The organism is Microbispora cellulosiformans, assembly GCF_008728085.1.
Classification (GTDB): domain Bacteria; phylum Actinomycetota; class Actinomycetes; order Streptosporangiales; family Streptosporangiaceae; genus Microbispora; species Microbispora amethystogenes.
The window spans coordinates 339,858-395,101 of record NZ_VYTZ01000004.1 but is presented as its reverse complement, the minus strand read 5'-3'; the positions used below and the strand labels follow the sequence as shown (position 1 = coordinate 395,101).

Genomic DNA, 55,244 nt, shown 5'->3' with positions numbered 1-55,244 from the left:
TGATCAAGAACCAGGTGGACGCGATCGTGTCCTCGGGGATGAAGGACGCCGGCTACGAGTACGTCAACATCGACGAGGGCTGGTGGCAGGGCACGCGGGACTCCTCAGGCAACATCACGGTCGACACCGCCGAATGGCCTGGCGGGATGAAGGCCATCGCCGACTACATCCACAGCAAGGGCCTCAAGGCGGGCATCTACACCGACGCCGGACGCAACGGCTGCGGCTACTACTACCCGACCGGCCGGCCGGCCGCCCCGAACAGCGGCAGCGAGGGCCACTACGACCAGGACTTCCTGCAGTTCTCCCGCTGGGGCTTCGACTTCGTGAAGGTCGACTGGTGCGGCGGCCAGGCCGAGGGGCTCAACGCCCGCACCGCCTACCAGGCGATCAGCGCCGCGATCGACCGCGCCACCGCGCAGACCGGACGGCCGATGGTGCTGTCGGTCTGCAACTGGGGCGCCCAGAGCCCGTGGGACTGGGCGCCGGCCATCTCCACCATGTGGCGCACCAGCGGGGACATCATCTACTGGGGCGAGAACGCCTCGATGGACCGGGTGCTCGCCAACTTCGACTCCGCCCAGCACCCGAACGCGCAGAGCCCCGGCCACTACAACGACCCCGACATGCTCGTCGTCGGCATGAACGGCTTCTCCGCGGCGCAGAACCGTACGCACATGGGCCTGTGGGCGATCTCCGGGGCGCCGTTGCTGGCCGGGAACAACATCGCCACGATGAGCGCGGAGACCCGGGCGATCCTGACCAACCGGGAGGTGCTCGCGGTCGACCAGGACCCGCTCGGACGGCAGGGCGTGAAGGTCGCCGAGGACCAGACCGGACGCCAGGTCTACAGCAAGGTGCTCTCCGGCACCGGCCGCCGGGCCGTGCTCCTGCTCAACCGGACCACCTCGTCCGCGTCGATGACCGTCCGCTGGTCGGACCTCGGCCTGAGCGGCGCGGCCACCGTGCGGAACCTGTGGACGGGGACCGACGCCGGGACCTTCACCAACAGCTACGCCACCACCGTGCCGGCCCGCGAGGCGGTCCTGCTCACCGTCACCGGGACCACCGCCTCACCCACGGCGACGCCCACGACCACCCCCACCTCCACTCCCACCGCCACTCCTCCGGCCACGGGCTCGATCAGAGGGGTCGCCTCGGGCCGGTGCCTCGACGTCAACGGCGCCTCCCAGTCCAACGGCGCGACGGTGCTGATCTGGGACTGCAACGGCCAGAACAACCAGAAGTGGGCCACGACCAGCGCCGGTGAGCTGCGCGTCTACGGCAACAAGTGCCTGGACGTCAACAACGCCGGCACCGCCGACGGCAGTTCAGTGATCATCTGGGACTGCAACGGGCAGAACAACCAGAAGTGGCGCTTCAACTCCGACGGCACGATCACGGCGGTCGGCGCGAACAAGTGCCTGGACGTGTCCGGTAGCGGCACCGCCAACGGCACGAAGGTGCAGATCTGGTCGTGCAACGGCCAGAACAACCAGAAGTGGACCCGCGTCTGAGCGACGCAGCGGACGCGCCCGTACGCCTTCGCCGGAGACGACCACGTCCCGGCGAGGGCGTACGGGGCCTGCGGCCCGCTCCGTGAGAGCGGCCATCCCGCATGGCCTTTGGTAGACATACGCCCATGTCTGTTGAGATACGTCACACGCATCTCGCCGTTGGGGACCTCTCCGTGCACGTCGCCGAAGCGGGCGACCCGCACGGCCCTCCGTACCTCTTCCTTCACGGCTGGCCGGAGTCGTGGAGCACATGGGAGGGCGTCATGGAGCGCGCCGCCGGCACGGCGCGGGTCATCGCCGTCGACCTTCCCGGCATCGGCGGGTCCACCGGAGCCGTCCCCGGCGGCTCCAAGCGCCTGATCGCGGCGGCCGTCCACGATCTGGTCGGGGCGCTCGGGCTCACCGGCCTCACGCTGGTCGGCCACGACGCCGGTGGGATGGTCGCCTACTCCTATCTCAGGCAGTACGCCGACGCCGACCGGGTGGTCGTCATGAACACCGTGATCCCCGGCGTCGAGCCGTGGAGCGAGGTGCTGCGCAACCCGTACATCTGGCACTTCGGTTTCCACGCGGTGCCGGCCCTGCCGGAGGCCCTCGTACGGGATCGCCAGGCCGAATACTTCGCGTACTTCTACGACGTGCTGTCTCCGGCACCGGAGAAGATCACCGAGGAGTCGCGGGCGGCGCACGCCGCCGCCTACGGCACGGACGCCGCCCTGACCGCCGGGTTCGACCTCTATCGGGCGTTCCCGCAGGACGCCCGGGACAACGCCGAACTCTCCGCGGCGGGGCCCGTCGACACGCCCCTGCTCTACGTACGCGGCGACGGCGAGGGTGGCGACGTCACCGCGTACGCGGCGGGGCTGCGGGAGGCCGGCGTCCGGAATCTCACGACCGCCCTGATTCCGGGCGCCGGCCATTTCGCGCAGGAGGAGGCGCCCGGCGACGTGTGGGACCTCATCCACTCCTTCGCCGCGACCACGACCACGACGTGACCGTACGTCTCCTCCGCCGTGCTATCCGGCGGCGCTCAGCCGTACGGGGAGCTCCTTGTGCCCGTTGCTGATGAGGGTGGGCAGCGGTCGCAACTCGGCGGCCGGCACCGCGAGTGACATCTCGGGGAAACGCTCGAAAAGCTGCCGGAGAGCTTCCACGACCTCGAGGCGGGCCAGGGGAGCGCCGAGGCAGAAGTGCACGCCGTAGCCGAAGGCCAGGTGGTCCTTGACCCGGCGGGTGACGTCGAAGGCATCGGCGTCCGGCCCGTGCCACTCCGGGTGCCGGTTGGCGGCCCCGTACGCCGCGAGGATCGGCTCCCCTGCGGAGATGACCTGGCCGTCCGGCAGCGGGAGGTCGGTGACGGCGAAGCGCATCGGGAGGTACTTGACGGCGGGCTCGTGGCGAAGGGTCTCCTCCACCACGTCCTCCCAGGAAACCTCGCCGGTCCGGACGAGACGAAGCTGGTCGGGTGACGTCAGCATCGCGAAGACGGCCTGGTCTATGACGTTGACGGTCGTCTCGTACCCCGCGTTGATCATCAGGCCCAGCGTGTCGCGCAACTCCTGGCCGGTGAAGCCGGCGCCGTCCGACTCCTCGTCACGTGCGGCGATGAGGAAGGAGGTCAGGTCGTCGCCGGGGTCGGCGCGCTTGGTCGCGATCAACTGGTCGATGTGCTCGTAGAGACGCACGACGTTGGCCTGCGCCTGCTCGGGGGTGAGCGTGCTGTCGAAGACACCGTCGACGATCTGCCGGAACCCGTCGCGCTGGTCTTCCGGCACGCCCATCAGGTGGCCGATCACCGCGATGGGCAGCGGGAGGGCCAGCCGCTCCCGCAGGTCCACGACCTGCCCGGCGGGCAGCGCGGCGAGGTCGTCGACCAGCCCGGTGACGATGGACCGGACGATCGGGCTCAGCTCGGCGATGCGGCGTGCGCTGAACGCGGGCGAGATCATCCTGCGCAACCTGCGGTGATCCGCGCCGTACGCGGTGAACATGTTCTCCACCAGTATCCACAGGGCGAGCGGCCATGTGCCGGCTGTCTCCTGGAAGGCCGGGTAGTGCGCGCGGCCGTCCTTGGAGACATCGGGGCTGGTGAGAAGGGTCCGGAGAACGGTGGGGTCGGTGACCGCCCAGGCGCGCAGGCCGAGGATGTCCACCGGAGTGGCCGGGCCGCGGGCCCGCAGGGCCCGGTATTCGGCGTGCCGGTCGGCGCCGGTGGGATCGATGACGAACGGGAGGAGCTCGGGCATGTGACTTCTCCTTGTCGCTCTGTGGATACATCTTCGACCGAGCATCCCGGCGATGTGTGACATCCGCGGGTAGCGGTCGCTCCCTACTCGGAGCCGGCGTGTCCGGAAACTGTCGTAGGGGTTGCGTACTGTCGTCTCCCAGCGGCGCAGGGGACGTCGCGGAGGGAGGCGTCGATGCCGGAACTGCGTACGTGGCTCACGGGTCTCGGGCTGGTCGAGTCACCCCGTTGGCACGACGGCCGCCTCTACTTCTCCGACTGGACCGCGCACGAGGTGATCGCGCTCGACCTGGACGGCACCCACGAAGTGGTCGCCCGGGTGGACTCGCTCCCGCTCTGCATGGACTGGCGCGCGGACGGACGGCTGGTGATCCTCGACTCCGCGCGGGGGCTGCTGCTGCGACGGGAACCCGACGGCTCCCTGGTGACCGAGACGGACCTCACCGGTCTCGGCCGCGGCTGGAACGAGATCGTCTTCGACGGCCGCGGCAACACCTATGTCAACCGGATCGGCTTCGACATGGCCGGCGGCGGGGAGTTCGCCCCGGGATCCGTCGTACACGTCGGCCCGGACGGCTCGGCCCGCCAGGTGGCCGACGACATCGCCTTCCCCAACGGCATGGCCGTGACGCGGGACGACTCGACGCTGATCGTCGCCGACTCGTACGGCAACAGGCTCACCGCCTTCGACATCGAGGCCGACGGCGGACTGGCGGGCGGCCGGGTCTGGGCCGACACCGGCGAGGACCACCCCGACGGCATCTGCCTCGACGCCGAGGGCGCCGTCTGGTACGCCGACGTCGGCAACAGGCGCTGCGTGCGGATCCGGGAGGGCGGAGAGGTCCTGCAGACCGTCGATGTCGACCGGGGATGCTTCGCCTGCACGCTCGGCGGCGCCGACGGAAGGACCCTGTTCATCCTGGCGGCCGAATGGCGCATGCCCGAGATGGTGCCACCCGGAACCGGCCAGGTGCTCTCAACTCAGGTCGAAGTCCCCGGCGCGGCCTGGCGATGAACACCCTCGGCATCCTCGCGCAACAGGCCACGGTGGCCGAGGTGGCCGAGGTGCACGCCTGAGCGCTGGACGCGGAGATCAGGGCCCTGAAGCTCCGCCGCGCCGTACTCCGCACGATCGCCGTACGTGGCGGCACGACCGAGGAGACGATGATGACGCACAAACTCGCCCAGCTGTCCGCCGCGCAACGACAGCAGGTCATCGACGAGTTCATCGAGAACACGTTCTTGGGGATCACGCTCGACGACGACGCCAAGGTGGTCGCGGACTGGATGCGGGAGCTGCCCGACGAGCTGCCGGACGATCCGACGCCAGGTCAGGTCGACGCCTGGATCGAGCTGGCCGACCTGGTCTCCGGCGAGGACTTCCGGCAGCGGCTCCGGCGGATCGCACTGACCGATGCCTCACCGGTGGTATCGCGTTACAGCCACGAGCTCCGGTCGCCGGCCCTTGAACACGCCGGCCTGGCGATAGCCGCATCGATCGCGCCCGATTCGGCCGAAGGCCGGTCGGTCCTCCATCGCATCGTCGAACCCGGCATGCCGACCGGTGAACGCGGCGAACTGGTTCGATGGCTGGAGACCGTCGCCGACGCCCAGGTCGAGCGCTATTGGCAGCTGTTAGCCGTACTCAACGGCCATGAGCCCTCTCCGTCGGCCATGCCTGCTTTCACCTGGCTGATCGCCGCTCTTCGCGCCCACGGCTGAGCCACCCGCCCACGCCGCGGGAGACACGTGCGCCAGGTAATTGATCAATGACGGTGAGTAGTGGGATGGTGCTTGCGACCCGATCAACCCTCTCAGGGAGACACCCATGCTCGCTCGCCGTCTGCTGGCCGTCGCCGTCATCTCCACCGCGGTGGGTGCGGTCACCACCCTGCCCGCCATGGCCTCTGATCACCCGCACGACGGCAGCACGGCCCGGGTCGGCACCCCGGCGTGCGTCGACGTCAGCAACAACCGTGGCAACGGTACGCAGATGTACCTCTGGCAGTGTCAGGACAACAACTCCAACCAGAAGTTCGTCTTCCAGGACGGCCTCATCAAGGTGGAGGACACCATCGGCACGGGGCGGGAGATGTGCCTGGACGCCTCCAACAACCGCGCCAACGGAACCCGGGTGTACCAGTGGCAGTGCCTGGGGAACGCCAACCAGCTCTGGGTCGTCCAGAGGGGCCTGATCATCCTCAAGTCCACCCTCAACTCGGGCAACCGCATCTGCCTGGACGTCACCAACGGCCGCGCCAACGGCGCGCCGGTCTACCTGTGGCAGTGCGTGCCCAACGCCAACCAGACGTTCGTGATCGACAACGGCCAGATCGCGGTCAAGGACACCCTCCTCTGAGCGCGAAGTCCCGGACCGTCGATTGTGACGATCCCACGTGCCCTCCTGCCCGCAGCAGGGCCTGAGCAGCGCGGCAGCAGTGTGGCGGCGCGCGGCGCCACCACACTGTCCGCTCCCGCGCGAATCGGAGCGCCCCGCCGGGTACGCAGGGATCAGGCCCGGCTTCTGAGCCGGGCGTAGGCCGCGGGAGGCATGCCGACAGCGGCGGTGAAGTCCCGGGTCAGGTGAGCCTGATCGGTGTAGCCGAGCTCGGCGGCCAGCGTGGCGAGGCCGAGGCCCTCGTAGACGCGCTCCGCGGCCTCGTGGAGCCGGAATCTGCGGATCACCCACTTGGGACCGATGCCGACATAGTCCCGGAACAGCCTCTGCAGCGAGCGCACCGATCGCCCCGATCTGGCGGCCAACTCGTCGACTCTGGTCACGGACACGTCGTTCTCCACCATCGCCACCAGTGCCGCCGCCTCCTCCGACAGCGGATCCCTGTTCGGTCCCAGACTCAGGAGAAACGCCTCGGCGAGCGCGATGGCGGCCTGGGCGTCAGGCTCGGCCAGGACCTGCTCGACCAGAGTCGCGCCGGCCGCGCCGTACATCTCGCCGATCTCCACGAACCGGCCGGTCAGCTGGGACACCGAACCACCGAGGAACGGCCGGAAGCCACCCGGGCGGAAACGCGTGCCGAGCACACGGCCGCTGCCCCGCATCGTGTAGGAGAACCCGCCTCTGATCACTCCCACGACCCGGCGGAAGTTCTGGGCGATCGTCATGTTCACCGTGGGGTGCGAGACGATGCGCTGCTCGTACGGCTCGGCGAGGTCGGTCCACGTCACGACCCAGAAGTGGTCGACATACGGCGCGATCCCGGGCGATGGCGACTGCCGGACGAAGTCGAAGGCGTCGAGCCCCGCGTACGGGTCGACCCAGCCGCGCTGTCGCGTTTCTACAAGCCGCCCTGCGGGCAGGCGGGGCAGGGTGGTCGCCATGGAAGAAATGATGCCGCTGATGACGCGGGCCACCGAACGGACCGCGGAGCTGGTGCGCGCGGTGCGGCAGGACCAGCTCGGGTTGCCCACGCCCTGCGCGGAGTTCGACGTCAAGGGCCTGATCACGCACCTCGAGTGGGTGGCCGCGTTGTTCGAGTCGCTAGGTCGCAACGGGCCGAGGGTCGAGCAGGGGCCCTACGCGGGCGACTTCCCCGAGAGGGCGAAGGCCACGCTGGCCGCCTGGTCGCGGCCCGAAGCGTGGGAGGGAACCAGCCCCGCCATGGGCCTGCCGATGACCACGCTGGGCCACATGTACCTCGTCGACATGGTCGTGCACGGCTGGGACCTGGCCAGGGCGATCGACCGGGAGTACGAGCCGGACCCCGAAGCCGTATCGCGGGCGCTGCATTTCACTGACCGGATGGTGGAGATGGGCAGGCAACGCGGTGCCTTCGGGCCGCCGGTGCCCGTGCCGGACGACGCCCCGCCGTTCGCCCGCCTGCTCGGCGTCATCGGCCGGGATCCCGCCTGGACAGCGTGATCTGCTTCAGTGGGCGCGGTGCCGCGAGGACGACTCGAGAGCGGACCCGGTGAGCGGTTGCGGCCTCAGCCCTTGAAGGCGCCGTCCATGATCCCGGCCACCATGCGCCGCCCGACGAAGACGAACAGGACGAGCAGCGGGAGGGTGGCGAGGAAGGAGCCGGACATGGCGAGCCCGAGGTCGATGTTGAAGCTGTTCTGCAGCGCCTTGATCGCGATCTGAACGGTGTACATCTCCGGCGACTTCAGCACCACGAACGGCCACAGGAAGTCGTTCCACGCGGTGACGAAGCCCAGCAGGCCGAGCACGAAGGCGGCGGGACGTACCAGCGGGAACGCGACGCGCCAGAAGATCTGCCAGGTCGACGCCCCGTCGATGCGGGCCGCCTGGAGGATCTCGTCGCTGATGGCGGACGATATGTGCTGGCGCATCCAGAAGATGCCGAAGGCGTTGGCCAGACCGGGGACGATCAGTGCCTGGAGCGTGTCCACCCAGCCCAGCAACGATGTGATCATGTACTGGGGGACGATGGCGAGCTGGGTCGGCACGGTCATCGTCAGGACGACGAGCAGGAACAACGCGTCGCGGCCACGGAAGCGCAGTTTGGCGAACGCGAAGCCTGCCAGCGCGCACAGCACCGCCTGGCCCACGCCGATCGTCCCGGCCACGACCAGGCTGTTGACGATCGACCGGACGAACGGCACGGTCGAGAACACCAGACCGGCGAGATGGAAGAAGTTGCCGCCCGGCACGATCTCGGGCGGCAGCGTCGTCGCCGTCGCCGTGTCGGTGGTGGCGACGATGAACATCCAGTACAGAGGGAACAGGCAGGCGAAGGCGGCGAGCGCGAGCAGCGTGTAGGTCCACCATCGGACCCGACCGCCGGAGCGTGGTCTCGTCGTGCTCATGATCGCCCCCTCAGCCCTTGACCGGGCGGATCCGGGTGGACAGGAAGTAGTTGAGGCCGGCGAACCCGACGACCATCACGAACAGCGCCACGCCGACCGCCGCGGCGTAACCGAACTTGAACTGGATGAACCCCTGCTCGAACAGGAAGAGAGTGAGCGTCTGGCACTGACGGATCGGCCCGCAGGTGTTGGCCGCGCCGCGGTTCACGAGCAGGGCCTCGGTGAAGATCTGCAGCCCGCCGATCGTCGAGGTCACGATCGTGAACACGATGACCGGCCGCAACGCGGGGAGGGAGATGTGCAGGAACTGCCGCACATCTCCGGCCCCGTCGACTGCGGCCGCCTCGTAGATCGCCCGGGGAACGGCCTGCAGGGAAGCCAGGTAGAGGAGCGTCGTGTAGCCGAACCACCGCCAGGTCACCATGACCGCGATCAGCACATGGCTGCCCGCCACCGACTGGGTGAAGTCGATGTGCTCGACGCCCACCAGGCCGAGCAACCAGTTCAGCAGCCCGTAGTCGCGGTCGAACATCTGGACGAACACGATGGCCGTGGCGGCCACCGAGGTGATGTACGGCACGAGCATCGTCATACGGAAGAACACCGCGAGGCGCAGCCGCGCGTGGTTGAGCAGGTGCGCGAGCAGCAGCGCGACCAGCAACTGCGGCACGGTGGACAGCAGCCAGATGCTCACGGTGTTGCGCGCCGCGTTCCAGAACCGCACGTCCCCGAGCAGCCGATCGAAGTTGCCCAGGCCGACGAACACGTGCTCGCCGATCGGGTTCCAGTCGAACAACGCCACGTAGAAGGTGAAGAGCAGCGGGATGAGGCCGAACACCGCGAAGAGCACGAAGAACGGGGCGATGTAGGCGTAGGGGGCGATGATCTCGGTGAAACCGCGCCGCGCCGCCTCCACCGGCGGGGCGGGGGGCAGGCCCGCCTTGGTGGGGGTGATGCTCGTCGTCACGGTCTGCTCGCTTCCCCGCCGCCGGCGCCGTACCGTGAGGACGGTCCGCGCCGGCGGCGCTCGTGAAGTTTCCTAGCTGCCGATCGCGTTCTTGATGTTGGTCACCGCCGCGTCCCACGCCTTCGCGGGATCGCCCTTGCCCTGCTCGACGTTGGTGATGGCGTTCGTGAACTCCGTACCGATCGTGGTGCTGTCCGGCCCGATGAGGAACGGCTTCAGGCCGAGCAGAGAGTCGGTGTAGATCGTGCCGATCGGCGCGCCGGAGAAGAACTCGTCCTTGGCGGAGGTGAGCTTCGGGTCCTTGTAGACCGACGGGGTCGCGGGCAGCGACCTGGCCTTCGAGAAGTGGTCGAGCTGGCCCTGCGGCGACTGTGTGGCGGCGATGTAGTCCCAGGCGGCCTTCGGGTTCTTGGCGCCCTTGGGGATGGCGAGGAAGCTGCCGCCCCAGTTGCCCGAGCCGCCGGGGATCGTGGCGATGTCCCACTCGCCCTTGGTGTCGGGGGCGTTGTCGCGGATGGAGCCGAGCATCCAGACCGGTGCGGCGATGACGGCGAAGTCCCCCTTCTTCATCGCGGCGCTCCAGCCCTCGGTGAAGGTGCTCTGCTTGGCGGTGATCCCGGCGGCCACGGCCTTGAGCGCCAGGTCGAAGGCGGCCTTGACCTGGGGGCTCCGTTCGTACACCAGATTGCCCGCGGGGTCGTAGTACTTCTCCTGCCCCTGGTTGACCACCTGCGAGTACACGCTCCCGCCGGCGTTGTCGACGAACGCCTTGCCGGTGGCCGCCGTGTATTTCTTGCCGGTCTCGATGAAGGCGTCCCAGGTGGGCCAGAGCTTGCTGACCTCCTCGCGGTCCGTCGGCAGCCCGGCCTTCTTGAACAGGTCGGCGCGGTAGGCGATGGCCATGCCGCCGACGTCGGTCGGGATGCCGATGATCGAACCGTCCTTGGCCGTGGGCTGGCTGATCACCCAGTCGAGGTAGTCACCCTTGATCTTGTCGGCGCCCATCGTGCGCAGGTCGACGAAGTTCTGCGGCTGCTGGACGAACTTGGGCAGGTCGTCGCCCTGGATCAGCACCAGGTCGGGCACCTTGCCGCCGGCCAGCGCCGTCGTGAGCGCCTGCGCCGTCTCCTGCGCGTTCCCCACCTCGGTCAGCTTGATCTGGATGTCCGGCCTCTTCGCCTTGTACTCGGCGGCGGAGCCCTTCGCGTCAATCCCGGTGAACGACCAGAACTCGAACGACGATCCGTCCGAACCGCCGGAGGAAGTCCCGGACGACGAGCCTGAGCACGCTGCCATGCTGAGGGCCGCGGTAACGGCGAACACGACCGCTGAGACCTTGCGGAACTTCACGGCGACCTCTTTTCGCTTGCTGTGGTCAGGGACGTGATGTGCGCCCGGCACGAGGGGATGCACCGCCTCGCCGGGCACCCCTCACGTTTCGGTCCCGGTGCTTTCCCGAAACACAGGACGGCGAGGGTGCCGTGCTCCTTCAGCTCCGGACCGCGAGCGCCGGACAGGTTCGGCACCGCCATGCCGACCTGGTGTTTCCTCTGCAGATCCTTCTGACCTCACTCGTTGGCGGTCTGAAACTTTCGGTGACGCTACGTCGATCGTTTCTCCGGGACAGTAGGCCCCTGCCAACCTGACCGTCAATATTCTGACGGTCAGATGTCTGAAAGTATCGGCCTGTCTGTTTTATGTTTCGGTGACGCATCCCAGCGAGGTGCCGCCGCCGCTGCTGTACGCGGACGGTCTGCCCTCGGGGCAAGTCACGGCGGCGCTGGGCCGGCCCATCGGTTCGACGGCGGGCCCGTCGCCCTCAGTGATCGTCAGCCGTCTCCGGCGCCGGAGTCGACCATGCCTGGGTGGAATGAAACTCTCACCCGCCACACCGGTATTACGGCTCTACAGGACTGATCCCCGACCTGGTGGCATGCCTGGCCCACCCTCACGAGAGCCGCAATGGCAACAGGTTAACGCCGGGCCGAATCAGTGGCTCTCAATCGTCTGTCTGGACGCCTGGAGGCCCCGACAATAACGTCCAGTGTGCTCCGCCGACATCATGGAGAGGGTGAAGTTGGAAGTGACACGTTCCAAAGCACGTAATGCGGTCAGCTCTTTCGCCGTCGTCATCGCAACGCTCATGGCGATCCTGATCCCAGTCACTCCCGCGCACGCCACCTACGGCCCAGACCAGACCGTATCCCTTACGGTGAACTCGAATTCCGGACCGTCGATCACGCTCGCCCAGCTGACCGGCACGCTGGCCTTCGACAGCGGAAACACGAAGTTCAAGTACTCGCTCCGGCTGTGCTGGGGAAGCGGGTCCTACCCCCAGCCGAACTTCTACGTCGCCGTCAACGGCAGTACCTACCTCTATCCGACCCAGACAGGCACGGCAACCGCTCCCTCCGGCTGCCAGCTGTACCTGTTCCTCTACGACGGTGAATACACCCACTCCACCACCCTCACGAACGTCACCTTGTATGTGACGGGCGGCTGGTTCTATCCCGGCAACACCTACAACAGCCGCACCAAATCCGTGACTTACGACAACCCCTACAACTGAGCCGTCCGGAAAGTCGCTACCGCGGAACGGCCTCCGCCGCGGGCAGCCGGGCCACCCTGCCCCGGCGGCCCCGGCGGAGGCCGATCTGCTGAACCTTGATCAGTCGACGCACATCGCCTCGTGGGTGGACCGGTAGGCCCACGTGCCGCCACCCGGGGAGATATAGATCGAATACGTGTGATACCTCCCAGCGTCGCAGTCGTGCCCGACCGCGAGGACGGCCTGCCGGGCCCGCTGTTCGGCGGATGCGATCCCGGCTGCTTGGGTGCTGCCTGCTCCGTCGGCGGTGGCGCTGCGGGGAGTGTCATAGCCGTCGGCGTGCGCGGCCACGGACGTGGTTGCCAGGCCGACCGCCACCACCGCTGAGACGAGGCCGAGCCGGCGGAGCCGAGTTACTTTTCGCATGCTTCTCCTTACGGGGACGAGCATTTGCTCCATCGACATACATTTATCGCAGCTCGATATAGCGGCGATATTGACCTCATGGTCACAAAAATCTGGCGGCCGTTGTCCTTGGTGGAGCATATGGTCAAGGACACTCCGGGGAATTGAAAAACAGCTTCGGACACGTACACGGCTCCAGACAGTACGAGCCTTTTTCCAATTGAAATTTCAGTACGGCGATTGGCCACGATGAGGCGACCACGAGGGCGGTTGGGTGCAGCGCGCGCCGTGCCGCCTTCGCCCCGAGGCCCGGAGACACCGCCGAGCACTCCTTGACTTGGACATGTGTAGGGGTTTGCCCGGGCTTGTCGAAGCATCGCATCCGAGTCAGAATCAGTTCAGCCTTCAACTACTTGGTCGAAGGGTCACCGCACGGATGAGGAGAGGCATGAAACGCACGATCTCCGCTCTCGCCGTCACCACCGGCGTCCTCGGCGCCACGCTCACCGGCATCAGCCCCGCGTCCGCCTCGGCAGTCGACTGCTCCGCAGGCGGCTACACCTGGGTCCGGAACAGCTACGTCCCCACCAACGACCAGCGGCTCGGGGTGGATGGTCGTAGCTACAATCTCTCCGGTTCGACGGCATACACGTACGAGGTCTGCCTCGACATCCCGGACACTGAGACGTTCACGATCGAGGTGCGGGTCTATCACCCAGGCGGGCCCACGGACGTGTTCGTGGACGACCGGCCCGGGGACAAGATCTTCCGCTACTCGCCCGGCGCCAACGTTTTCTGGCAGGTCTACGGCACCATGACCGGGCCCGGCAGCACCTACCTCTACTACACCTGGTACGAGAAGCAGATCCCGGCCTGACGTGAAACGGGCCGGCCGCCTCGCCCGGCGAAGCGGCCGGCCCCGACATGCCTCGGATTCCGAGGTCAGCGATGTCCGCCGTACAAAGAGACTCGTTCATCTTTTTCGTAAGCGATCTCTTCTCTCAAGAACAACTCGCGGTGCCACGGTCCGTGGGCGATGTTGACGGTCCATTGCTCGTAGTACCACTCGGTGCTGTAGCCGCTGAAACGGAAGTTGGCCCGGTAACGGGCATTCTCTCCGAAGTGAAGAAGGAACACCTGGCCGGGGAAGCGGTTGGTCGGGTATGCGGCGAGCGTTGAAGTCCGCACCACTTCAACCGCCGCCCCGGACAACCTGAACCGCAGTCCATTGAGCTGCGCTGGAAGGGCGTGGCTGCTGACGGCACTGCTCGGCGCGTATCCGGTCTGTTCCTCGGCGAGAACATCGTGGATGACGAGTGGCGCGTCGGGGATTGGCGGCAGCTCGAACGCCGAGGGAATCTCGCGTCGGCGCGTAGCCTCCGCGGCGCCGCGCGCCTGCTTGGCCCACCGGATCACGACCCGCTGCACGATCACCATGCCGTCCACCTCCCGCTGATGGCCCGACGATCACGCCCGCCGCCTTAGTGGCGTGCGGCCGCTGACACGAGTTCGGATCTGTCCGGCGCATGACTCTTATCGTCGCGACTGCTGGTCGGCGTCACGCTTCACCGACTGTGGCGCAGAGTCCTCCACGAAGCGAGGACGGCAGGCGAACCAGCCGGCGATCACCCCTGGGATGGCGCTCGCAGCGAGCACCAGGAGCGGGATCGACCACGATCCGGTCGCCTCGCGCAGCAGGCCCAAACCGATGGGGCCGAAGCACGCCAGCCCATAGCCGATGCCCTGAACGAAGCCCGACACGGCGGAGGCCGTCTGCGGGCTCCTGGTTCGACGGTTGATGAGGGTCATGCAGAGTGGGAAGGTGCTCACCCCGATTCCCAGCGCGCACGCCCACACCATCGTGCCGTCGAGCGGGGACAGGAGCATGCCCAGGTATCCCGCTACCAGGAAGATCGCGCACCCGACGACGACTATGAACGGGTTCGTCATGCGCGTGGCCAGGTGGGGAACCACCAAGGCCGCGAGCATGCCCCATGCCGAGTAGAGCGCGACCATGGAGCCGCCCAGGGCCGCGCTGCCTCCCGCGTCGGTGAGCACTGCCGGGACCCAGGTGATGATCCCGTAGTTGGACAGCGAGATCATCGCGAAGAGGATCACCAGGCCCCAGACGGTTGACGACCGGCTGATCCTCGGTCTCGCATCGGCCGCCGTCACGGCCGCGGGCGCGTGGTGATCAGCGGGCAGCCTGACTGCCAGGATGAGCCAGACCACAGCAGCCACAGCAGCCGGTCCCGCCCAGATACCCACTGAGAACCGCCACGTCGCCGCTTCTGCCACCGGGACCGCGAGGAGCGGTGCGATGAACTGGCCCGCCTGCATGAGGATCAGGTAAAGCGAGGTCCCCAGGGCCAGCCGATCGGCGAACCAGGCCTTCACCAACGGAACGATCACGACGTTCGCGGCTCCGATTCCGGCCAGGGCCAGCACGGTCGAAAGCACCAGCAACGAGGGCGCTGGAGAGAAGGCGCGCATCAGGAGCGACAGAGCCGTCAGACCCAGCGCCACAGTGGCCGTGCGCTCGAGTCCGAACTTCCTCGTCACCGCTGGGGCCAGAAACCCGAAGATGCCGAAGGACACCGCCGGCACGGTGCCGAGCAGGCCGGACAGCGTCACCCCGAAGCCGAGATCGGATCCGATGATCTCCAGGAGAGGAGTGAACCCGGTCACGGCCGTTCGCAGGTTGACCGCTGTCAGGGCGATGGCGAGCCAGGCCCACAAGGTCAGACGCCCTCGATGCAACGGAACGAGCGACGAGGAAAGCGTTGCCACGTTATACTCCATTGTAATGTTAGCAGATGATGGGGTTATGGGATGACTTTGGAAGAGTCTGGCACGCGACAGCCGATGCGTCGAGTGGGACTCATCGACCAGGCCGCCGAGCGCTTCCGCGAGGAGGTGGTCTCTGGACGCTGGCCGGTCGGTGAGCAGATACCGACCGAGGCCGCACTGGTGTCGGAGTTCGGGATCGGCCGGAACACGGTGCGCGAGGCGCTGCAGTCGCTGGTGCACGCAGGTCTGCTGCGCCGTGAGCAGGGCCGTGGCACCTTCGTCATCTCCAACTCCGAGCTGACCGGCACTCTTGAACGTCAGCTCGCCGGTGGCACTCGTCGCCACTACCTGGAATTACGCCGCGCCCTTGACAGCGCTGCAGCGTCACTGGCCGCATTGAACCGCTCGGATGCCGACGTCGAGCTGCTGCGCGAGCTGCGTGACCGTCGAGAAGCGAGCTGGTCGACCGATGATCTGGACCTGCGAGCGAGCGCGGACCTCGCCCTGCACCGCGCGATCGTGGCAGCGACGCACAACCCTCTCTACGTCAAGCTGTACTCCAGCATGCTCGACATCTTCGCTGCCCACATGCGCGACGAGAAGAGCGAGGACGAGGACGCGGCACACCGCCACCACCACGAACTGGTCGAGGCGATCGCGGACGGGGACGCCGACCGTGCTGCCACGAAGGTGGCTTCCATCTTCGAACCCTTCATGCACTGAACCACGCAATCGCCTCCCCGCTCGGGTGAGACGTCTCTGACGATGCCCCGCAACGCGAAACGCTGCAGGCCGTTGATCGTGCTGACAGCGACACGCTCGCCGCGCAGTCGGGCGCGAGCCTGGCCGGCCTCAAGGCGAGCACTTTCTCCGGAAGGGTCGGCTGGACACGACATGCAACGATCAACACATGGCAGATCCCCATTCCCAACTCCGGCTGATGGGCTACTGGTGGAGCCCCGACGCCCCGGAACTGCCTCGGCCGCGACACCTGTCGATCCTGGCTGGAGTCCCGAAGGACACGACCTGCTCGTCCTATACCTTGAGGGTGGTCAGCGCGCTCCCTACGCCACGGCCGGCTTCTCGCTACGCCGGATTTGCGTCAAAACCAACGGAAGCCCGGAATTCACAGATGGCGTGTTCCTATGGTCATAGGGGTTGGCCCACAGCGTAGAAGAACATTCGGCAAACCGCGGCAACCGAGCGGTGACCGAGAGGTCCGGGTGCCACCCCGACGCCGCCCAGCAACATCGACGGAAAATTATCGACCGGAGTTGTCGTAACTAGGCCGCGTTGTTCGTAGCCAGGGTGAACGGTCGCCCACGAGGGCGCTGTCACGACCAGCTGGCACGACCAAGGGAGATGCCGACCGATGCAGCAGCACTCACAGGCCAAGATCCACCGCATGTTCGAGCTCGTCGAGCCGATCGCCACCGCCACCTTCTCCGAGGTGGCGAACGAGGCGTTCCTAGCCGTGGGCATGCGCAACTACTGGGACGGGTACTTCGCGGGCCGGGCCGCACCGCTGGGGCTGGCACCGGCCGAGGTGGTACACGCGGTCTTCTACAACTTCGCCGACGGCGAGGTGGCACGCCACATCCCCTGGGTGTGGGGAAAGATCACCCCGCAGGAGGCGATCACCGTGCGCGAACGGGGCAGCACCGCCGCCCTGCGGCAAATGATCGGAGAGCTTGCCGACTCGCCCGGTCTGGTGCGGGCCGTCGACCTCGCCACCCGAGCAGCGGTCAGCGCGCCGACCGAGGGCCGACCACTGTACGCCGGTCTGCGGGCGCTCGACGTGCCCGAGGAGCCGGTGGCCAGGCTCTGGCACGCGGCGACGCTGCTGCGGGAGCACCGCGGGGACGGCCACAACGCCGCCCTTCTCGCCCATGGCATCGGCGGCACCGAAGCCCACGTCCTCATGGCTGTTTCCCTCGGAATCAGGGCGGAGGAGTTCGGCCGGATCCACCACCTGCCCAAGGCACGGCTGACCGCCGTGGTCGACGGGCTGCGCGGCCGCGGCCTCGTGGACGCCGCCGGCGGGTTCACCGATGCCGGCCGGGAGACCAGACAGCGGATCGAGGCGCTCACCGACGAGCTGGCCGCGCCGGCGTACGACGTGCTCAGTGCTGACGAGCTCGACGAACTGGCCGCGGGGCTCGAGCCGATCGCCGCCGCGGTATGGGCCTTCGACAACTGAGCGGGCGCATCAAGCTGCTGGGACGGCCACGACCCCAGCCCGGCCACCAAGGTGAGCAGGTGGTTGCGCGGGATCACCCGCCTGGCGTAATCGAAGGCGCCGCCCCAAAGCGGCTCGCGAGGCCGCCGGCGCAGCTGCCCGGAATGAAGAAGATCGGCCTGGCGGGTCACCTGCCACCGACCCGACGTTGGAGGATCGATGGGTCTGGATCGGGCCCGCTGATCGAGGCGTGGAGCTGGAGGTGATCGGTATCCTCACCGGGTGCTGATGGTGGGATACGTTGTCATCGGTACTGTCGTCCGCGGTGGCCAGGTTCATCTGGCGTCGAGCACTTCACCGATGAACGTGCGTTGCAAGGCCTGCGCGCGTGGGACCCCTCCAGTCTGGTCGGGGCGGGCTGCGATCACTGCCCCTTTCTCTCTTGCCGCTCTTCAACTACAGGACACGAAATGGCCCGGAGCATCCTCTGGGCCATTCCATGTGTAGGGGTTGTTCCCTTGAGCGGTAGTGAAGTCAGTGCGTGTCGTATCCGATCCAGTTGATGTACCAGCCGAACCGCTGGGCTTCGGCGACGGTCAGGGGCCTGCCGTCGCGCCATTGAAGATAGACACTGAATTTGGTGGCAGTGACGTCGTAGACGGCACTGGTGCCCACCAGGTCGTACTGCATGCCGCCCGCACCTCCGATGGAGGTGAGATATATGGGCTTACCGGTGAACCCGGCTGCGGAGGTGTCGACGTCGATGTAGATGGAGTTGAAAGATCCGTAGGCCTTCCAGCCCTGCCCAGGAGTGGTCTGCCCTGAGGCCACGCCGTTGAGCTTGGCCTTGTCGGCGAACACGATTCCCAGTGTTCCGTTTCCCCGCTGGACGCGCAGCCCTTCCTGAGTGAAGAGGATCCGTCCGGTGCCGTGGCTGCTTCCCTCCACCCATCCGGTGTTGAGGCCGATAAGGTTGGCATTGCCGGCATACAGGGTGCCTGACTCATTAGAGCCGCGTGTTTTCCACACTTTCACCCCGCCCTGCAAGAAGGTGATGTCTCCGTCGCCGCTGTTGAGCCCCTTCACACACCCGGTGCTGATTTCGCTCATGGTGGCCTGGCCGGCGTACAGGGCGCCTGACTCCTCGGAACCGCGTGTCTTCCACACTTTCACCCCGCCCTGCAAGAAGGTGATGTCTCCGTCGCCGCTGTTGAGCCCCTTCACACACCCGGTGCTGATTTCGCTCATGGTGGCCTGGCCGGCGTACAGGGCGCCTGACTCCTCGGAACCGCGCGTCTTCCACACTTTCACCCCGCCCTGGACGAACGTGATGTCTCCGTCGCCGCTGTTGAGCCCCTTCACACACCCGGCGGCGATGCCGTTGGTAGCGGTGAGCGCTTCCAAGATGGGATTGCGCACTTGAACGGTCGTGGTGAGGATGTGCCGCTGGGTACCGAAGCTGGCGATGAGGGTGTAAGTGGTGTCGCGTTTCGGGGCGTCGGCGCCGTCCAGCGCGAAGGAGTACGGGCTCTGCGACCCGGCGCCCTTGACCTTGGGAACGAGCTTCCGGCCACCCGGAAAAAGGATCTCGTATGTGAAGTCGTCGGAACCTTCCCAGCTCAGCAAGACCTTTGCTCCGGCGTCTACTATGGCGTTATCCGCGAGGAAGCCGTGCGGCGCCGGTATCTCCTTTGGCGCGGTCTTCACCAACGCCACCGCCGTGTTGCTGGTGCGCAGGCCACCGCCCCTGCTTCTGCTGGCGGCCTCGGTCACCCGTAGCACGACCAGCCCGGGTTTGGGGGCTACGGTGACGTTCTCCAGTGTCAGCACCATGTAGTCACCCGGACCGAAACTGATTGCTGAACCGCCTTGGTCGGTGACCTGGAAAGCGAAACCCTGCGCCTTGACGGTCGCCGAACGGGTGCGGCCCGACTTGACGTCGGTGAACTCGCCTTTGGGCGTGATCGTGGTGAAGTCCTGGGTGAGGTGGCCGACGCCAGTGCCGACGGGGACCGTCACCGTGATCTTGGAGTACGCCGTCTGTCCGGTGTTCGTGACGAGCAGGTACACCGTCCCAGTGGACTTGGACTGCCGCCCAGCCTCTGACGCCGCCAGGGGCGCCGGGTCGGTGATGAGGGTGTAGTTCAGCATGGTCATGGTCGCGACTCCTTCTCTTGGAGGACGGCGCAGGCTGATGACCGGCGCACCCAGGCAGGACCGAACTGGGCGAGGCAGGCAGCGATACGGGCGACATCTCCGAAATCTGCTGCTTGTGAGGCACCGCAGAAGACCACCCCTAGATCCAAACGTCAGCGTTGGAGCGTGACAAGAGCATTCAAGGACGCCATAAAAGAGCGACTCGGCAATATCCTCAGCGTCTTGACACATATCCGGACGTGGCGTCAACTGCGCCACGACGAGACGGAGCGGCCGGCACGGGAAGGAGGAAGACATGACCCTAATTCGGTGCGGGACGTTCACCCCGCCGCCGTCGTCGTAGCCACACATCCATCCGTGCGGAAAATCTGACGATCGTCTCGTTCGGCGCGAGCAGGCACTCCGTCACCACTGAAAGGGAGATAGAGCCGATTACGGGACAGACCCAAAGAACGTACAGTCACACACCCCTGATGGCTTGCGGACCGTTCGCACGTACGGGACGCGATCAGCGACGTTCATCGCGCGATCGACGAGGGCCGTGTACCCGTGCCTACCGGTCGCCCCGGGCGCCCATCGCTTACAGGCTCGAGCACACATTCCCCAAGGGTCTCCTTCAGAGTTCCTGAGGAGTTGCGTGAACGCGCGAAGGCCCGGGCCGAGCAAGAGGGTAAGAGCGTATCCGCGCTGGCACGGGAAGCCTTTGAACAGTTCCTCAGAGCTGGATGAGCACGCGCGACGAGCGACGGCACCATGTGGCCAAGCAGCTCGACAGCCTCGCGCGAGACTGGATCGGGCACGCAACGGGCACGGAAGAACACCAAGGCGGATCAACGATCAAAGCCCAGGCGCGGGAAACTGTCCCTGGCCTGGGCTTTTGAGTAGGTGGAGCCTAGGGGATTCGAACCCCTGACTTCCTGCTTGCAAATCGGCCTGATCACCAGGGGAAATGGCCCCCCACCTGGACGAGAAGCAGTCCACGAGTGACCGTGAGTCCCCCCCTGTTGACCACCCTTAATGGCCCGCTGACGGCCCGGCGGCTTGCCACCCGCAGGGTGATCAGGCCCCTACCTCAGCCACCGATGAACTGCGCGGAAAGGTTCGCTCGGCCCGGAGCTGGCCCCACCCCCGCGGCAGGCACAGTGCTGTAACGGATCTCAATCACTCGACACGCCCCTTACTTGGGGTGCTATCCCTGGGAGGAGAAGGTCTGCGTCGAGTTTTCGGAGGTCTTGTGCCCGAAGCGTTGTGGAGCAAGCTGATCGACATGGTTCCTGCCATACTTTGGGTCAGCTTTGCCTTCGTGGTTTATCTGAGCTTACGGGAACCGCTCAAGGAAGCCATACCACGAATGACGAGAATCGGGGCGTTAGGTGTCGTCGAGGTCGAGTTCACGGAGGTTGAGCGACTACTGACCAAGGCTGTCGAAAGCAGCGACCAGGAGGAGACAGGACCGCTGATCAGTCGTGCGGATCGTCGGGCGGTCATCCGCAGGCTGGACCATGCGGCCGTGTATCTAAAGGGCGGCCGGATACTCTGGGTGGATGACCTTCCAGAAGGTAATTCGTATCTAACCGCACTGTTCAGGCAGTTGGGCATGGTGGTGGACGAGGTTACCTCGACAGATAGAGCGTTAGGGCGCCTCGATCAACACACGTATGACCTCGTGATCAGCGATCTTCACAGGGGGGCGGATAGTCAAGCTGGGATCGAAATGCTTCGCGCCTTCCGGTCCAGAGGTATCAGCCTGCCGGTCATAATCCATGCGGCACGGTTTGACCCCACGCTGGGCGTTGACCCCATGATCTTCGGCGGCACGAATCGCGTCGACGATGTCGTGCACTACGTGATCGATGTGATGGAACGAGTACGGCTGGGAGATGGCTGACGCTGTGGCATTTCCTGAGTGGCGCACCTCGCGCAAGAACGGCCTGGGGCTCGGGCCGCACTGCCGTACGCGCGAACGGTGAAGACGGCCTCAGGCGCTCGGGCGGTGCAGATCGTCTACTCCTCCCACCGCGTGTCACGGGAGATCGAGCACATCGGGTCGGCGCACGATGACGCCGAGCTGGAGACGCTCAAAGCGGTGGCGCGTCGGCGGTTGGCCGCCGGTCAGCAAGAGCTGGATCTGGGCTGGACGACGGGCCGGCGGCGGGAGGGCCGCTGGAGATCGTCAGCTCGCGGATGGAACACCTGTGGGATGCGCTGTCGCGCGCCTACGGGGCGCTGGGATTTGCCGCCGCGGCCGGTGGCGATGAGGTGTTCTGGCAGTCGGTGCTCGCGCAGGTGATGGAGCCGCCAGCAAACACGACAGCCTGCGCGTGCTTGCCGAGGCCGGGATCGACGCGGTGTCGTATGCCACGGTGAAATGCCGCCCGCCGGACTACGCCACACCGCAGTGGCGCCATACCCTGGCCGCTGCGTGCGCGGCCCACACCCGCCTGGGACCGCCCAGCCTGGTCCTGTACGACGTGTCGACCCTATATTTGGAGACCGACGCCGGTGACGGGTTCCGCGAGCTGGGCTTTTCCAAGGAACGCCGCCTGGACTCGCAGATCACGATCGGGCTGCTACCGACTCCTCCGGGTTCCCGCTCATGGTGACCGCCTTCGAAGGCAACAAGGCCGAGACCCACACTATGCTCCCGATGATCGCCACGTTCATGGCCGCCCACAACCCGCCGGACGTCACGATCGTGGCCGACGCCGACATGATCTCCGAGGCGAACAAGCAGGCCATCGATGCTACGGGATTGTCGTTCACCCTCGGCCTGAAGATCCCCGAGGTGCCGTATGTGGTCAAGCAGTGGCGGCGCGAGCACCCCGGCACCCCGATCCTCGACGGGCACATCTTCACCCAGCCCTGGCCGTCGGGAGCGAGCCGACCCCCCCGCGATCAGATGATCTACTACCAGTACCGCTCTGAGCGGGCCCGGCGCACCCTGCGCCGCATCGACGAGCAGGTCGCCAAGGCCCAGAGCGCCGTCAACGGGCAGGCGCCGGTCAAGCGCAATCAGTTCATCAGGCTGTCCGGCCCCACCAAGAGCGTCAACACCAAGCTGGTGAACAAAGCCAAGACCCACGGACCGGATGGTCGATCAGGAAGTTCGTCCGCACCGCTCGCCGCTATCGCACCATCCGTGTCCAAGCAGGCAACCACGTCCTGACCGCCACCGACCCCCTGCCCGCCGATCTACGCGACGCCCTCAAGCAGATCCACGGCCCCGAAGATGCGCACTAAATTGAGCCATCTCAGGTTCAACGGTGCGCTCAACGGAGAGGGAGCGCCCGTACACGGATGCCTGTCGCGGCGAACGTCGCAATCGCTCCCGCTCGCAAGTGTGGTTCGAGGACATCGAGGTGCCCCAGGATGACGTTCACCATGTCAGGCGGCCGAAGCTTCACAATCTCTCGTACAAGGACAACTGAGGGCTCCGTTGGCACGGGCGTAAGCCAAGAGGGCGCCGAAGTCGGTGTCAGCGGAGATGATGATCCGTGCGTCCGCCGCGGCAAGGGCCATGATCGTCGAATCGGGCGCGCTCGTCGCTTAGAGGTCACGGACGTGCACCGCGTCATGGCCGGCTTTGGCCAATAGCTCAGCGGCGCGAGGAGAGAGGTTTTCGTCAACCAGAAAGTTCACGCCGTCTCGCGGAGCCGGTAGTAGTGGACGTTTGTGGAAGCAGCAGCGTATTCGAGAGCCTGCTTGATGTCCGCACGTTCCAGGTCTGGGTAGTCCGACACGATGTCATCGAAGGTCCATCCGGCGGCAACGAGTCGGACCACCGTCTCGACGGTGATGCGGAGGCTTCTGATTGTCGGTCTGCCTTCGAGCTTGTCCAGCTCAGCAGTGATGCGATCGAAGTCCATGGTGTCTCCCCTCGCCTCCGATAGTGCCAGGCAGAGCGTGGATCGGCGACTGAGAAGCTCCAGCCTCGATCCGCTGCCCGGGTCACGCCTCTGGCGTACCCAGGACATAGGCGACGGGATCACAAGCGCTCCACGAACGTCCACCAGCACGCGACGGACTACAGACGAGCGTGAAAACCGACCAACGATCAGAGCCCAGGCCGGAAAACAGCCCTTGGCCTGGGTTTTCGAGTGAGTGGAGCCTAGGGGATTCGAACCCCTTGCTTCCCGCTTGCAAATCGGCCTGATCACCAGGGGAAACGGCCCCGGACTGAGTGAGAGGAGTCCGGGAGCGACCGTGAGTGCCCCCCGTTGACCGCCCTTGATGGCCCGCTGATGGCCCGACCGCACCGGCCCCGGAACGCTCGTCTCGACGATTGGGCACCCCGCAGTGCTACTTGGTAGCACCAGATGCCACGCTCTCGTTACACTCATACGGTGAGCGTCTCTGAGCCTGAACATTCCCATCAGATCTCGCAGCGCGATCTCCGCAATCGGTCTGCCGAGATCATGGATGGGCTGGAACGCGGGGAACGGTACGCCGTCACCCGCAACGGCCATCACATCGGCGACCTCGTGCCGATCAGGCGCCGGCGCCGGGCCGTCTCGCGAGCGGAGTTCGCCGCGATGTCCCGGGGCATGCCGCGCCTGGATGACCGGAAGTACCGCGAGGACATGGACCGACACGTCAACGACGATCTCTACGACCCCTACGATCGCGCGTACGACAGAGGCGAGTTCACCGAGGACGGGCAATGACCCTCACGCGAGGGCTGCTCGACACCAACATCCTCATCCTGCGCGCTGGGATCGACCCGGACGAGCTACCCGACGAGATGACGATCAGCGCCATCACAACGGCAGAGTTGTCGGTCGGTGTACTCGTGGCGTCCGGGCCGCAGGAACTCGCTCAGCGCATGAAGATTCTGCAGGCAGCCGAGGCTGAGTTCGACCCGCTTCCCTTCGACGAAACCGCCGCCCGTGAGTACGGCCAACTCTGGACCGCTGTAATCGCCTCAGGCCGCAAACCGCGTCCCCGCACTGCCGATTTGATGATCGCTTGTGTGGCGATCGCCAACCAACTGCCGCTCTACACCTGCAACCCAAAGGACTTCAAAGGCTTAGATCATCTACTCAACGTTGTTCCAGTCACTCGACCACGGTGAGACGGCACGTGACCGCGCCCACCAATCTGCTTCCGCCCGCAGGAACCAACTCAAAGGCCCAGGCGAGGAAAACGGTCCCTGGCCTGGGCTTTCTGGTAAGTGGAGCCTAGGGAATTCGAACCCCTGACTTCCTGCTTGCAAATCGGCCTGATCTCCAGGGACAACGGCTCCGACCTGGGCGAGGGGCAGCCCGCGAGCGACCGTGAGTGCCCCCTGCTAACCGCCCTTAATGGCCCGCTAATGGCCCGGCGATCACGCCACCAACCTGCCCAGACAGGGGGTCGACGGAGCCCGTCTCCTGGTCCGCCCCCGTCCTCCTCGTAGCGCCGGGACCCAGGACGCAACCATCGCTCCAGCGGTCGGCTCGCTGTAGACCGGAACCCCCTACCTACAGCGGTTGTGTCCGACATAATATGGGCATGAAAAAGTTGCGCTTCTACCGGTCGGCGCGGAAGCACCGCATCGGACAGGCGCATGCCTTGTATGTCGTCCGATCTGGGCCACCAGCAATCGTGCCGGCCACCGACCCGACGTTGGAGGATCGATGGGTCTGGATCGGGCCCGATGATCGGGGCGTTGAGCTGGAGGTGATCGGCATCCTCACCGACAAAGCTCTTGTGATCATCCATGTGATGCCGACCGCGCTACGGAGAAGGACGCCATGACTGAGCACCAGGCAGCCTGGCCACCCGAAGACATCGAACTGGCCATGGACCACGACTCCGATATCGACAGCGACTCCGAAGAGATCCACGACGCCAAAGGCAACCTCATCACCGACGAGTACGTACGGGACGCGATCAGCGACGTTCACCGGGCGATCGACGAGGGCCGCGTATCCGTGCCTACCGGTCGCCCGGGGCGCCCATCGCTTACAGGCGAGAGCACACATTCCCCGAGGGTCTCCTTCAGAGTCCCTGAGGAGTTGCGTGAACGCGCGAAGGCCCGCGCCGAGCAAGAAGGGAAGAGTGTGTCAGCGCTGGCGCGGGAAGCCTTTGAGCAATTCCTTAGAGCGGGGTGAGCACCCGCGACGAGCGACGGCACCAGGTGGCCAAGCAGCCCGACAGCGTCGCACGAGGACAACTCAAGAGCGGATCGGGCACGCAACGGGCACGCAAGAGCGCCAAGGCCGACTAACGATCAAAGCCCAGGCAGGGGAGACAACTCCTGGCCTGGGCTTTCGAGTGGGTGGAGCCTAGGGGATTCGAACCCCTGACTTCCTGCTTGCAAAGCAGGCGCTCTGCCAGCTGAGCTAAGGCCCCTTGGCGGGCGCGAATCGCGAAGACAGGCAGATCTTCGAGCCCTCCGGTGCGTACACCGTAGCAACAGCGCGTGTGCGAGCGCCACTCGGCAACGGCGGGACCACAGCTACGGGGAACGGCCCCGCGGGTCAGGAGGCGGAGGTGACCACCGAGGGGGCGCCGACCTCGTTGGGCAGGACGAGGCTGGGGAAGTCGGCGACGGAGTCGAGGATGTGGGTGGCGCCGCCGCCGAGCAGGCGCTCCCTGCTGTGGACGCCGGTGAGCACCCCGGCGACGATGGAGGCGCCCGCGCGCCGACCGCAGAGCATGTCGCTCTCGGAGTCGCCCGCCACGGCCACCTGCCGTACGTCGTCGACGCCGGAGCGCAGGACGGCGGTGAGCACCATGTCCGGGTACGGACGGCCACGTCCGGCGTCCTCCGGGCACAGCGCGAGGTCCAGCATGTCGACCCAGCTGAGGGAGCTCAGCACCCGCCCCAGGGTCGCCCGGCTGAAGCCGGTGATCAGGGCGATCTTCACACCGGCGTCGCGCAGCTTCTCGATCGCCTCGATGGTGCCGGGGATCGGGACCAGGCCGGCCCGCTCGATGGCTCCTTCGTACGAACGCTCGAAAGTGAGGTTGGCGGCCTGCGCCTGGGCCTCGTTGCCGGGGAAGATGCCGCGGAAGACCTCGATCTTCGGGCATCCCCGGGACCTGTGCACATGCACCATCGCGCGGGCATAGGCGCTGGTCCCGGGGACGATGCCCTGCGTGGCGATCGCCTCGGCGAACGCCCGTTCCACCATTTCGGTGTCACCGATCGTGGTCCCGGCCAGGTCCAGACAGGCCAGCTTCACGGGAGTCATTCCCGCACCTCTGCCACGATCAAGCACCATCCCTGGTGGTCAGTTCTCGCTGCCGGTCGCCTCGGTCCACAGATCGAGCTCGGCCCGGTCGGCCTGCACCTTGCGCCAGACAAGGAGCCCGCCGACGGCGACCAGAGCGAGAACAAGCAGCTTCTTCACGGTGTGACCCCACTTCTCGACGGTCTCACCTGCCGGGTGAGACAACGCCCGGTTCTACGGTTCCCTGCAGCCTAGCAAGGCTTCGGCGTCCGACTCGGATTGCTCGTAATTTCGGTGAACCTGAATACTGGTTTCGGATTTCCTGCCGAGCCTGTCGCACGATCGTCACGGCAGGACGACGAGATCAGAACTGCCCAGCTCTCACCGGCGCTAACCCTGACGACCGGGGCTACGGGCTCTCGGAGGACGCGTGGTTTCGGACAGGCGGGAGGCGCTCCGCTCTCAGCGGAAGCCACTCAAACCGCTCAGGGAAGGGCCACGCAGAGGCGGATCGTCGTTCCGTCGATCCCGGTGCGAACGGCGAGGTCGGCCAGGCGGTTCATCAGCCACAGCCCTCGCCCGCCGAAGTCGAACCTCTTCGCGGGCTCCTCACGCTCCAGGACCTCGGCAGGGATACCGGGCCCCTTGTCCGTGATCTCGCACACGAGGGAGCCGGCCTCGCTCCACATGGCGATGCCGCGCGGCGGTGAGCCGTAACGAACGGCGTTGGCGACGGCCTCGTGCACGGCGAGGACGAAGTCCTCCAGCACGATGCCGTTCAAACCGGCCTCCTGCGCGGACACCATGACCAGATGCCGCACCCGGGTGACCGAACTACGGTCGAACTCCAGGCTGAGCAGGCTGCCCGCCACGGTTCTCACCACCCTTCTGCTTCCCCCGCGCTACTACACCACTTACCGCCCATACGGACCTGACACGTATTTTCGGGTACGGCTTGCGCCACCGTTCCAGCGGCCGCGGGCAGCGGAGGTCGCGCACGTGACGCTAGCGCATCGTCACAGCTCCGTCAGGTGCTGGTTCAGGATCCGCTTGGTGTCGGCAAGCGGTCTGGCCTGGATGCACAGGCGTTCCATGACCGCGAGATAGCGGTCGATGTCTTCGTGCTTTTCCAGGTAGATGGCGCTTGTCAGTTGTTCGAGATAGACGACGTCGGGCAGGCCGACCCCCGCGAAGCGCAGGATGCTGAACGGCCCGCCGGCGGCCGCGTGCCCTCCGGCGCTGAACGGGATGACCTGGAGCGTCACCCGGGGCAGGTTGACCATCTCGATGAGGTGCTCGATCTGGGCCCGCATCACCTCGGGGCCGCCGACCGGGCGGCGCAGCACGGCCTCGTCGATCACCGCCCACAGGTGCGGGGCGTCCGGCCGGGCCAGCAGTTGCTGGCGGTCCATCCGCAGCCGTACGCGGCGCTCGACCTCCTCCGGCTGGGCGTCCGGGTGCCCGAGCCGCACCACCGCCGCGGCGTACTCGGGGGTCTGCAGCAGCCCGGGGACGAACTGCACCTCGTAGCAGCGGATGGTGCTCGCGGCCTGCTCCAGGCCGACGTACGCCTCGAACCAGGAGGGCAGGACATCGTCGTACTTGTGCCACCAGCCCGGCGCGTTGGCCTGGGCGACGAGGGACAGCAACGCCTCTCGCTCCGCCTCGTCGCTCACGCCGTACAGGGTGAGGAGGTCGGCGACGTCGCGGCGGCGGAAACCGACGCGCCCGAGCTCCATCCGGCTGATCTTCGAGTGCGAGGCGCGGATGGCGTGCCCGGCCTCCTCCAGCCGGATGTGCTTGCTTTCGCGCAGGCGGCGTAACTGGGTGCCGAGGAGGAGACGCAGAACGGTGGGACTACGGCGTGACTGTGACGCCAAGTCAGGGAGTTGAGGCACACCCTCCGCAGGGGCCGCAGTCATATGAGGTCCTTTGAGGTGCACCGATGTTTACGCCCTGTTAACGATACTCTCCCCGCCGTCTCGCGCAAGCGTTGTGATCAGGTCTGCAGCAGATCGTCGAATTCGCCCTCTTTGACAGAGCGGACGAAAGCGGCCATGTCCTGGACGGGAAGGATGAGGGCGGGGCCGGACGGGTGCCGGGAGTTGCGCAGCGCCACCCGGCCGTCGGGGAGGACGGCGACCTCGACGCAGTTTCCGCTCGGATTGCTGTGCCGGCTCTTGCGCCAGCCCACCCGGCCCAGATGAGATGAGGACATCCCGTTGTAGATCACGGACATGTGGGGCCTCGTTTCGGATTCCCCCGCCCATGCAAGGACTTTCAAGCGCTTGCACGTGCATCTGTACTTGCACAGGAGCACCAATGGGAGCAGTATGACTTACTGAGTCATCCCGCCACACGGTCGACATCAACCTCATAAGGCTCTCAATGACTGGTTATCGGACAGACCGCGCTTCACTCGCAGAAGCCGATAGCGGTGCCCGTGATCCCTGGCTGGGCACGCTTGAGCAGGTCTTTCCGGATGGTGTGCGGTGGCCGTGGACCAACGGGACCGAGCCCGACGGCGCACCCCAGGTGGCGGTGCACGAATTCCACCGCGAGAGTCTCGCCGCGCGCACCGCGCGGCATTTCACCGCGGGCGTGCTGCGCACCTGGTCGATGGACGACGTCTCCGACGACGCCGCGCTCGCGGTCTGCGAACTGGTCACGAACGCCCTGCGGCACGGCCTGCGCCACCAGGCGATCCACCCCGTCCCGGTACGACTGCTGATGTTCCGCTCGGCCCGGGCGCTGCTGTGCATGGTCACCGACCCCAGCAGCGCCGCCCCGGTGCTGCGTGAGCCCGACTACGTGTCGGAGACGGGACGCGGCCTCCAGGTCGTGGCGGGGGTCAGCCGCATGTGGGGCTGGACGCCCCTGCGTCCCATGGGCAAGGCGGTGTGGGCCGGCTTCACGGCCGAGTGCTCCGGCTCGCTGCGCTGACCCACCCGGGCCTCCCCGCCCCTGTCAGGTGCTCACCCGGCTCTTCCCCTCTCTTCCGCCCGATTTTCCCCGGTAGTATCGCGGTCTGGGCTGAACGGAGGATCATGCCGGGTTTCCCCCCGGTCGAGCCAGTGGGTTTCGACCCGTCCATCCCGAACGAGGCCCGGGTCTACGACTACTGGCTCGGCGGGAAGAACAACTTCGCCGCGGACCGCAGCGCCGCGGAGATGGCGCTGCGGATCGCGCCCGAGCTGCCGATGTTGTGCCGCGAGGGGCGCAAGTTCATGCGCAGGGCCGTACGGTTCCTGGCCGAGGCCGGAATACGGCAGTTCATCGACATCGGGTGCGGTCTGCCGACCCAGGGCAACGTCCATGAGATCGCGCAGCGGTACGCCCCCGACGCCCGGGTGGTGTACGTGGACTACGACCCCGTCGTGGTGAACCACGGGCAGGCGCTGGTCGAGGACGACGAGCGCGTGGTGGTGATCCACGGCGACGTGCGCGACCCCGACGGGCTGTTCGCGCACCCGCGGCTGCGCGGGCTCGTGGATCTCGGCGAGCCCGTGGCCGTCCTGCTCGTCGGCGTCCTCTCCACCATCAACGACGACGATCTGACGCTCGCCCTCACCCGGCGGTTACGCCAAGTGATCACCCCTGGCAGCTACATCGTCATCAGCCACGCGGTCTCCGACATCCGGCCGGAGGTGACGGACAAGCTGTCCCTCCTGTTCGCCAACGAGTGGGCCGCCAAGGACGACGGCCGCACGCGCCTGCCCACACGGGCGGAAATTCCTCGGCTGTTCGGAGACCTTGAGCTGGTGGAACCCGGCCTCGTCCTGCTGCCGGACTGGCGCCCCGATCCGGGACGGCTGCGGCCGCCGAAGAACGCGGTGTGGTCGGTCGGGGGCGTCGGCCGCAAGCGCTGACGCCCCGCCCTTGTTAGATCTTCGTTGAATATTAACGAGGCTAACCATTGACAGAAGTAGCGTCAGACGACAACGCTCAGTGAATACTCCAGCTTCCCTAGGGAGGTGGGACAGCGATGATCAACGCCATGTCCTGCTCCATGACCGCCCGTCCGTACGCGGCGAGCGGTGGATCGACCACCGGCGTTCCCAGCCGGTGCACCTCGTGACCCCCGCCGCGGATCAGTGCGGAGTTCTCTACACAGACACCTATCTCAGCGTCAGGTGGTCCCCGGCGGACTCTTCGGTGATCATCGCTGGCGAGGTCGACGTCTCCAACAGCGAGGCCCTGGCGAGCGCGCTCACCGCGGCGAGGAAGGCGAGCGGCGAGATCGTCATCGACACGGGAGACCTGCGGTTCATCGATCTCGCGGGGCTGCGGGCCCTGCTGGCTCCCGCCTCCTTCGTCACGCACGACGCCGTACGGCTGCGGAACGTGCCGCCGTACCTGGGCCGTCTGCTGAGGATGCTCGACTACTGACGACGCGCGGCGCCTGAGGTCCGCTCCGGGTTCAGCCGACGAGGTCGCGCGCCAGCGTCTCTATCCGGTCCCGCCACGCCTCCAGCACGGAGGCACGGCCGGTCGCGCCGGTGTCCGTGACGACCAGTCGCGCGCCGTGCCCGGTGCCCCGGGACAGCTCCCAGCGCACCCGTCGTCCATCCCCTTCCGCGGCAGGGCCGGGTCCGCCCGGTCCCGCGTCCGGCCGCGCCGGTGCGACCGTGAACTCCACGTACGCCGGCGCCTCCGCGCCGGGCGCGGCGCCCGGAGCCCCCAAAGCCCCCTGAGCCCCCGGCGTACGGACGGCCGTGACGGTCCCCTCGCCGAGGCGGTCCGGCACCGGGGCGCCGATCCTCGCCTCGGCGGCCCCCGCCACTTTCCAGACCTCCTCGACCGGCCGCGTGAGCTGCCGCTCGAACCGAACCCGCCGGCCGTCCGTCCCGTCGGCGCGTCCGTCCGCTTCCTCGGCCACTCCCTCAGCGAGCCCGAGCGCCTCCACGTACGCCTGATGGAGCTCCGGGAAGTTCCCCTCCGGCCACTCGGGTGACCTTCCTGCGACGACCGCCTCCAGGGCGCCGAGGCACACCTGCCATCCGGAGGCGTAACTCGCGGCGGCCGGGCGGTCGTCGAAGACCTGCGTGAAGACGAGCAGGCAGCCACCGTCCTCCTCGGGCGACAGCTCGAAGCGCAGCAGGTTGTCGCCCTCGCGCGGCGCCTCCGGCGTGGAGCGCTGGACGAAGGCGAACACGCGGGGCGGGTCCAGCTCGGTGATCTCCGCGTCCAGCGTCATGCCGCCGCCGAATCTGATCTTCCCGCCCACCCGCAGGTCCATCTCGTCGACCGTGAACGGGAACCACCGGCCGAGCCGCTCGGGCTCGGTGATCGCCCGCCAGACCTTCTCCCTCGGGTGGGACAGCCTGCGCTCCATCCGCAGCACCGGCCGTCCGTCGAGCTCGTCGAGCGTCGCCTTCACTTCGTCTCCTCCGGGTCGTCGTCGGGCGCCTCGTCCAGATGTCTCTCCAGCGCGTCGAAGCTCGCCGACCACAGCCTCCGGTACGGCGCGAGCCACGCGTCGATCTCGGCGAGCGGCTCGGGGCGGAGCTCGTACCACCGGCGCTGGGCGTCCCTGCGCACGCGGACCAGCCCGGCATCTCGCAGCACCTTGAGGTGCTTGGAGGTGCCGGGCTGGGTCAGGCCGAGCCGCTCGGTGAGCTCCCCGACGAGACGGGGGCGTTCGAGCAGCAGGTCGAGGATCCGCCGCCGCACGGGCTCGGCGAGCACGTCGAAAGTCGCTGGCACGGCCCCGAACATACCCGCTCAGCTATATTCCCGCAAGGTTATGTAACGACGTCACGTGCCTGAGAGGATCTCGTCGAGCTCCTTCAGCGCCGTCTCGTCCGGCCGCCAGGCGGCGGCCGCCGCGTTGGCTTCGACCTGCTCCGGCCGGGTCGCGCCCGCGATCACCGACGACACGGCGGGCCGCGCGAGCAGCCCCCCGATCGCCACGTCGAGCAGGGTCACGCCCTGCCGCCCGGCGAACTCCCGCAGCCGCTCCACCACGTCGAACCGCTCATCGGTCAGATACTGCGGGCGCCCGGCGAGGCGGCTGCCCTCCGGCGGCTGCTCCCCGCGCCGGTACTTGCCGGTCAGCAGGCCGTTGGCGAGCGGGAAGTACGGCAGCAGGCCGATGCCGTGGTGGGCCAGCGCCGGGACGAGCTCCTGCTCCACCCGGCGGTCCAGCAGGCTGTACTCGTTCTGGGCGCTGACGAAGCGCTCCAGGCCCCCGGTGCGGGCGATCCAGTCGGCGTCGGTGACCTGCCAGGCCGCAAAGTTGGACGAGCCGAGATAGCGGACCTTCCCCTCCCGCACCAGGTCCGTGAGCACCGACAGGGTCTCCTCGACCGGTGTGGACGGGTCGGGGAAGTGCAACTGGTAGAGGTCGATCCAGTCGGTCCTGAGCCGCCGCAGCGACCGTTCGACCGCCAGACGGACGTAGCGCCGCGAGGCCCGCGCGCCCCAGTCGGGCCCGTTGGCGCCCTGGACGTCCCCGCCGAACTTGGTCGCGAGGACGACCTGGTCGCGCCGCCCCTTCAGCACCTCGCCGAGCAGGGACTCCGACTCGCCGTAGATGTCGGCGGTGTCGATCAGCGTGACGCCGGCGTCGAGCGCCGCGCCGACCACGGCCCGCGTGGCGTCGAGGTCGATCCTGCGGCCGAAGTTGTTGCCGCCGAGGCCGACGGCCGAGACGACGAGCCCCGAGTCCCCCAGCCGCCGGTAGGTCATCTCCGTCATCGTTCCCTCACAGTCGTCGGCAGCGGAAGCATCACCTCACCGTATTCGGGGCCGTCAGAGAGGCCGTCCGGGGGGCGGGCGGCGGACGCCCGCGAGAGGATGCCGGGCATGACCACCGTGCGGCACGCTGTCCGGGCCATCCTCTTCGACGGCGACGACGTCGTCCTGTTCCGCCGGGTGCGCCCCGAGCGCGAGCCGTACTGGGTCACGCCGGGCGGCGGGGTGGAGCCGGGCGACCCCTCCCTGGAGGCGGCGCTGCGCCGCGAGCTCGACGAGGAGCTCGGCGCCACGGCGGGACCGGCGCTGCACGTGTTCACCCTCGCCGAGCCGGGCCGCCTGAGCACCGTCTTCGCCTGCCGGCTCGTCTCGCTCGACCTGTCGCGCCGCAGCGGCCCGGAGTTCCTCGAACCGGACATCGGCCTGCACCAGGTCCGGCGGGTCCGCCCCGCGGACGTGCGCACGCTGAACGTGGTGCCGCCGGAGCTGGGGGAGTTCATCTCGGCGAGCGCCGCCACGCTGCCCGCGCTGCTCGACGCCGCGACGTACGCCCCGGGCCGGTACCGGCCGGTCGTGGACGTGCACCTGCTGGTGACGGACGGGGACAGGGTGCTGCTCGGCCGCCGCCACGGCACCGGGTACGCCGACGGGGAGTGGCAGATCATGCCGTCCGGGCACCTGGAGGAGGGGGAGACCGCCGTGGACGCCACGGTCCGCGAGGCGCGCGAGGAGCTGGGCATCGAGCCGTACGGCTGCGAGGTGGTCCACGTGATGCACCATCGCAACCCGGGCGGCACGGCCCGGGTCGGGCTGTTCCTCGTGCCTGGGGGATACACCGGCACGCCGGTCAACGCCGAGCCGCACAAGTGCGCGGAGCTGGGCTGGTTCCCGATGGACCGGCTGCCCGAGCGGACGGTGCCGTACGCGCGGGCCGGCGTCGAGGCCGTGCGCCGCGCGCTCGCCCACGGCGGGACGGCCGCCCGCTCGAACGGGTCCGGCCCGCCGGTCTTCTCCCTGCACGGGTGGGAGACGCCGGGCGCGGCGGAGGCGGCGGCCGAGGCGGCGCGGTCCGGGTTCGAGGAGGTCACGGTCTGTCTCGTCGGCTGGCTCGACGGCACGCCGCTCGTGCGGTCCGACGAGGAGACCGACCGCCTGCCCGCGACGGTCGTACGGCCGGGGGAGGACGTCGAGGCGGCGCTGGCGCGGATCGCGCCCGTCGGAGCGGCCGGGGAGACGTGGTTCGCGGGCGCGGACGACTACGTCTCGCCGGACGGGCGCCCCGGGCGCCGGCTGGCCTTCGCCGCCCACCTGACCACCGCGCCCGAGGGCATGGTGCCGCTGCCGGCGGGATCGCTCGGCCGTCTCCCGTACGCCGAGGGGGCGTTCGTCCGCTCTTCGGGACTTCTGTCCGGCGTGTCCGACCGATAGCCTGGTCCGGGGCGTGCCGGGAAGTCTGGTCGGCGAAGGGGTCTCCCATACCCGGGAGGCCGGACCGCCGACCGGAAGGCAGACGTGAGCACAGCCGTACGTCGTGGGCAGGTGAGATCATGCGCGCCCGGGATCTCCTAGTGCCGTTCCCCACGGTGGGGCTCGACTCCCCCGTGGCCGAGGCCGCGCGTCTCATGGCCGAACGCGAACTGCCGGGGCTGATCGTGCTGGACGAGCGCGGCACGCCGGTGTCGATCCTGCCGGGCACGCAGGTGCTGCGCCTGGCCGTGCCCCGCTACTGCCAGGACGACCCCGCGCTGGCCCGGGTGATCGACGAGGCGCACGCCGACGCGTTCGTGCGCGCGCTGGGCGAGCGCACGGTCCGCCAGGCGCTGCCGGAGCGTCCGCGCGAACTGCCGGTCACCGACCCGGACGCCACCCTCCTGGAGATCGGCGCGTTGATGGCCCGCACCCGCAGTCCCCTGGTCGCGGTGCTGGACGGCGGCCGCCTGCTGGGCGCGGTCACGCTCTCCGCGCTGCTCAAGCGGCTCGCATGACGGTGACCGCCTGGGTGGCGACGATCGTCTTCGCCGCCACGTACGTCCTCATCGCGACTGAGAAGATCCACCGGGTCAAGGCCGCCCTCGGCGGCGCCGCGATCATGCTGCTGGTCCACGCGACGGCGGCCGGCTCCGCGTTCTTCTCGCAGGAGTCGGGCGTGGACTGGAACGTCGTCTTCCTGCTGCTCGGCATGATGGTCATCGTCGGCGTGCTGCGGCAGACCGGCGTGTTCGAATACCTGGCCATCTGGGCCGCCAAGCGCGCCAGGGGACGGCCGTTCCGGCTCATGGTGCTGCTCCTGGTGATCACGGCCCTCGCGTCGGCGCTGCTGGACAACGTCACGACCGTGCTGCTGATCGCGCCGGTGACGTTCCTCGTCTGCGAGCGCCTCGCCCTGCCGGTCGCGCCGTTCCTGATCGCCGAGGCGATGGCGTCCAACATCGGCGGCACCGCGACGCTCGTCGGCGACCCGCCGAACATCATCATCGCCTCCCGCGCCGGGCTGACCTTCAACGACTTCCTCGTCCACCTGGCGCCGCTGGTGATCGTGCTGACGGCGGTGTTCATCGGGCTGTGCCGGGTGCTGTTCCGCAGCGCCTTCCGGTACGACCCGGAACGGGCGGCCGAGATCATGCAACTCGACGAGAAGGCGGCCATCGAGGACCGGGTCATGCTCGTGCAGAGCCTGTCCGTGCTCGGGGTGGTCATCGCCGCGTTCGTGCTGCACCCGGTGCTGCACTACGAGCCGTCCGTCGTGGCGCTGCTCGGCGCGGGGCTGCTCGTGCTGGTCACCAAGATTACCACGGACGAGGCCCTGCGCGAGGTGGAGTGGCCGACGCTGGTGTTCTTCGCCGGGTTGTTCGTGATGGTCGGGGCACTCGTCGAGACCGGCGTGATCGCCCAGGTGTCGCAGGCGGCGGCGGAGGCGACGGCCGGGCGGCCGGGCGTGACGACCATGGTCCTGCTCTGGGCCTCGGCCGGGCTGTCGGCGATCGTGGACAACATCCCCTACGTCGCCACGATGAGCCCGATCGTGGCCGACCTCGCCCAGCACGTGCCCGGCGACCACAACGTCCTGTGGTGGGCCCTCGCGCTGGGCGCGGACCTCGGCGGGAACGCCACCGCCGTCGGCGCCTCCGCCAACGTCGTCATCCTCGGCATCGCCGAGCGCAACGGCGCGCGCATCAGCTTCTGGGAGTTCACCAAGTACGGCCTGGTGGTCACCGTCGTCACCGTGGCCCTGGCCACGCCGTACCTCTGGCTGCGGTATCTGCTCTGAGCCCGGCTCAGCGGAGCCGGCCTGCGGAAAGGCCACGGGGCAGGAGCAGGGGCAGCAGCAGGGGGCAGCAGCAGTGGGCAGCGTGTGCGTTTCGGCCTGATTGCGGAAAACCGCGTCCCCGGTCCGCTCACCGGACCGGGGAATTGCGCTCGGGAATATGAGTAGGGGGATACTCAGGCGAGCCGGCCGCGATTCGTCGTAACACTTCTTCGAGAAGCCCTTCGTTCGGGAAGCCCGCCCCCGTTCCCTTCGGACAACCCCGGGCGACCCGGACCCGTTCCCTTCGGACACCCCCGACCCGTTCCGGAGACGATGATGCCGGTACGCCTGATCGTGGCCCTCGCCGTCGCCGCCGCCGCGTTCTGGGCCACGCCGGCGCGGGCCACGAGCTGCCCGCCCCCGCCCGACGTGACCGGTCAGACGTACGAGCAGGCGTACGCGACGCTCAACGGCCGTTTCGGCTACGCGGTCGTGACCGTGCCCGATCCCGTGCCTCCCGGGACGAGTTACGTGAGCAGCGCGGAGACGGCGTCGTGCATCGAATTCAAAATCACGAGGGTCCGGGTCCATCTGGAAGGACAGGTGCCCGACCTGACCGGGATGACGCTGACCGCGGCCACCGCCGAAGCGGAGAGGGCCGGGTTCGGCGTGACCACCCGGCAGCCGGAGGCCACCGGCGACTGGAAGGTCGCCCAGCAGACTCCCGCGCCCGGCGGGCGGCTCGCCTACGGGCAGGCCGTCGACCTGCTCCTCGACGGCTCGACCGAGGTGCCGTACGTCATCGGCCGCACGGTCGCGGAGGCGCGGCAGATGGCGGCGGACCGGGGGCTGACGCTCAGAGGGGCGGACGACGCGCGCGACGACCAGATCGTCGAGGACCAGAGCCCTCCCGGCGGAGGCGAGCTGACCATCGGCGACGCCATCGACGTCGTCCTGAGCGAAGTGTCCCCCGTGAGCCCGTCCGTGAGCCCACCGGTAAGCCCAGCTGTGAGTCCACCGGCGAGCCCGGACGGCAGTCCCGCACCGAGTCCACCGGAGTCGCCAGGGTCGGAGGAGTCGCCCGAGGCGAGCCCCGAGGTGGTGCCGACGGCCGGGCTCTCCGGCGAGGAGACGGGCTCCGACTTCGGTGTGCCACCGGGGCTCGCCGTCGTCGTGGTCGCCGCCGCGCTCCTCGCTCTCGTCGTATGGCTGGCCCAGGGCGGCCGGCGCGCGCCTGACCGGGACCACGACCGTCGCCGGGAGGTGCGTCTCATCTCCCGCGCCGACCCGTCCCCGAACGTGCGGATCCACGAGAGCCGCGATCCCGGCCCGGCGGCCGTACGCCTCCACGCTGTCGCGGACCCGGGCCGGCAGGAGATCCGGGAGGGCCTGTCTTGAACCTGACCGTCAACCCGAATCCGGGCACGGCCGCCCTCGCGCTCTATGACGGCGCGCGCGGCGCGGTGGTGGCGGCGGCCAGCGTCGTCCGCGACCCCCAGGTGATGAGCACGATCTGCCGCGACGCCCCGGACATCGCCGGGCAACTCGTCGCTCAGCTGCCCGAGGCCGGCGCCCGCCTGCTCCACGGGATCACCCTCGGGAGGGTCCTGGCGGCCGGGTGGCAGAAGTCCCGCGAGCTGCGGGCCGCCGCGGTGCGCAGTCACGAGGAGGGCTTCCGCGGAAAGACCAACCAGGTCCTTCTGGCCGCGCACTCGATCACCTCGGAGCACCGCCCGTACGTCGAGGTCTACGCCGGCGAGCGCAAGGTGCTCACGATCACGTTCTCCGTCGACCTGACGTTCACGATCGGGCTGCTGTACGCGGGAATCCGCGACGGGCGGCTGGTGACCCTCCATCCCGGCGGGGACTGCGAGGTCGCGGTGAGCTGGGGGATGGAGGGATTCAAGATCGGCGAAAGGAAGGCGCCGATCCGCGTCCCGGCCGTCGCCGTTCCCCTCGGCGGGGGAATCCTGCTGGCCCGGCCACCCTTCTGACCACGTCTCCGGCCGGCCCGCGGTCGCGATCGTCAGGCACTGGTCACCCGTGCGTACCGATGACGAAAGGAAACGTTCAGCCTGACGGAATTTGATCGCATCGCCTGCTGTATGCACGAAAGGTACGTCTGTGAGTTCCTCCCTTTCCCGCCGCGATCTCATGCGTTCGGCCGCCGCCGGCGGCCTCGGCATCGCCGTCGCGGGCAGCATCGAGGCCATCGCCGGTCCCGCGGCCGCCCAGGCCGCCCAGGCCGGGGTCGGCAGGACGACCGGGTACGGGCCCGTCGTTCCCGACCCCGCCGGTCTGCTCGCCCTGCCGAAGGGCTTCTCGTACAAGATCGTCGCCCAGGCCGGGACGACGAAGCTGGAGTCGGGCGAGCCGACTCCGAGCGACGCCGACGGCACCGGGTGCTTCGCCGGTCGCGACGGCTGGGTCCTGGTGAACAACCACGAGATCAACGGCAGCGAGCCGTACGGCGTGCCCGCCCTGCCCGGCCTGACCTACGACCCCGGCGCCAAGGGCGGCACCACGAACATCGAGGTGGACCGGAACGGCAACCGGGTCCGGGAGTACGTCAGCGTCGCGGGCACGCACAACAACTGCGCGGGCGGCATCACGCCGTGGAACACCTGGCTGACCTGTGAGGAGACCGAGCAGCGGGCCGGGGGCGTGTACCAGAAGGACCACGGCTACGTCTTCGAGGTGGACCCGTTCGACCGGGCGGCCAACCGCGACCCGGTCCCGCTGAAGTTCCTCGGCCGCTACTCGCACGAGGCCGTCGCGGTCAACCCCCGCAACTCGGAGATCTACCTGACCGAGGACGCGAGCGGCCCGAACGGGCTCTACTTCCGGTGGGTCCCGCCGAAGCACTTCCACGCCCGCAAGGGCGCGCTGCGCGCGCTCGCGCTCGGCCCCGGCGGCGACACCGCGGGGAAGCTGCAGGCCATGCGGTGCCGCAAGGGCAGCAAGCACATCGCCGACCTGTCCGAGGCGACCCAGCCGGGCACCCGCTACAAGGTCGAGTGGGTCGACGTGCCGGACCGGGACGCCAAGACCACCTCGGTGCGCAAGCAGTTCACCGACGACCAGGTCACCCGCAGCCGCAAGCTGGAGGGCGCCTGGTGGGGTGACGGCGGCGCGTACTTCGTCGCCAGCTACGCCCGGCACGACGACGGCAGCAAGAACGAGCACGACGGCCAGGTCTGGTTCTACGACCCCGAGTCGGAGACCGTCACGCTCAAGACGATCTTCGGTGTGAACCCCGACCCGGAGCAGGACACCCACTACGACGGGCCGGACAACATCACCGTCTCGCCGTACGGCGGGGTCATCCTGGCCGAGGACGGCGAGGGCCTGTCGCACCTGGTCGGCGTCACCGACAAGGGCACCCCCTACCCGATGGCCCGCAACGAGCTCAACGACAGCGAGTTCACCGGCCCGACGTTCAGCGCGGACGGGCGCATCCTGTTCGCCAACATCCAGACCCCGGGCTACGTCTTCGCGATCACCGGTCCCTGGACCCAGAAGCACGACGGGCACGGACACCACTGACCTGCCTGATGCGCTCCACCCCACCCTCCGGGTGGGGTGGACGTGTTTCCGGGCTGTTCTTCGCGGGCTCACCGGGCGGGGCCGAGCGGGCCGGCTCAGGCGAGCAGGTGGGCGAGGCCGAGCCCGGCGGCGGCGGCGAGGACGCCGAGAAGCAGGCTGCCGAGCGCGTTGAGCGCGGCCTGCGCGGCCGAGCCCTCCTCCAGCAGGCGCACGGTCTCGAAGCCGAACGTGCTGAAGGTCGTGAGCGCCCCGCAGACACCGGTGCCGAGCAGGGCGACCGCGGGATCGGGCAGGCCGAGGCCGTCCCGCGCGCCGAGCAGCAGCCCGAGCACGAGCGACCCCACCAGGTTCACCGTCAGCGTCCCCCAGGGGAAGACGCTGTCGTGCAGGCGCTGCACCAGCCGGTCGGTCAGATAGCGGGCGGGGGCGCCGATCGCGCCGCCGAGGAAGACGAGCAGCAGGGTCACCGCTCCGTACGCCCCACGTAGCGGTAGACCTCCACGGGATCGACGATCACGAGGCCCTCGGTGACCAGTTCGTCCAGCTCCGTCATGAACGCGGCGATCCGCTCCGGGGCGTCCACGACGACGACGGCGACGGGCAGGTCCTCGCTGAGCGACAGCAGGCGGCTGGTGTGGATGAGCGAGGAGGCGCCGAAGCCCTCGATGCCGCGGAACACGCTCGCGCCGGCGAGCCCTCTCTTGTGCGCCCGGTGCACGATCTCGCTGTACAGCGGCCGATGACGATACTGGTCGGTCTCGCCGACGAAGATCGTCAGGCGTTGCGCCGGGCCGTGCAGCCTCATTGACTCGTCTCCTTGCCGTGCCGTACGGGGAGGCCGGCCACGGCGCGGGCCAAGGTGGCCCCGCACCAGACCGCGGCCAGACCGGCGACCAGGCTGCCCGCCGCGTACGCGACGGCCGTCGTCCAGCCGCCGGCTGACATCCTTCCCACGATCTCGGTGGTGAAGGTGGAGAACGTGGTGAACCCGCCGAGGAACCCGACCCCGAGGAACGGGCGCACGTAGCGGCGCGGGGGCCAGACGGACAGCACGAAGACCATCAGCGCCCCCAGCGCGAGGCAGCCGGTGACGTTGACCAGGAACGTCGCCCAGGGGAACCCGGAGGGCGGCGCGGGCAGGGCCCGGCCGGCCAGGTAGCGGGCCACGCTGCCGGCCCCGCCGCCGACCGCGATCATCGCGAGCACATCCCAGCCACGGCGGCGCGCGGGGGCCGCCAGGCGGAAGACGTCCCGATCGCGCCGCAGGTCCACGTCGGGGTCGATCGGCAGCTCGGCCTCTTCCCGATCGCCGCGTACGCGCCGGCTCACGCCGTCCTCCTCGTCCTGGTCACCCGGCCTCTGTGCCGGGTTCCCTCCGTCCGTGGATCCCGTACGCCGGTCGCGACGGGGGCGCGACGGGGGCCGGTCCGCACGAGTGGGTCCCAGTCTACGCACCGGGCCGGAACGGCCGCCGTGGCCGCCGGGTCAGCGGGCTATGTCCCTAAACAGGAATTTCTCCGGACCACAAATATCATGTTACGGAGAGCTGGTGAGCGGGACATCCGAAAGCCGTCACTTTCCGGAAGCCGACACCATCCGACCTGGACAAACAAAGAAATCCGACATATAGCAATTACTTAAACAATCGGCCATATATGGTTCTATTGACATTAAACCGCGGCCCCCGTTGACTGGTTCAGTGTGGGCGGGATAGCGAGAACGAGGCCGGTGGAGGCGCCACCGGGGGGATCTTACGGATCCGGGCCGCGCACGACTGCGGTCCCGCCTTGCTGAGCGCCGCCGGAGACGCCGGCACACCCGACCCGGGCCGATCGTACGACCCTCCCCTCACCGTCGACCTGCGCGGAACGCCGGGATCGGTGTCGTGGCGGCCAGCGGACAGCGAACTGCACATCGAGCCGGGCACCGGGCCGGACGCGGGGGTCCTGCCCTGCGTCGTGCTGGCCGACCGCGCGGGCTGCGCGGAGTTCGCCGTGCTGCAGGACACCCTGCATCACCTCGGCGTGCCGAGCGTGCGCGTCGACGCCGAGACCATCGCCTCGCTGCGGCTGTCCACCGCTGTCACCGGTGACACGGGCGGGATGAGCGCAGTGCTCGACCTGGACGGCCGCCGCATCATGCCGACCGTCGTGTGGGCGCGCCACTTCTCGCCCAGGGCCATGCCCGCGACTGCGGACGCCGTGGAGACCCTGCTGCGGGCCGAGTCCTGGCACGCGCTGGTCCGCCAGCTCTGCTCGCTGGCCCCGGCGAGCCTGCCGGGCAACCGGCCCGGCCGCCTGGAACAGCTCGCCGGTGCGGCGAGGGCCGGGGTCCGCGTCCCGCGTACGGTCGTCACCACCAGCCCGGCGGAGGCGGCGGCCCGCCTGCCGGGGCCCAGGGTGGTCGTCAAGGTCGTCGAGGAGCACTTCGTCGAGACCGAGCCCGGGCTCCTGACCGGGGTCCTCCCCGAGATCGCGGCCCGCGAGGAGGTGCTGCGCCGGCCCGCCCTCGACTACCCCGTCATCGTGCAGGAGCACATCGAGCACGACGCCGAGCTGCGGGTCTACCACGTCGCCGGCGGCCTGCACGGGTACGCCGTCGGCAAGCGCTCCCCCGACTCGCCGTGGCGCGAGGAGGGCGAGGTGACGGTCGCCCCGGTCGCCGTGCCGCCCGCGGCCGCCGACGCCGTACGGCGGCTCGCGGCCCTGTGGGGGATGACGTACGGCGCCTTCGACCTGCTGCTGAGGAAAGACGAGGTGGTGTTCCTCGAAGTGAACCCGGACGGCGACTGGCGCTGGTTCGAGGCGAAGGCCGGGGGACACGCGGTCTCCACGGCCGTCGCGCTCGCGGCACGAACGCTCCATCTGGCGGCCCTGGGCAACGCCGTGCCCCCGGCTCCGCTCGACCTCGTCGACTTCCTCCTCCTGGGCGCCCGGAGAGCCGGTTCCGTCCGGTGACCGGGACCGCCGCGGAGACCCGGACCAAGGACTGCACCATGGGTGACGCGATCTCACCGCGACTGCACTGCTCGATTCTCGGTCCGCTGGAGGTCCGCGTGGAGGACCACAGGGCGGTCATCGGCGCTCCGAAACAACGGCTGCTCCTGGCGATACTGCTGTGCCACGCGAACGCGGTCATCCCGTCCGAGCAGCTGATCGACTCGCTGTGGGGCGAGACGCCGCCGCGTACGGCCCGCAAGAACCTGCAGGTCTACGTGTCCGCGCTACGCAAGATCGTGGGTGACCGGATCAGCTTCCAGGGGTGGGGCTACCGGATGCGCGCCGACCGCGAGGAGCTCGACCTGCTGCGGTTCCTGGAACTGAGCAGGTCGGGCCGCTCCGCCGTCCGGAGCGGCGACCTCCCCGTCGCCGCGTCGCAACTGGGCGACGCCGTCAGCATGTGGCACGAACGACCGCTTGTGGAGTTCCGCCATGTCCCGCTCGTGGCCGCCGAGGTGGGCCGCTTCACCGAGCTCTTCCTGTCGGTCTACGAGGACTGGGTGGAGCTGGAGATCGAACTGGGCCGCCACGTCGAGACTCTGGGCTCCCTCGACGTCGTCGCCGCGCGGTTCCCCGCCCGCGAGCGCATCGCCGCGGCGAGGATGACGGCGCTGTCGCGGTGCGGGCGGACCGCGGAGGCGCTGTCGCATTTCGAGGGCCTGCGGCGGCACCTCGCCGCCGAGATGGGCATCGATCCCAGCCCGCTGATCAGGCAGCTCTACCAGACCATCCTCCGTTGTGACGGGCCTCCCACGCGAAACCCGGGCCCGGCCGCCGCCCGCCCCCGGTCCGTACGGGCCCTGGCGAACCGGCTCCCCCGCGACGTCGACGACTTCGCCGGCCGGGAGGCGGAGGTGCGCCGCGTTCTCGAGGAGCCCGCCCCCGTCACGGTGATCACAGGCGGGCTGGGCGCCGGTAAGACCGCCCTCGCCGTACACGTCGCGCACCTGCTCGCCTCCCGCTATCCGGACGGCGCGGTGGTGATCCCGCTGCGGCGCCACGGCGTCCCCCGGCCGGCCGCCGGCGTCCAGCGGGAGATCCTGGAGAGCGTGGGGCTGGAGGTCGCCGGAGTGCGCGAGGACGACGCGCTGGCGTCCGTCTGGCGGTCGTGGCTCGCCGACCGGAAGGTCCTGCTGGTCCTCGACGACGCGCCCGACGAGGAGAGCGTCCGCACGCTGCTTCCCGGCACCACGTCGAGCAGGGTCCTGGTGACGAGCCGGAGCAGGCTCAGCGGCCTGGACTCGGTTGCCCGGATCGGGCTCGGAGACCTGTCCACGAGCGAGGGTGTCGAGTTCCTGAGCCGGATGATCGGCCGTGACCGGGTGGCCGGCGACCTGCCCGCCGTCCTGCGGATCTTCCGGAGGTACGGGCTGTCGCCGCTGGTCCTGCGCCTGCTCGGGGCCCGGCTCGCCGGGCTGTGGCACCTGCCGCTCGGTCCGCTGGCCGACCGGCTGGACCGGACCGAGAACGTGCTGGACGAGTTCGCCGCGGGAGACGTGTCGCTGCGCCGGCGGTTCGAGGAGTCCTACGCCCACCCGTCGTGGCCGCACCGCGCCGCGTTCCTCGCCCTGGGCGCGCTCGGCGGCCCGGTCTTCGGGCACGAAGAGCTCGTCGAGGCCCTGGACGGCACCGGCGAGCCGGGCGAGCGGGTCGTCGAGTCGCTCCTGGAGGCGGGCGTCCTGTCGATCTCGCAGACCCCGGCCGACGCGGAGGTGGCCGCCCACTCCCTGTCGTACGCGATGTCACCGCTCGCCCACCGGTTCGCGGCCGAACTGCACGCAGGACCGCACGCCGCACCGCACGGAAACCGGGAGCGCTGAGCCCCGCGTACGCGGTCAGTATGGCGGCGGCATGGCGTCGCCATACTGGCGCTGAACCACGCGTCCCTACCGTTGGCGGCGTACCACAGTGGCCGCGAGGCCAGGCACGACCAGGAGGTGGGCCGTTGAACAGCCACGACGTTCAGACCGGGCCGGCGCCGTTCGACCCGCTGACGGCCCTGCGCGAGGCGGGCCACCCCGTGGACATGCTCAACGAGCGGCAGCGGCAGGTGTTCGCCGAGCTGAGCAGGCCGGAGGTCGAGCTGCTCAACTCGATCAAGACCCGCCTGGACGAGGCGGCCGGCGAGGTCGAGGGCCAGGAGCTCAAATTAGTGTGAACGCCGGGGCAGCCCGCCCTGCGCGCCGGAACGTGGTGGTCGTCTTCATCGACCTGGTGGGCTCGACTGAGCTGGCCGAACGGCTCGACCCCGAGCTCCTCCGGGACATCCTCGACCGGTACTACCAGGCGTGCACCTCCGGGATCAGCGAGCACGGCGGCGTCGTGGAGAAGTACATCGGGGACGCGATCATGGCGGTCTTCGGCATCCCCGCCAGCCGTGAGGACGACGCGCTCCGGGCGGTCCGCGCCGCCCACGCGGCGCTGCAGGGGGTGCGGGAGCTGAGCGACGGCCTCGCTCCGACGCACGGCATCCGGCTCGACGTGCACTGCGGCGTCAGCGCCGGGCAGGCGGTGGTCATCGCCACTCCGGGAGCCGACCTGCGCGTCATCGGTGACACCGTCAACACGGCCGCCCGCCTGCAGTCCGCCGCGGGCGTCGGCGAGATCCTCGTCGGGGACGAGGTCGCGCGCCTGGTCCGCGCCCAGGCGCGGCTGGAGCCCGTGCCTCCGCTCACGCTGAAGGGCAAGAGCAACCCCGTGCGGGCCTGGCGGGTGACCTCGCTGGAGCCGGACGCCGGGGACGCCGACGCCCAGGTCCCGCTCATCGGCCGCGCCGCGGAGACCGCGCGGCTCCGGACGGCGTACCGCGAGGCGGTGCGGGACCACCGGTGCCGGGTGGTGACCGTGCTCGGCGTGCCGGGCATCGGCAAGTCCCGGCTCGTGCGCGACTTCGTCCACGAACTGCCCGCCGGGGTCACCGTGCTCGCCGGGAGGTGCCGCTCGTACGGCGCCGGGATCACCTACCGCCCCATCGCGGAGATGGTCGAGTCCCTCGGTGACGACTGGCCGGACACGCTGGAGGAGGCGAGCGGCGCCGCCCTGCGCGGCCTGGTGACCGGGCACGCCGCACGCGCTCCGCGTACGGGAGAGGACGCGGGAGTCGAGGAGATCGCGCGGGCGGTGTGCGCGCTGTTCGAGGCGCTGGCCCGGCGCGAGCCGCTGGTGGTGGTCTGGGAGGACCTGCACTGGGCCGAGCCGACCCTGCTCGACCTGATCGACGACCTCACGACGTGGCTGGTCGACGTGCCGGTCCTGGTCGTACGGGTGGCCCGTCCCGAGTTGCTGGAGGCGCGGCCCTCCTGGGGGATCGACGTCGGCCGCGCCGTCGCGTTCGAGCTCGGGGCGCTGGACGCGGCGCGGATGGAGCGGCTGGTCGCCGAGCTCGCCGCGCTCCGGTCGCCGGACGACGAGGTGGTCGCCCACGCCGTGGTCGCGAGCCCGGCCCTGTGCCGGCGGGTCGCGGAGAGCTCCGACGGCAACCCGCTGTTCGCCGAACTGCTGCTGGAGACGCTGGCCGAGGAGGGGGAGGACGCCCCGCTTCCGCGCACCATCCAGGCGCTGCTCGGCGCGCGGCTCGACCTGCTCGACGACGGTGAGCGCGACGTGCTCGAACGGGCCGCGGCGATCGGTCACGTCTTCACCCTCGACCAGCTCGGCGTTATCTGCGCGGCCCAGCCGGAGGCCCGGTTCGACGTCGATGAGACGGTCGGGCTCCTGATCCGCAAACGCCTGGTCCGGCGCGGGGAGGCGGCGGGGTCGTTCCATTTCACCCAGACGCTGACCCGCGACACCGTCTACGCCATGACCCGCAAGGACCTGCGGGCCACCTGGCATCTGGCCCTCGCCGACCGGATCTCCGAGCAGATCTCCGGCCGGCTCTCCGGGCCCGCGGAGGTCTCCGTCTGGGCCTCGTCCGGGGAGGAGTCGTCGCACGGCGACCTGACCCACCATCTGGAGACCGCCTGCCTGCTGAAACGCGAGGTGCGGCCGGACGACCCGCTGCTGCCGGCGCTGACCGAGCGGGCCGCCCGCGCCCTCGTCGGCGAGGGCACCCGGGCCCTGCACCGCAAGGACCTGCCCGCGGCCATCGCCCTGCTGGAGCGTGGGCGCGACCTGCTGCCGGCCGGGCACCCCGACCACCGGCCGCTCGCCGTACGCATCTGCGACGCCGGGCTGGCCCGCGGCGAGTCCGACCGGCCGTACGCCGCGTTGGAGGTGGCCGAGCGGATGCTGCCGGGCGACCCGCGCACCCGGCTCACGTGCGCCGTCCAGCGCGAGACGCTGGCGCTGCGCTTCGGCGCCCGGCCGGCCTCGGCCGGGCCGTTCCGCGACCTGCTGGCGGCCGACCCCGGCGACGACCTCGGCTGGTGCCGGTTCCACCACCTGGAGGCGCTGCTGCGCATCGGCGAGGGCCGCTTCGGGGCGGCCGAGGCCGCGCTGCGCGACGCCCTGGCCCGGGCCCGCTCCCTCGGCGACAGATACGAGGAGAACCGCCTGCTCAGCGGGTTGTGCGAGCTGGCGCAGTGGTCCCCGACACCGCTGGCGGAGGGGTTGTCCCTGTGTGCCGGTCTGTCGGCCAGGTTCGGCGCCGACCGGGCGATGCTCCTGCCCGTGCTGGTCACCGAGGCGCGGCTGCTCGCGCTGGCCGGTGACGTCGCCGAGGCCTGGGCCGTCCTCCACGCCGCCGACCGGCACGCCCGGGACCTCCATCTGGACCTGGCGGCCGCCGCGGTCCTCCAGGTGCGCGGGCTGGTGGAGTCGCTCGTCGACCGGCACGCCGCGGCCGAGGCGCTGTTCCGCCAGGCGGCGGCGGACCTCCACCGCGTGGGGCAGTCCGAGCCGGCCCGGACGCTGGAGCTCTACGCCGCGCGTGAGCTGATCCGGCGGGGACGTCACGCCGAGGCCGCGGGAGAGCTCGCCCGGCTGCGCGCGACGGGCGCACGACTGCAGGCCCGCGGTGAGCTGACCCTTCTCACGCTGAGCGCCCTGGTCGCGTCCCTCGACGGCGACCACGGCGCGGCGGGCGCGCTCGCCGCCCGCGCGGAGGAGCTGCTCGCCCGGACCGACGACCCCTGCCTGTGCGGCGACGTGCTGGCCGACCTGGCCCGCGTCCACCACGCGGCCGGGCGCACCGGCCCGGCGACCGAGGCCGCGGCCCGCGCGCTGCGTGGATACGCAGCCAAGGGAGCGGAGCTGCCCGCCCGGCGGGTACGCCGGTGGATCGAGGAGGAGAGGCTACCGTGACACAGCCCCCCTGGCGCCGGGAGCGGCGTGAGCAGTTCCCCGGCGTGCCGGCCTGGAGCCTCGCGACCTCACGGCTGGCGCCGGAGGAGTTCGGCGTGAGCCGCCTGGAGGAGGTCACCAGGGAATGGGCGTGGGGTGACGACGGCACGGGCCCCGCCGACGGGGCGGGTGTGCGCGTCTGCGTGCTCGACACCGGGGTGGACGCCTCCCATCCGCTGGTCGGCGGCCTGGAGCGGTCGCTGGTGGTCGCCGAGGACGGCGACGGCCTGACGGTCGTCGACTGCGACCCGGCCGACCCGGTGGGGCACGGGACCGCGTGCGCCGGACTGATCCGCTCGATCGCCCCGGCCGTCTCGCTGACCTCGGTGCGGGTGCTGACCGACGGGCGCTCCGGCAGCGGCGCCGCCCTCCTGGCCGGTCTGCGCTGGGCCGTCGAGGAGGGGTTCGACCTCGTCAACCTCAGCCTGTCCACGACCAGGAGCCAGTTCCTGCCCGAGCTGCACGAGCTGGCCGACCGCGCGTACTTCCGGCGCTGCCTGCTCGTGGCCGCGGCGCACAACATGCCGGTGCTCAGCTTTCCCTGGACGTTCTCCTCGGTCATCTCCGTGGCCAGCCACGACGAACCCGACCCGATGACCTACTACTACAACCCCGCGCCGCCGGCCGAGTTCTACGCCCGGGGCGTCAAGGTCCGGGTGGCCTGGCGCGGCGGCAGGCAGATCCGCAGCACCGGGAACAGCTTCGCCGCGCCGCACATCACCGGGATGTGCGCGCTCGCCCTGAGCAGGCACCGGTGGATGACCCCCTTCCAGCTCAAGTCGGTGCTCTACCTGGCCGCCAGCAACGTCGTCGTATCCAAGGGAGACGCACATGTCCGTGCATGAACGGCGCTCCGACAGCGAGATCACCGAGCGCAGGCTGCTGCAGTCGACCGTCGAGGTCGCCCGGCACGTGTTCGCCTCCGCCGCGGCGTCGGTCTTCCTGGTGGACCAGGAGACCGGCGAACTGGTCTTCGAGGCCGTGTCGGGCGAGGGGGAGAAGCACCTCATCGGCACGCGCTTCCCGCCCGGCACGGGCATCGCGGGCTGGGTCGCGGCGAGCGGCCAGCCGATGATCGCCGACGAGGTGACCGCCGTGCCGCAGTTCGCCCACGACGCCGCCGAGTCCACGGGGTACGTCCCGCACAGCATCATGGCGGCGCCGGTCATCCGGGAGGAGAGCTGCATCGGCGTGCTGGAGGTGCTCGACAGGTCCTCCGACCTGCGGGGGGAGCTCGCCGACGTGGACCTCCTCGGGCTGCTCGCCGCCCAGGCGGCGTACGGCCTGGAGCTGCTGCTGCGGCTGCGGCGATCGGAGGCGGCGGTCCCGGCCGCGGCCGGCGGGGACGACGTCCACCTCCTGCTGCAGCGGATCTCCGACCGGATGCCCCGGGGCGCCGGGCCCGCCGACCCCACCGCCCTGAAGCTCCTCGCCGTCGCCGAGGAACTGCTGCACTAAGGCCTGTCCGACAATTCACATCAAGTAGCGCAGCGGCATATCCGGGCGGGGCCGCGCGTCCAGAGCGACGAGGTCGTGCGGCCCCTCTGAGGAACGCCGCGTGCTCTAGCGGGCCAGGCGGTCCAGCAGCTCGCCGAGCAGCGCGCGTTCGCCAGGGGTGAGGTCGCCCGGGTCGTTGCCGACCAGCGCACGCAACGTCAGTGCGGCGCTCGCACGGGTCGCGGGGGCGTCGGCGGAGGGCGTGTGCAGGACTCCGGCCAGCGCGGCCTCGCGGACGCGTCCGGACAGCCTGAAGTCCGGCTCCGGCTGGCTGATCAAGGTGAGCGTGATGCCGACGTTGGCGGCAAGCACCTGTTCGGCGGCTTCGTCTGCCGGCACCTTGAGCAGGCCCTGGGTGGCGGCGGCGGTCAACCGCTCGCGCAACGCGGCGTGCGCGGGAGCGGTGACGGCGCAGGGCTTTCCCGGCTCGGCGCGGCCGTAAAGCAGCCCGTAGAACGACGGGTGCTCCAGCCCGAACCGCACGTGCCTGTCCCAGCCCTCGCGCAGGTCGTCCAGCGGGTCGCCAGAGCTCTCGACCGCCGTGTACTGGGTGAAGCCGTGGTTCAGCACGGCGTCGATGAGGCCCTGCTTACTACCGAAGTGGTGGTACAGCGTCGGGGCCTGCACCCCGGCGCGTTCGCACACCGCCCTTGTGGACACCGTGCCGCCGCCCTCCAGCAGCTCCGCCGCGGCGAGCAGGAGTCGATCCCGTGCATTCTGCATGGTTGCTATAGTAGCCTATATAGCGCTACATTGCTTGCTATAGCGAGAGGAGAAGCCCATGAGGACTTGGTTCGTCACTGGCGGGACACCCGGAGGGTTCGGCCTGGTCTATGCCGAGGCTGCACTGGAACAGGGCGATCAGGTGGTGGTGACAGCACGTCGGCCCTCTGAACTGCGGGAATGGGCTGAACCGCACCGCGGCCGTGTGCTGGTTCTCCAGCTCGATGTCACCGATGCCGAGCAGGTGCGTGCGGCGGTCAAGACGGCAGAGGAGCGGTTCGGCGGGATCGACGTGCTCGTCAACAACGCGGGCCGTGGCTGGTTCGGCTCGGTCGAGGGGGCCCCCGACGAGACGATCCGCCGCACGTTCGACCTCAACCTGTTCGCCGTGGTCGAGTTGATACGCGCGGTCCTGCCAGGTATGCGGGCCCGCGGCGACGGCTGGATCGTGAACATGTCGTCGGTGGCAGGCCTCGTCGGCGCACAGGGGTTCGGCTACTACTCGGCGGCGAAGTTCGCGCTCGAAGGACTGTCGGAGACACTGCGCCATGAAGTTGAGCCGTTCGGTGTGCGCGTGCTCGTCGTGGAGCCGGGAGCGTTCCGCACCAAGGCTTACGCCGGCTTCCAGAACGAGCCCGTCAACGAGACCGTCGACGCCTACGTGCCGCTGGTCGAGGGCGTCAAGGCGGCGTTCGTGGAACATAACGGCAAGCAAGAGGGTGACCCTGAACGCGGAGTGCGGGCCGTGATCAGCGCGATGAACGCACCCGTTCCGCCGCAACGGATCGTGCTCGGCAACTCTGGCTACGACGTCGTTGTCGCGATGCACGAGAACGCACTCGCGGAGCTGCGCGCGAACGAAAAGCTCTCGCGCGGTGCGGACTTCTAAGCCTGTTGCCAGAACGCGAGGAGCCTCGTCGGGGTGGATTGAGTTACCACACACAACCGACCCGACGAAGCCTTCATCAGCATGCGCCCCGCGCATGTCTATGCCGCCTTGACCCTGCTCGGCACCTCGAGCTGGTCACCGCGCTGCACGGCCTGTGGCGGGTCGCCGTCCACATCGTCATCGTGCTGCTGAGGTGCTGCAGGGACGTACCAGGACGCGCCCGCGTCCTGGTACCCGAGAAGACCGGAGAGCAGAAATGGACGACATCACCCTTCCCAAGGCTGTCGAGAACTTCATCGCGGCCACCAACGCGCACGACGCGAACGCGCTGACCGCGGTCTTCGGCGACGGGGCCACCGTGCGCGATGACGGGACGACCTACGCCGGCGAGGCCGAGATACGCGAGTGGATCCAGGGGCACCTGATCAACCCCAAGATCGTGATCACGCCGACCTCGTTCGCGGGCGACCGTCTGGTGGCCTCCGGGGACGGTGAGTTCCCCGGCGGGCCTCTGTCCTTCGCGTTCGTGTTCGGCATCAAGGACGACCAGGTCACCGACCTCGCGATCGACCCCCTCTGACTCATCACCGGCCGGGGCGGCCTGAGGGCTGCCCCGGCCATGAGCAGGCGAGCAGCGATGGGCACCATGGACGCGCCCCAGCGCGTGATCGGCCGGCTCGGTACCGGCCCTGCCGCCGGGCGGCTCGGCCTGAAGATCCCCCTTTTGCGCGCCCCGGCGGCGTGCTGATGCGCGCGGGCGATGGTGGAATCGACGCTGACGTCCCAGGTGATGCGCCCGGCCGCGTCCGCCTGGGCTTGCAACGCGGTCAGGATCTGCTGCACTAACGCTGCTCCCCTGGCGGGACTTGGCGGAGTCTGGTGGCGCCGGGGAGATTGCCGACCTGGTCAACAGCGGTATGAGCCGGGCGAAAGCCGTGACTGCCAGGGGGGACGCCGCTCATGGAGATGCCCGTTGTCAACCGTTGCGAGGCCACCTCGTGCGCGTACAACCGTGACCGCAGGTGTCACGCGACCGCCATCACGGTGGGCGACCTGTCCCACGCGCACTGCGACACCTTCTTCACCACCGGAGGGCCGGGCGGCGACCAGCAGACCATGGGACGCGTGGGCGCGTGCAAGATGTTCGACTGCCGGCACAACGTGGCTCTGGAGTGCCAGGCGCCCGGCATCGACATCGGCCCCGTGCAGGACGAGGCCGACTGCATGACGTACGCGCCCGCCTGAGCGGCCCGTCGCTCAGGCGGGTGGTGCTCAGGCGGGCGGCGCGAACCGGGCGATCGGGTTGACCAGGTCACCGGCCGTCTGGAGGGCGGCCGACGGGTCGGTCAGGTCCACCATCTGCCGGTTGTCGCGCAGTTGCAGGCGGTTGAGGCACGAGAGCGCGAACGTCTCCGCGAACAGGTCGTAACGCCGGAACCGCTCGGCGAGGTGGGGCGCCGACCGCCGGTAGTCCGCCGCGCATTCGGCGACCGTCCGCCAGAACGTCTCCTCGCCGAGCACGCCGCCCATGGCCAGGATCGCGTTGAGGAAGCGCAGGAAGCAGTCGAACACGTCGGTGAAGATCGACAGAAGGCGCATCTCCTCGGGCACCTCGGCGCGGATCCGCCGCACGCCGGGCGGCAGGTCCGTGTCCGGGTCCATCACCACGATCTCCTCGGCGATGTCCTTGAAGATCACCCGCTCCACCACGCCGCCGTCGAGCACCAGGATCACGTTCTCGCCGTGCGGCATGAACACCAGTCCGTACGCGTAGAAGGCGTGCAGCAGCGGGGTGAGATAGGCGTCGAGGTAGCGCCGCAGCCACACCTCGGGCGGCAGGCCCGACTGCTCGATCAGCGCCGCCGCGAACGACCGGCCCGCCTCGTCGGTGTGCAGGAGGGAGGCCATGGTGGCCAGGCGCCTGCCCGGTTCGAGGCCCGCGACCGGGCTCTCCCGCCACAGCGCCGCGAGCATCTTCCGGTACGGCGAGTGGGGGCGGGTGGCCGACTCGTACAGGCGGTCGCGGTAGCCGGCGGCGGCCCTCTCGCGGATGATCGTCAGGCGCGTCGCGCGGAAGACGTCGTCGTCCCGCAGCAGTCCGGCGAGCCAGTCGTTGATCGCCGGGGTGGCCTCCATGTACGCCGCGGACAGGCCGCGCATGAAGCCCATGTTGAGCACCGACAGCGCGGTCTTCACGTAGTGCTTCGACGGCGCGCCGGCGTTGAAGAACGTGCGCACCGACTGCTGGGGGAGATAGTCGTCGTCGCCGTAGCCCAGGCAGACCAGGCGCCGCGTGGCGACCGCCGCGGCGAAGGTGACCGACAGTTTGTTCCACCACTGCCAGGGATGCACCGGAAGGAGCAGGTAGTCGGTCATGTCCAGGCCGAGGCCGGCGAGCGTATCCGCGAAGCGGGCGAGGGTCTCCTCGCCGAGTTCGTCACGCGTCAGCCGGTCGTAGTCGATGTCGCCGGAGCAGGAGAACACGCAGTGGTCGCGGTGGGCGGCCAGCCAGATCAGGCGTACGGGGGCGGCGGCCTCGGGGGCGTACCGGTGGTGGTCGCCGACGCCGTAGCCGATCCGGCCGCTGTTGGCCACGAAGCACGGATGTCCCTCGGTCATCGCGGCCTCGATCTCCTGGAAGCCGGCCTTCGCCAGTTCGTCCGCGCCGGCCGCGCGCCTGGTCAGCTTGTACGCGAGGCTCGCCAGGGTGGAGGAGATCTCCTCCAGGTAGACGGGGAGGATCTCGTCGCTCAGCCCGAGGGAGCCGCGCGTCTCCACGACCAGATCCAGTGCGTCGAGAGGCAGGGCCTCTCCCGTCGTGCGGCGGCGGGTGATCTCGCCGATGTGCCAGTGGTCGAGCGACAGCAGCGTGGCGGTGAAGCGGTATTCCACCGCGCCGTCGTCGGACCGCACGGCGTACCGGCCGTCGCCGAGCGGACGCGGGACGAGCAGCCGCTCGTGGGCGAACTCGGCGAGCGCCTTGCGCACCAGCCGCCGGTTGGCCCTCTGCCAGGTCTCTGGCGTGAGATGGGCGACCGCCGCGACAGGATCGACGGCAGGGTCTCCGGTGGCGGCGTGGAACCGCTCGCGGGTGCACACGCTCAGCAGGGCCTCCTTCTCCGGTTTGGCGATCACGCCGACGACCTCGAAACCGACGGCCGCGTTCAGCGCGTGGACGGCGGTGTTGCGCACGTCGGGCTCGACGACCACCCGCCGCACCGCCGGGTCGGCGAAGAGCGTCTCCAGCACGGTCGTGATCACGGCCCGGGAGAAGCCGTGCACCGGGCTGCCGGTGGGCGCGCAGAGGAAGTGCATGCCCACGTCGCCGTCCCGCGCGTCGTACAGGCCCGCGAGCTCGACCCGGGCGGGGTCGTACCGCTCCGCCAGGAAGGCGGGGTGCCCGTCGACCAGCCCGAGGTAGGCGTCGCGGTGCGGGTGGGCCACGATCCGGCGGTACTCCTCGGCGACCCCGGCGACGTCGGCGTCGCCCATCATCCAGAACACCGCCTTGGGATGGGTCACCCAGGCGTGCACGATCTCGGCGTCAGCGTCGGGGTCGAGCCGGCGCACGGCCAGTTCGCCGACCCCCTCGTGGACGCGGCGGAAGACGA

General features: G+C 69.1%; 58 protein-coding genes, 1 tRNA gene and 2 pseudogenes (2 of these 61 cut by a window edge). 36 read left to right on the top strand and 25 right to left on the bottom strand.

Going from position 1 to position 55,244, the window contains the following annotated elements; all coding sequences use genetic code 11:
* Together F5972_RS12985 and F5972_RS12980 are read left to right on the top strand one after the other, a co-directional pair.
* Nucleotides 1–1,517 carry the 3' portion of a glycoside hydrolase family 27 protein gene (locus tag F5972_RS12985; RefSeq protein WP_150933711.1) on the top strand. It extends 268 nt beyond the left edge of the window, so the window shows 1,517 of its 1,785 coding nt (coding positions 269–1,785); its start codon lies off the left edge, out of view; it ends in the stop codon at nt 1,515–1,517.
* 125 nt (nt 1,518–1,642) lie between these two features.
* Nucleotides 1,643–2,512 (top strand): alpha/beta fold hydrolase, encoded by an 870-nt coding sequence (locus F5972_RS12980; protein ID WP_191910087.1) that lies wholly within the window; start codon nt 1,643–1,645, stop codon nt 2,510–2,512.
* 21 nt (nt 2,513–2,533) lie between these two features.
* Here F5972_RS12980 and F5972_RS12975 read toward each other — a convergent pair whose 3' ends face one another.
* The gene (locus F5972_RS12975) at nt 2,534–3,763 is read right to left on the bottom strand and encodes a cytochrome P450 family protein (protein ID WP_150933709.1); all 1,230 of its coding nucleotides are present in this window, start codon (nt 3,761–3,763) and stop codon (nt 2,534–2,536) included.
* Nucleotides 3,764–3,937: 174 nt separating this feature from the next.
* Here F5972_RS12975 and F5972_RS12970 point away from each other — a divergent pair, with 174 nt between their 5' ends.
* From F5972_RS12970 to F5972_RS12960, 3 genes are all read left to right on the top strand, one after another.
* Nucleotides 3,938–4,777 carry an SMP-30/gluconolactonase/LRE family protein gene (locus F5972_RS12970; protein WP_150933708.1) on the top strand — a complete coding sequence of 280 codons (840 nt, stop codon included), beginning with the start codon at nt 3,938–3,940 and terminating at the stop codon, nt 4,775–4,777.
* Between the two features lie 149 nt (nt 4,778–4,926).
* Nucleotides 4,927–5,484, top strand: coding sequence for a hypothetical protein (locus F5972_RS12965; RefSeq protein ID WP_150933707.1), 558 nt, complete (start codon nt 4,927–4,929; stop codon nt 5,482–5,484).
* A 106-nt stretch (nt 5,485–5,590) separates the two neighbouring features.
* On the top strand, nt 5,591–6,121 hold the full coding sequence (locus F5972_RS12960) for an RICIN domain-containing protein (RefSeq protein ID WP_150933706.1): 531 nt from the start codon (nt 5,591–5,593) through the stop codon (nt 6,119–6,121).
* Nucleotides 6,122–6,273: 152 nt separating this feature from the next.
* Here F5972_RS12960 and F5972_RS12955 read toward each other — a convergent pair whose 3' ends face one another.
* Nucleotides 6,274–7,101, bottom strand: coding sequence for a DUF6597 domain-containing transcriptional factor (locus F5972_RS12955; protein WP_150933705.1), 828 nt, complete (start codon nt 7,099–7,101; stop codon nt 6,274–6,276).
* Between F5972_RS12955 and F5972_RS12950 the strand changes: the two genes are divergently transcribed.
* A complete protein-coding gene (locus F5972_RS12950; protein WP_191910086.1) occupies nt 7,100–7,642 on the top strand; it encodes a TIGR03086 family metal-binding protein in 543 nt (180 codons plus the stop codon). The two genes, F5972_RS12955 and F5972_RS12950, sit on opposite strands and share 2 nt — an antisense overlap.
* Nucleotides 7,643–7,707: 65 nt before the next feature.
* Here F5972_RS12950 and F5972_RS12945 read toward each other — a convergent pair whose 3' ends face one another.
* The 3 genes from F5972_RS12945 to F5972_RS12935 all read right to left on the bottom strand — a co-directional run bounded on the left by F5972_RS12945 (nt 7,708) and on the right by F5972_RS12935 (nt 10,867).
* Nucleotides 7,708–8,550 (bottom strand): carbohydrate ABC transporter permease, encoded by an 843-nt coding sequence (locus tag F5972_RS12945; RefSeq protein WP_150933703.1) that lies wholly within the window; start codon nt 8,548–8,550, stop codon nt 7,708–7,710.
* Nucleotides 8,551–8,560: 10 nt separating this feature from the next.
* Nucleotides 8,561–9,517, bottom strand: a complete 957-nt coding sequence (locus F5972_RS12940; RefSeq protein WP_150933702.1) for a carbohydrate ABC transporter permease — start codon at nt 9,515–9,517, stop codon at nt 8,561–8,563.
* Between the two features lie 72 nt (nt 9,518–9,589).
* Complete coding sequence (locus F5972_RS12935; protein WP_150933701.1) at nt 9,590–10,867, bottom strand: ABC transporter substrate-binding protein; 1,278 nt, start codon at nt 10,865–10,867, stop codon at nt 9,590–9,592.
* Between the two features lie 721 nt (nt 10,868–11,588).
* Between F5972_RS12935 and F5972_RS12930 the strand changes: the two genes are divergently transcribed.
* Complete coding sequence (locus tag F5972_RS12930) at nt 11,589–12,086, top strand: hypothetical protein (protein ID WP_150933700.1); 498 nt, start codon at nt 11,589–11,591, stop codon at nt 12,084–12,086.
* A gap of 99 nt (nt 12,087–12,185) precedes the next feature.
* On the opposite strand, the gene F5972_RS12925 is transcribed toward F5972_RS12930, so the two are convergent.
* A complete protein-coding gene (locus F5972_RS12925) occupies nt 12,186–12,491 on the bottom strand; it encodes a hypothetical protein (RefSeq protein ID WP_150933699.1) in 306 nt (101 codons plus the stop codon).
* A gap of 427 nt (nt 12,492–12,918) precedes the next feature.
* Between F5972_RS12925 and F5972_RS12920 the strand changes: the two genes are divergently transcribed.
* Nucleotides 12,919–13,347 (top strand): hypothetical protein, encoded by a 429-nt coding sequence (locus tag F5972_RS12920; RefSeq protein WP_150933698.1) that lies wholly within the window; start codon nt 12,919–12,921, stop codon nt 13,345–13,347.
* A 65-nt stretch (nt 13,348–13,412) separates the two neighbouring features.
* On the opposite strand, the gene F5972_RS12915 is transcribed toward F5972_RS12920, so the two are convergent.
* On the bottom strand, nt 13,413–13,907 hold the full coding sequence (locus tag F5972_RS12915) for a hypothetical protein (protein ID WP_150933697.1): 495 nt from the start codon (nt 13,905–13,907) through the stop codon (nt 13,413–13,415).
* Nucleotides 13,908–14,003: 96 nt separating this feature from the next.
* On the bottom strand, nt 14,004–15,260 hold the full coding sequence (locus tag F5972_RS12910; RefSeq protein ID WP_191910085.1) for an MFS transporter: 1,257 nt from the start codon (nt 15,258–15,260) through the stop codon (nt 14,004–14,006).
* An 84-nt stretch (nt 15,261–15,344) separates the two neighbouring features.
* Here F5972_RS12910 and F5972_RS12905 point away from each other — a divergent pair, with 84 nt between their 5' ends.
* Nucleotides 15,345–15,983 carry a FadR/GntR family transcriptional regulator gene (locus F5972_RS12905; protein WP_318527578.1) on the top strand — a complete coding sequence of 213 codons (639 nt, stop codon included), beginning with the start codon at nt 15,345–15,347 and terminating at the stop codon, nt 15,981–15,983.
* Between the two features lie 649 nt (nt 15,984–16,632).
* A complete protein-coding gene (locus tag F5972_RS12900; protein ID WP_225311422.1) occupies nt 16,633–17,460 on the top strand; it encodes a MarR family winged helix-turn-helix transcriptional regulator in 828 nt (275 codons plus the stop codon).
* Between the two features lie 513 nt (nt 17,461–17,973).
* On the opposite strand, the gene F5972_RS12895 is transcribed toward F5972_RS12900, so the two are convergent.
* Entirely contained in the window at nt 17,974–19,596 is a 1,623-nt protein-coding gene (locus tag F5972_RS12895) for a hypothetical protein (RefSeq protein ID WP_150933694.1), read from the bottom strand.
* 549 nt (nt 19,597–20,145) lie between these two features.
* Here F5972_RS12895 and F5972_RS39330 point away from each other — a divergent pair.
* From F5972_RS39330 to F5972_RS12880, 3 genes and pseudogenes are all read left to right on the top strand, one after another.
* On the top strand, nt 20,146–20,325 hold the full coding sequence (locus tag F5972_RS39330; protein WP_225311421.1) for a ribbon-helix-helix domain-containing protein: 180 nt from the start codon (nt 20,146–20,148) through the stop codon (nt 20,323–20,325).
* Between the two features lie 505 nt (nt 20,326–20,830).
* Complete coding sequence (locus F5972_RS12885) at nt 20,831–21,484, top strand: response regulator (RefSeq protein WP_225311420.1); 654 nt, start codon at nt 20,831–20,833, stop codon at nt 21,482–21,484.
* A 60-nt stretch (nt 21,485–21,544) separates the two neighbouring features.
* Nucleotides 21,545–22,699 (top strand): annotated as a pseudogene (locus F5972_RS12880) (IS1634 family transposase); the annotation flags it as partial.
* A gap of 281 nt (nt 22,700–22,980) precedes the next feature.
* On the opposite strand, the pseudogene F5972_RS39320 reads toward F5972_RS12880, so the two are convergent.
* Nucleotides 22,981–23,235 (bottom strand): annotated as a pseudogene (locus F5972_RS39320) (DUF5615 family PIN-like protein).
* Nucleotides 23,232–23,612, bottom strand: coding sequence for a DUF433 domain-containing protein (locus tag F5972_RS38075; protein WP_225311419.1), 381 nt, complete (start codon nt 23,610–23,612; stop codon nt 23,232–23,234). The pseudogene F5972_RS39320 and the gene F5972_RS38075 overlap by 4 nt, the downstream one beginning before the upstream one ends.
* Nucleotides 23,613–24,011: 399 nt before the next feature.
* On the opposite strand from F5972_RS38075, the gene F5972_RS12870 reads away from it, so the two are divergent.
* The 4 genes from F5972_RS12870 to F5972_RS12855 all read left to right on the top strand — a co-directional run bounded on the left by F5972_RS12870 (nt 24,012) and on the right by F5972_RS12855 (nt 25,688).
* On the top strand, nt 24,012–24,260 hold the full coding sequence (locus F5972_RS12870) for a prevent-host-death protein (protein ID WP_225311418.1): 249 nt from the start codon (nt 24,012–24,014) through the stop codon (nt 24,258–24,260).
* Nucleotides 24,257–24,667, top strand: a complete 411-nt coding sequence (locus tag F5972_RS12865; protein ID WP_150933692.1) for a type II toxin-antitoxin system VapC family toxin — start codon at nt 24,257–24,259, stop codon at nt 24,665–24,667. The genes F5972_RS12870 and F5972_RS12865 overlap by 4 nt, the downstream gene beginning before the upstream one ends.
* A gap of 419 nt (nt 24,668–25,086) precedes the next feature.
* Nucleotides 25,087–25,332: a hypothetical protein gene (locus F5972_RS12860; RefSeq protein ID WP_150933691.1), complete on the top strand. Its 246-nt coding sequence runs from the start codon at nt 25,087–25,089 to the stop codon at nt 25,330–25,332.
* Nucleotides 25,329–25,688, top strand: coding sequence for a ribbon-helix-helix protein, CopG family (locus tag F5972_RS12855; protein WP_150933690.1), 360 nt, complete (start codon nt 25,329–25,331; stop codon nt 25,686–25,688). Before F5972_RS12860 ends, F5972_RS12855 begins: the two co-directional genes overlap by 4 nt.
* A 168-nt stretch (nt 25,689–25,856) precedes the next feature.
* Here the strand turns inward: F5972_RS12855 and F5972_RS12850 are convergent.
* The 6 genes from F5972_RS12850 to F5972_RS12830 form a co-directional block, all read right to left on the bottom strand.
* A tRNA-Ala gene (locus tag F5972_RS12850) sits at nt 25,857–25,929 on the bottom strand.
* Nucleotides 25,930–26,057: 128 nt separating this feature from the next.
* A complete protein-coding gene (locus F5972_RS12845; protein ID WP_150933689.1) occupies nt 26,058–26,774 on the bottom strand; it encodes an HAD family hydrolase in 717 nt (238 codons plus the stop codon).
* A gap of 39 nt (nt 26,775–26,813) precedes the next feature.
* Nucleotides 26,814–26,933: a DLW-39 family protein gene (locus F5972_RS38070; protein ID WP_208802288.1), complete on the bottom strand. Its 120-nt coding sequence runs from the start codon at nt 26,931–26,933 to the stop codon at nt 26,814–26,816.
* Nucleotides 26,934–27,238: 305 nt separating this feature from the next.
* On the bottom strand, nt 27,239–27,634 hold the full coding sequence (locus tag F5972_RS12840) for an ATP-binding protein (protein WP_150933688.1): 396 nt from the start codon (nt 27,632–27,634) through the stop codon (nt 27,239–27,241).
* Nucleotides 27,635–27,769: 135 nt separating this feature from the next.
* The gene (locus F5972_RS12835; protein WP_150933687.1) at nt 27,770–28,675 is read right to left on the bottom strand and encodes a helix-turn-helix domain-containing protein; all 906 of its coding nucleotides are present in this window, start codon (nt 28,673–28,675) and stop codon (nt 27,770–27,772) included.
* A 77-nt stretch (nt 28,676–28,752) separates the two neighbouring features.
* Entirely contained in the window at nt 28,753–28,992 is a 240-nt protein-coding gene (locus F5972_RS12830; RefSeq protein WP_150933686.1) for a DUF397 domain-containing protein, read from the bottom strand.
* 296 nt (nt 28,993–29,288) lie between these two features.
* Between F5972_RS12830 and F5972_RS12825 the strand changes: the two genes are divergently transcribed.
* From F5972_RS12825 to F5972_RS37165, 3 genes are all read left to right on the top strand, one after another.
* A complete protein-coding gene (locus F5972_RS12825) occupies nt 29,289–29,696 on the top strand; it encodes an ATP-binding protein (RefSeq protein ID WP_191910081.1) in 408 nt (135 codons plus the stop codon).
* A 104-nt stretch (nt 29,697–29,800) separates the two neighbouring features.
* The gene (locus F5972_RS12820; protein ID WP_150933684.1) at nt 29,801–30,622 is read left to right on the top strand and encodes an SAM-dependent methyltransferase; all 822 of its coding nucleotides are present in this window, start codon (nt 29,801–29,803) and stop codon (nt 30,620–30,622) included.
* Nucleotides 30,623–30,908: 286 nt separating this feature from the next.
* Nucleotides 30,909–31,142 (top strand): STAS domain-containing protein, encoded by a 234-nt coding sequence (locus tag F5972_RS37165; protein ID WP_191910080.1) that lies wholly within the window; start codon nt 30,909–30,911, stop codon nt 31,140–31,142.
* 31 nt (nt 31,143–31,173) lie between these two features.
* On the opposite strand, the gene F5972_RS12810 is transcribed toward F5972_RS37165, so the two are convergent.
* From F5972_RS12810 to F5972_RS12800, 3 genes are read right to left on the bottom strand one after another with little or no spacing between them, the layout of a single operon-like run.
* Nucleotides 31,174–32,133 carry an SRPBCC family protein gene (locus tag F5972_RS12810; protein ID WP_225311416.1) on the bottom strand — a complete coding sequence of 320 codons (960 nt, stop codon included), beginning with the start codon at nt 32,131–32,133 and terminating at the stop codon, nt 31,174–31,176.
* Entirely contained in the window at nt 32,130–32,459 is a 330-nt protein-coding gene (locus tag F5972_RS12805) for an ArsR/SmtB family transcription factor (protein ID WP_150933682.1), read from the bottom strand. Before F5972_RS12805 ends, F5972_RS12810 begins: the two co-directional genes overlap by 4 nt.
* A 51-nt stretch (nt 32,460–32,510) precedes the next feature.
* A complete protein-coding gene (locus F5972_RS12800; protein ID WP_225311415.1) occupies nt 32,511–33,452 on the bottom strand; it encodes an aldo/keto reductase in 942 nt (313 codons plus the stop codon).
* 108 nt (nt 33,453–33,560) lie between these two features.
* On the opposite strand from F5972_RS12800, the gene F5972_RS12790 reads away from it, so the two are divergent.
* The 6 genes from F5972_RS12790 to F5972_RS12765 all read left to right on the top strand — a co-directional run bounded on the left by F5972_RS12790 (nt 33,561) and on the right by F5972_RS12765 (nt 40,242).
* Nucleotides 33,561–34,877 carry an NUDIX domain-containing protein gene (locus tag F5972_RS12790; RefSeq protein WP_225311414.1) on the top strand — a complete coding sequence of 439 codons (1,317 nt, stop codon included), beginning with the start codon at nt 33,561–33,563 and terminating at the stop codon, nt 34,875–34,877.
* A 119-nt stretch (nt 34,878–34,996) separates the two neighbouring features.
* Entirely contained in the window at nt 34,997–35,434 is a 438-nt protein-coding gene (locus tag F5972_RS12785; protein ID WP_150933681.1) for a CBS domain-containing protein, read from the top strand.
* Nucleotides 35,431–36,717, top strand: a complete 1,287-nt coding sequence (locus F5972_RS12780; RefSeq protein WP_150933680.1) for an ArsB/NhaD family transporter — start codon at nt 35,431–35,433, stop codon at nt 36,715–36,717. Before F5972_RS12785 ends, F5972_RS12780 begins: the two co-directional genes overlap by 4 nt.
* 315 nt (nt 36,718–37,032) lie before the next feature.
* The gene (locus F5972_RS12775; RefSeq protein ID WP_225311413.1) at nt 37,033–38,094 is read left to right on the top strand and encodes a PASTA domain-containing protein; all 1,062 of its coding nucleotides are present in this window, start codon (nt 37,033–37,035) and stop codon (nt 38,092–38,094) included.
* Entirely contained in the window at nt 38,091–38,690 is a 600-nt protein-coding gene (locus F5972_RS12770) for a hypothetical protein (RefSeq protein ID WP_150933678.1), read from the top strand. The genes F5972_RS12775 and F5972_RS12770 overlap by 4 nt, the downstream gene beginning before the upstream one ends.
* Before the next feature lie 130 nt (nt 38,691–38,820).
* Entirely contained in the window at nt 38,821–40,242 is a 1,422-nt protein-coding gene (locus F5972_RS12765; protein WP_225311412.1) for an alkaline phosphatase PhoX, read from the top strand.
* A gap of 95 nt (nt 40,243–40,337) precedes the next feature.
* On the opposite strand, the gene crcB (F5972_RS12760) is transcribed toward F5972_RS12765, so the two are convergent.
* From crcB (F5972_RS12760) to crcB (F5972_RS12750), 3 genes are read right to left on the bottom strand one after another with little or no spacing between them, the layout of a single operon-like run.
* Entirely contained in the window at nt 40,338–40,709 is a 372-nt protein-coding gene (gene crcB, locus F5972_RS12760; RefSeq protein ID WP_150933677.1) for a fluoride efflux transporter CrcB, read from the bottom strand.
* Nucleotides 40,706–41,047, bottom strand: coding sequence for a DUF190 domain-containing protein (locus tag F5972_RS12755; RefSeq protein WP_150933676.1), 342 nt, complete (start codon nt 41,045–41,047; stop codon nt 40,706–40,708). The genes crcB (F5972_RS12760) and F5972_RS12755 overlap by 4 nt, the downstream gene beginning before the upstream one ends.
* Nucleotides 41,044–41,571, bottom strand: coding sequence for a fluoride efflux transporter CrcB (gene crcB / locus F5972_RS12750; protein ID WP_225311411.1), 528 nt, complete (start codon nt 41,569–41,571; stop codon nt 41,044–41,046). The genes F5972_RS12755 and crcB (F5972_RS12750) overlap by 4 nt, the downstream gene beginning before the upstream one ends.
* A 458-nt stretch (nt 41,572–42,029) precedes the next feature.
* On the opposite strand from crcB (F5972_RS12750), the gene F5972_RS12745 reads away from it, so the two are divergent.
* The 6 genes from F5972_RS12745 (at nt 42,030) to F5972_RS12725 (ending at nt 49,982) form a co-directional block, all read left to right on the top strand.
* On the top strand, nt 42,030–43,199 hold the full coding sequence (locus F5972_RS12745) for an ATP-grasp domain-containing protein (RefSeq protein WP_150933675.1): 1,170 nt from the start codon (nt 42,030–42,032) through the stop codon (nt 43,197–43,199).
* A gap of 38 nt (nt 43,200–43,237) precedes the next feature.
* Nucleotides 43,238–45,061: an AfsR/SARP family transcriptional regulator gene (locus F5972_RS12740; RefSeq protein WP_150933674.1), complete on the top strand. Its 1,824-nt coding sequence runs from the start codon at nt 43,238–43,240 to the stop codon at nt 45,059–45,061.
* A gap of 125 nt (nt 45,062–45,186) precedes the next feature.
* A complete protein-coding gene (locus F5972_RS37160; RefSeq protein WP_191910116.1) occupies nt 45,187–45,399 on the top strand; it encodes an aroma-sacti cluster domain-containing protein in 213 nt (70 codons plus the stop codon).
* Nucleotides 45,396–48,485, top strand: coding sequence for an AAA family ATPase (locus F5972_RS12735; RefSeq protein ID WP_191910079.1), 3,090 nt, complete (start codon nt 45,396–45,398; stop codon nt 48,483–48,485). Before F5972_RS37160 ends, F5972_RS12735 begins: the two co-directional genes overlap by 4 nt.
* Complete coding sequence (locus F5972_RS12730; protein WP_150933672.1) at nt 48,482–49,369, top strand: S8 family peptidase; 888 nt, start codon at nt 48,482–48,484, stop codon at nt 49,367–49,369. The genes F5972_RS12735 and F5972_RS12730 overlap by 4 nt, the downstream gene beginning before the upstream one ends.
* On the top strand, nt 49,356–49,982 hold the full coding sequence (locus tag F5972_RS12725; RefSeq protein WP_150933671.1) for a GAF domain-containing protein: 627 nt from the start codon (nt 49,356–49,358) through the stop codon (nt 49,980–49,982). The genes F5972_RS12730 and F5972_RS12725 overlap by 14 nt, the downstream gene beginning before the upstream one ends.
* 105 nt (nt 49,983–50,087) lie before the next feature.
* On the opposite strand, the gene F5972_RS12720 is transcribed toward F5972_RS12725, so the two are convergent.
* The gene (locus F5972_RS12720; RefSeq protein ID WP_150933670.1) at nt 50,088–50,744 is read right to left on the bottom strand and encodes a TetR/AcrR family transcriptional regulator; all 657 of its coding nucleotides are present in this window, start codon (nt 50,742–50,744) and stop codon (nt 50,088–50,090) included.
* A gap of 58 nt (nt 50,745–50,802) precedes the next feature.
* On the opposite strand from F5972_RS12720, the gene F5972_RS12715 reads away from it, so the two are divergent.
* The 4 genes from F5972_RS12715 to F5972_RS12700 all read left to right on the top strand — a co-directional run bounded on the left by F5972_RS12715 (nt 50,803) and on the right by F5972_RS12700 (nt 52,878).
* Nucleotides 50,803–51,633 (top strand): SDR family NAD(P)-dependent oxidoreductase, encoded by an 831-nt coding sequence (locus F5972_RS12715; protein WP_150933669.1) that lies wholly within the window; start codon nt 50,803–50,805, stop codon nt 51,631–51,633.
* A 256-nt stretch (nt 51,634–51,889) separates the two neighbouring features.
* The gene (locus F5972_RS12710; protein ID WP_150933668.1) at nt 51,890–52,213 is read left to right on the top strand and encodes a nuclear transport factor 2 family protein; all 324 of its coding nucleotides are present in this window, start codon (nt 51,890–51,892) and stop codon (nt 52,211–52,213) included.
* Nucleotides 52,214–52,252: 39 nt separating this feature from the next.
* Entirely contained in the window at nt 52,253–52,381 is a 129-nt protein-coding gene (locus tag F5972_RS38810; RefSeq protein ID WP_263641828.1) for a hypothetical protein, read from the top strand.
* Between the two features lie 212 nt (nt 52,382–52,593).
* A complete protein-coding gene (locus F5972_RS12700) occupies nt 52,594–52,878 on the top strand; it encodes a DUF1540 domain-containing protein (RefSeq protein WP_150933667.1) in 285 nt (94 codons plus the stop codon).
* A 27-nt stretch (nt 52,879–52,905) separates the two neighbouring features.
* On the opposite strand, the gene F5972_RS12695 is transcribed toward F5972_RS12700, so the two are convergent.
* Nucleotides 52,906–55,244 carry the 3' portion of a GNAT family N-acetyltransferase gene (locus F5972_RS12695; protein WP_191910078.1) on the bottom strand. The gene runs 10 nt beyond the window's last position, so 2,339 of the gene's 2,349 nt are visible here — the last part of the coding sequence; its start codon lies beyond the right edge, outside the window; it ends in the stop codon at nt 52,906–52,908.

Excerpts from the sequence above, each read along its gene's own strand:
- F5972_RS12980 (WP_191910087.1), top strand. The coding sequence starts at position 1,643 with ATGTCTGTTGAGATACGTCACACGCATCTCGCCGTTGGGGACCTCTCC.
- F5972_RS12975 (WP_150933709.1), bottom strand. The coding sequence starts at position 3,763 with ATGCCCGAGCTCCTCCCGTTCGTCATCGATCCCACCGGCGCCGACCGG.
- F5972_RS12970 (WP_150933708.1), top strand. The coding sequence starts at position 3,938 with ATGCCGGAACTGCGTACGTGGCTCACGGGTCTCGGGCTGGTCGAGTCA.
- F5972_RS12965 (WP_150933707.1), top strand. The coding sequence starts at position 4,927 with ATGATGACGCACAAACTCGCCCAGCTGTCCGCCGCGCAACGACAGCAG.
- F5972_RS12960 (WP_150933706.1), top strand. The coding sequence starts at position 5,591 with ATGCTCGCTCGCCGTCTGCTGGCCGTCGCCGTCATCTCCACCGCGGTG.
- F5972_RS12950 (WP_191910086.1), top strand. The coding sequence starts at position 7,100 with ATGGAAGAAATGATGCCGCTGATGACGCGGGCCACCGAACGGACCGCG.
- F5972_RS12955 (WP_150933705.1), bottom strand. The coding sequence starts at position 7,101 with ATGGCGACCACCCTGCCCCGCCTGCCCGCAGGGCGGCTTGTAGAAACG.
- F5972_RS12945 (WP_150933703.1), bottom strand. The coding sequence starts at position 8,550 with ATGAGCACGACGAGACCACGCTCCGGCGGTCGGGTCCGATGGTGGACC.
- F5972_RS12925 (WP_150933699.1), bottom strand. The coding sequence starts at position 12,491 with ATGCGAAAAGTAACTCGGCTCCGCCGGCTCGGCCTCGTCTCAGCGGTG.
- F5972_RS12920 (WP_150933698.1), top strand. The coding sequence starts at position 12,919 with ATGAAACGCACGATCTCCGCTCTCGCCGTCACCACCGGCGTCCTCGGC.
- F5972_RS12915 (WP_150933697.1), bottom strand. The coding sequence starts at position 13,907 with ATGGTGATCGTGCAGCGGGTCGTGATCCGGTGGGCCAAGCAGGCGCGC.
- F5972_RS12900 (WP_225311422.1), top strand. The coding sequence starts at position 16,633 with ATGCAGCAGCACTCACAGGCCAAGATCCACCGCATGTTCGAGCTCGTC.
- F5972_RS12895 (WP_150933694.1), bottom strand. The coding sequence starts at position 19,596 with ATGACCATGCTGAACTACACCCTCATCACCGACCCGGCGCCCCTGGCG.
- F5972_RS12870 (WP_225311418.1), top strand. The coding sequence starts at position 24,012 with ATGGATGGGCTGGAACGCGGGGAACGGTACGCCGTCACCCGCAACGGC.
- F5972_RS12865 (WP_150933692.1), top strand. The coding sequence starts at position 24,257 with ATGACCCTCACGCGAGGGCTGCTCGACACCAACATCCTCATCCTGCGC.
- F5972_RS12860 (WP_150933691.1), top strand. The coding sequence starts at position 25,087 with ATGAAAAAGTTGCGCTTCTACCGGTCGGCGCGGAAGCACCGCATCGGA.
- F5972_RS12855 (WP_150933690.1), top strand. The coding sequence starts at position 25,329 with ATGACTGAGCACCAGGCAGCCTGGCCACCCGAAGACATCGAACTGGCC.
- F5972_RS12845 (WP_150933689.1), bottom strand. The coding sequence starts at position 26,774 with ATGACTCCCGTGAAGCTGGCCTGTCTGGACCTGGCCGGGACCACGATC.
- F5972_RS12835 (WP_150933687.1), bottom strand. The coding sequence starts at position 28,675 with ATGACTGCGGCCCCTGCGGAGGGTGTGCCTCAACTCCCTGACTTGGCG.
- F5972_RS12830 (WP_150933686.1), bottom strand. The coding sequence starts at position 28,992 with ATGTCCGTGATCTACAACGGGATGTCCTCATCTCATCTGGGCCGGGTG.
- F5972_RS12820 (WP_150933684.1), top strand. The coding sequence starts at position 29,801 with ATGCCGGGTTTCCCCCCGGTCGAGCCAGTGGGTTTCGACCCGTCCATC.
- F5972_RS12800 (WP_225311415.1), bottom strand. The coding sequence starts at position 33,452 with ATGACGGAGATGACCTACCGGCGGCTGGGGGACTCGGGGCTCGTCGTC.
- F5972_RS12790 (WP_225311414.1), top strand. The coding sequence starts at position 33,561 with ATGACCACCGTGCGGCACGCTGTCCGGGCCATCCTCTTCGACGGCGAC.
- F5972_RS12785 (WP_150933681.1), top strand. The coding sequence starts at position 34,997 with ATGCGCGCCCGGGATCTCCTAGTGCCGTTCCCCACGGTGGGGCTCGAC.
- F5972_RS12780 (WP_150933680.1), top strand. The coding sequence starts at position 35,431 with ATGACGGTGACCGCCTGGGTGGCGACGATCGTCTTCGCCGCCACGTAC.
- F5972_RS12775 (WP_225311413.1), top strand. The coding sequence starts at position 37,033 with ATGCCGGTACGCCTGATCGTGGCCCTCGCCGTCGCCGCCGCCGCGTTC.
- F5972_RS12755 (WP_150933676.1), bottom strand. The coding sequence starts at position 41,047 with ATGAGGCTGCACGGCCCGGCGCAACGCCTGACGATCTTCGTCGGCGAG.
- F5972_RS12740 (WP_150933674.1), top strand. The coding sequence starts at position 43,238 with ATGGGTGACGCGATCTCACCGCGACTGCACTGCTCGATTCTCGGTCCG.
- F5972_RS12725 (WP_150933671.1), top strand. The coding sequence starts at position 49,356 with ATGTCCGTGCATGAACGGCGCTCCGACAGCGAGATCACCGAGCGCAGG.
- F5972_RS12720 (WP_150933670.1), bottom strand. The coding sequence starts at position 50,744 with ATGCAGAATGCACGGGATCGACTCCTGCTCGCCGCGGCGGAGCTGCTG.
- F5972_RS12715 (WP_150933669.1), top strand. The coding sequence starts at position 50,803 with ATGAGGACTTGGTTCGTCACTGGCGGGACACCCGGAGGGTTCGGCCTG.
- F5972_RS12710 (WP_150933668.1), top strand. The coding sequence starts at position 51,890 with ATGGACGACATCACCCTTCCCAAGGCTGTCGAGAACTTCATCGCGGCC.
- F5972_RS38810 (WP_263641828.1), top strand. The coding sequence starts at position 52,253 with ATGAGCAGGCGAGCAGCGATGGGCACCATGGACGCGCCCCAGCGCGTG.
- F5972_RS12700 (WP_150933667.1), top strand. The coding sequence starts at position 52,594 with ATGGAGATGCCCGTTGTCAACCGTTGCGAGGCCACCTCGTGCGCGTAC.